This is a genomic window from Vibrio ostreae (assembly GCF_019226825.1).
Taxonomy (GTDB): domain Bacteria; phylum Pseudomonadota; class Gammaproteobacteria; order Enterobacterales; family Vibrionaceae; genus Vibrio; species Vibrio ostreae.
In genome coordinates, this window is the sequence record NZ_CP076643.1 from 2,363,093 (window position 1) to 2,420,763 (window position 57,671).

Sequence of the window (57,671 nt, forward strand, 5' to 3'; positions counted from 1 at the left end):
GGTCAGGGTCTGGCTTGCCGTCGCGGCTAAATCAAACCATAGCTCGCCATTGCTGTTAGGGGTATACAGCCCGTTGCTGCCGCTGCCTTTTCCTTCCACCAGCGTCAAATCACTGCTGGCTGGTGAAATACGGATCTGACCGCTGTAAGAACTGCTGGGCAGACTGTTAAGATCCACCACCTGAAACTCCAGGCGTTGGGTCTCACAGATGAGTGCATAGTCCGCTGCAGGCTGTAACGTGAGTGCATACTGACTGGTGATCGAGCTGCCGTCCCAGCACTCCGGTTTATTGGCGGGTGCACGTAAAGCCAGACCACTGCTGACAGTAAGCAGATTGGTGGTGATCGAGCCCTGCATATTCATATAGTTGGGAATGGTGACACTTTTCGCCAGCACCGATGCACGCAGCTCATTATTACTGCGCAGCAGCATATCCGCGCGTGGGCCGTAGAATACCGGCGCGATATAACCCGTCATACCATCGCGATAATGGGTATCCAGAGCATTGGTCGGAGCCAGACTATCGGCAATATTAACCTGCACGTTACTCTCAAAATACCAGTTACCGCTACCACTGCCGGATACTGTTCTGAAATTGACCCGCGCCGAGTTGTAAAAATAGAGCGCGACATTACCGCGATAACTCAGTTCTTCAATTTTTCGACCATCATCAAGCATCAGATACAGTCGTTTCGCATTACTGCTGCTCGATGTCCCTTCTAGTGACAGCCGAGAAACATTTCTCTTAAGAGTGATATAAATATTGCCATCACTCGGCTCAGAATAAGAACAGTCTGACGAATTGACCCCGCATTTATTCTGGTAGCTATTACTTCCTGTACTGGCTTCAGCATTGGTGATGGTGACGTTAGATGTACTATCGAAATTGATATTAAGTAGCTGTGGTGTATCGGCTTTCCGCAGGTCGACCAGGCCATCATCATTACCGGGGTAACAGCCCATGCTACCGTTACATATCTGTGTTCCTTGATTTTTAAAAGCAATGTCCTGATTGCCGACTTCATCAAAACCAATGCGCAACGTATCCCATGAAGTCCCGTTTTGCCATGGCTGGGAGTAATGATAAATATTTTGCTGATCTGCCAGATAAGCCGGTGACCAGCCACGGATATCGGTGGCCGCGTTCTGCACATTGAACTTGCTGGGCGGGAAAGCGGCGTAGGCACTGCTACCCGCAGTTTTCCAGCTCTGCACCGGCTGCGGAAATACATCACAGGTTTCAAGCGGAATAAGAATCGGTTCTTCCGTCAGGCTGGCATCGCAGTTGAGGTTATAAATCGACTCATCACCGGTCACCTCTCCTACCAATGTAAAATCTAGCCGCCACTCTCTATACTCCCATTCACCTCCATTGGTCAGATTGCGGATTGAATAAATGTTCACAAAAGGAAAATATTCAATTCGCACCCGATAGCGAATACCTTTATCTAAAAACGGTTCATTAAAAATATATCTAAAATCCAGAAAACTTCGCTCTCGACCTGTGTACCAAAGCCTCTGACCATTACTTAACATCAATGTTTGCTGGATACTTCCCTGACCAATGACATCAAACTGGATGACCTTAGCGGTCAGCCCTGGAACTAAAATATTACAGCTTTGAGTTAGAGCAAATGCTGGTTTAGCCGCGCAGAGTAACAGCAGCAATGTCAGTTGAATGATTCGTTTCACAATGCCTCCTTCACCAGCACATCCTGAACTCGTTCCACCTGATAACGACCACTGCCGCAGGTGACACGACTTTCCAGCTTAAACACTTGGTCCTCCTGCAGCTCTCCCAGCGAGATGCACTGCGCTTGCGCTGAACAGCCCGGATATTGCGCCATAAGGTTGTCGACCTGGGTTGCAACTTCAGCCCACTGCTCGTTACATACCGTGCGCACAGCGGCCGACTGACCGAGCGGATAGAATTGGGTCAGCGCCATCTCATTGACGGAATGGGCAGCAAACCAGGCCTGAGTACCGAGGAGTTCGCGCGCCAGGCCGTCCTGATTGGACCATTCCATCCGGCTTAATGCCGAAGCGAGAAAGCCCATCACCACGATAACAAACAGGGCGACCATATATAAATTGCCGCCCTGTTTACGCCGCCCGGCCAATGGCTGACGGGCAGCTGGGCATGATTGCACTTTATCAGGGAACATTGAGTACCTGCACATCCTGTTCAAAATCACTCGACTCACCATTCTGACTGAAACGCAGCGACAAATGCACCACGCCACTGCGTTGCAAACTGGCCGACTCATAATCAAAACTGCCGCTGCTGATGCTGTCACCGACGATAACACTATTACGGCTGATGGTATTGGCCGCAAAATTAAGGCAATACTCCACCGCCGAGCGATACATATAAAATCGTTGTGCCACCGACTGGCTGCTGAGCGGCTGCGCTAAAGTCAGCGTGGTATCACTGCCGCTCATCGCAATGCCGCTGCCGGAGTTAAACTCTTCCTGATGACTCGGATTGATCATCATGGTCAAACCATCAAAGTTGAGCGAACTGCTCGCCTGCGACACGTTACCGACCAGAAAACTGAGCTGTGTGTTGTCTTCGCCGCCCAGGGCATAAAAACCGGAATAGACAATCGGATAAAACGACAAGCACTGCTGTGTACTGTCAGATGAGATCGCCAGACTGTTCGGAATCGCGTGGCGAATCTCACGCATCATTTTTTCCAGCACAAACTGGGCCTGGGTCTGGATACGCTGCCGGGCCACGCTATCAGCGTAGCCGCGACTGCCGAGTTCGACAAATCCGGCGATCCCGAGTACCAGAATCGAACCGACAATCAGGGTCAGGATCATTTCGACCAGAGTAAATCCGCGCTCGCGCATCAGTAATTCCCCCGATAGGCGACAAACTGGTACTGGCCATAACCGCCGGTATCCACTGTGAGGCGGATTTGCTTGAGTGCAGTCACTGCCGCCAGCGGCTGATAATTACTGCCGGCATAACTAACGGCCACGGTGACGGTAAAATGGCGGTAGTTGGCACTGACATCCTGGCCCAGCACATTGGCCAGCGGATAAACATCGGGATTCGAACCGCAATCGCTCGCCCTGTCGCTGTACCAGCAGCCAATATAGTCATCGACATCGTTAAACTGATCCGGTGAGGATTCTCCGGGCGTTGAATTCCCGTCCCGGCCCAGTGATTCAGGAGGCGTACACGCCTCGGCACCCGCTTCACCGCAGCGCAAAAAGCCGCCGTCAAAATCACTATTTTCGTCAAAACCGAGCGCCAGGATCTGGCTCATCATACTCTGGCCAAGATTGGCAGCCCGGGTCTGGTAATGCGGCGTAGCGGAGCGCTCGACCTGCGGATAGAGAAAACTGACCAGAGTCACCATCGCCAGGCCAATGATCACCATCACTACAATGCTTTCAATCAGGGTGAAACCACGCTGGCGCATCATACGCAGCCTCCGCGTGACACATAGCCCTGCGAGTTAATGCAAATCTGGGTTGAGCTGTCCGGCGCGCTGATCAGTATCGTCAGGCCGGGCTGGTTAATCCCGACCGGATTACCGAGCAGATCAAACGACAGGCTCTGGTTATTGAGCGATACAGAAGAGGCGAACGAGAGTTGGTCACCACGCAGCACATCACTGCGCGAGTCATCATTTCCGGCCTGACAGGCCGCGACCGAGCCTAAACAGTCTGGCGTCACGGCCAGGGTATAATAGCCGTTACTTTGCAGCTGTTCGGCACTGAGGTTGGACTGCATGCGGCTGAGCTGGATCTGGCGGATAATCGAGATCGCCTGCTCCTGGGCGGTAAAGGCAGAAAAGCTCGCCACACCGACAAAGCGGCTGGCGGCATACACCGACACAATGCCGATTAAGATGATCACCACGATCAGTTCCACCAGGGTAAACCCGGCGTTAGTACGAGCAGATGAGTGCATCGATTCTCTGGTTAAGGAAAGATAAAGGGTAAGTGTAACAAGCCGGTCAAAGCTCAGGCTCTAATTTCAGACCGGCTAAAGCAATAAAGGCCAGCGAGGCTGGCCTTTATTAAGAGTTAATCAGCACAGTTCTGTAACTGAATCGTTGGCTCTGCAGTTGAAGTGGCAACTTGATATGACACATAACACTCAGTATTAACATTAGAAAAGCCGTAACCAATACCTGCCGAGACACCGTTGACCTGAGTCCAATCATCTTCAAGCCCAGAGACAACAGCAGTCAAGGCTGCCGATGTCGCAGCGGGATAACCGTAAACGAGCGCTACATCCGTACCATCCAGATTCAAAGTTGTGGATGGTGCTCCTTCTACGCCAGCAATTGCAGCTTTACCATACGTTACGCCAGCCGCACCAGCGATAGCGCCTTTTAAGCCCTGCGCAGCGGCTGTTCTTGCATCATCTTGCAAATTCAGGAAACGGGGCGCGGCTGTGACCGCCAAAATGCCGAGGATTACGATCACTACCACCAGTTCGATAAGGGTAAAACCGCCTTGTCTTTTCATTGTAACTCTCTCTTATATAGAAAAATAAATCGTTTATTGTAAGGTGACCGTTACCCGGCCGGTTCGGATCTCGTACACAAACTGATGTGCGCTGTTGCCTTCCTGCTGCACGTAAGTGCAGGTCCAGTTACTGCCGTCAGCCTGTGCGCTGTATCGGATATCATCATTACTGCTGGCATTGGCCACCGTATCGACTTGCGGCGGGTTCTGCAGCAGGTTGTCCATCAAGTCGACACAATTCTGGTCATTCAGACTGCCCGGCGCGCTGCCACCGTTATCATTGAGCGCAAACGGATAACCGTCGCGAAAATCGGTGCTGGTGCCGCTGCTGTCCTGGGCGCGGGTCAGCCAGAAGTCCATGCCATCATAGTTAACCGTATTGTAGCGCTCGTTACCAACCGTCACCGAGGGACGCGAGCGCGCTTCCCACTGCGCACGGGCAGAGAGCACGCCAGTGGCATAACCACCGGCCACACCTTCAATACTGGCCTTTTTGGCCTCATCGGTAACGTCGAGAAAACGGGGTAAGGCGGCCACCGCCAGTAAGCCCACCACCACAATCACGATCACCAATTCGACCAGGGAGAAACCCGACTGCTTACTCATATCTCTAATCCTAACACACTCATCAATGTTGCATATACAGGCAACCGGTTTTCGCTCAACTTCGTGACACGGTAAATAGAATCTGCGGCCCGATTAAGGCTGCGGGCGTATTTTCGCTGAAAACCTGTTGTTTTGTAACCGTATTTCTATCGTATTGTCGTTGTGGTATTCAAACACACATTCATAGCCGTTACTCAGCGTTGTGCCAGTCACCCGCGGCGGCTGATTCAAAATTGTGACCTGCGGGTAAAGCTGGGCTAACAGAGTGTTGCAATCTACCGCGCCCTCGCCGTCCAGGCGCGGATAGAGCCAGCCATGCGGTGAGAATGTCATCCATTCGCCATCAATCTCACTGCGCTGCGGCTGGCCGCGCAGCAGCCACTCCTGCTTGTAAAAGTTGGCCCGCTCAATCATACGGCCGCTGGCCACCTCAAACGCGGTACGCTGTAATTCTCTGTTTATCGGCTGCCAGGCAGAAAACATGACCGCAATCAGACTCAATACCACCAAGGCCCACAAAATCAGGCCGGAACGCTGTGTGAGCACCGTTAACGCCCTTTGATGGCATCCATCATGCCCCACATCGGCAGGAAGATACCCAGCGCCAGTACCAATACCATCGCGGCGACAATCACCAGCAGAATAGGTTCGATCCTGGCGGTCAGCGTTTTGAGATCATAATCCACTTCACGATCATAGAAATCCGACACTTCGAGCAGCAGCTCATCAATCCGGCCGGTCTCTTCCCCGACCGCGATCATCTGGATCACCAGCGGGGTAAACACGCCACTGTTGATCGCTGTGGCCGACACACTGCTGCCAGCCTCAATCGCCGCCTTCATCTCCAGCAGGCGCGCCTCGAGAAACTTATTGTCGAGCGCTTCGGCAGCCAGAGCCAACGACTGATTAAGTGGCACCCCAGCACGTAACATTAAGGAAAACGTGCGGGAAAAACGCGACAACTGTGCCCGATTGACTATGGTACCGACAATCGGCATGCGCAGGCGGAATTTATCCCACTTTTCGCGTCCGGCTGCGGTGTTGAGCCAGGCGCGAAACGCAAACAGCAAGGCCACCATCACCGCGACCATACCCAGCCAGTAGTGAACGAAAAAGTCCGACATACCAATCAGAATCCGGGTCGGCAACGGCAGATCAACACCGAAGCGCTTAAACATGCTGGCAAACTGCGGAATCACTTTGATATTGAGAATAAACAGCGCCAGTAAGATAAAACTGATCACAAAGGTCGGATAACGCAACGCGGTTTTGATCCGTTTGCGGGTTTCAACCTCCTGCTCATAGTAGTTGGCCAGCTGTAATAATGCCTGATCAAGACGACCGGTATTTTCACCAACATTGATCATCGATACAAATAGCGGGCTGAACACACCGGCATGCATCTGCATCGCCGATGACAGACCACGTCCGTTGGTCAGTTCGTTGGTCACTTCTTCCAGCGCATGCTGCAACTGCTTGTTGGAGCAGTTTTGAGTCAGACCTTTGATCGAACGCAGCAGTGGCACACCGGCCTTGGTCAGGCTGTACATCTGGCGGCAGAAGATCACCATGACTTCGATCGGTACCGCAGGTACCAGCAGCGTGCGCCAGTCAAAACCGCTACCAGCGCTGGTTTTGCCTTTACCACGCGCGATCGACGTCGGGATCACCCCTTTGTTGATCAGCGTTTCAGCCGCCAGCTCTTCGTTCGGCGCTTCAACCGAACCTGAGGTCTTGCTGCCGTCCAGATTGCGGCCTGAGTAACGATAGGTTGGCATACGTTATCCTACAACTCGAACGCCTGGGCCATACCGGACGAGTCACCCTCCCCCAGGGCCATCACTTCATCCAGACTGACCACGCCCTGCAGCGCCAGCTCCATCGCCGACACCAACAGAGGTTTGTAGTCTTTATCGGCGCGCGCAGCGCGGGCAAAACCGACCGCATCATTGGCACGCAGTGCGTCCATCATATGGTGTTCCAGCTCCAGCATTTCAAATACCCCGATCCGACCGCGATAGCCGGTCAGGTTACAGCTCTGGCAGCCGCGGCCACGCATAAACGGCGCCGCGACCTGATTGGGAAAACGCTGTGCCAGCCACTGCTGGCGCGCATCATCCACCACATCCTCGCTTTTACAATCCGGGCAGACTTTACGGATCAGGCGTTGTGCAATAACGGCCCGCACCGCACTGGCCACCAGGTAGCCAGGTGCGCCCATATCAATCAGACGCAGCGCACTGTCGACTGCGTCGTTAGTATGCAGGGTCGACAGCACCAGGTGACCGGTCAGTGCCGCACGCAGGCCAATTTCCACCGTCTCCCGGTCACGCATCTCGCCGACCAGAATGATATCCGGGTCCTGACGCAGAAAGGTGCGCAGCAGGGTTGAGAAATCGAGATTAATTTTCGGATTGACCTGCACCTGGTTGACCCGCTCGATGCGGTATTCAACCGGGTCTTCCGCGGTAATGATTTTCTTACCGGCGACATTAAGCTCGGACAGCGCGCCATACAAAGTAGTGGTTTTACCGGAACCGGTCGGCCCGGTAACCAAGATCATACCATGCGGGCGTTTAAGCTGACGCCGTAGACGCAGCAACAGATCTTCCGGAATACCGGACTGTTCCAGCTTGCGCACCCCGGAGGTCTGGTTGAGCAGACGCATCACCACCGACTCACCATGCTGCACCGGCATGGTCGACATCCGGATATCCACTGACTGACCTTTACTGCGGATATTAAACCGGCCGTCCTGCGGCAAGCGTTTCTCGGAAATATCCAGGTTGGCCATCAGTTTGAGGCGCAGTACCAGCGCCGGTGCGATGTTAACTTCATTAAGCAGGGTTTCATGCAATACCCCGTCGATGCGCTGGCGTAGACGCAGCATGTTCGCTTCCGGCTCGATATGGATATCCGACGCACCGACCTGAATCGCATCTTCAAACAAGGAGTTGATCAACTTCACCACGGTGACATCTTCGCTGTCTTCACCGCCTATGGTGTAGTCAAAAGCATCGTTGCCCTGGTGTTCAGCGTGCAGCTGCTCCGCAAACGAGGCGATTTCTTTAGTGCGACGGTAATATCGGTCAAACCCTTCCACCAGCTGCTTTTCCGAGGCAATCACGAACTCAAAGCCGTACATCGGCAGCTGGTTCAGCAGCGACTCCTGGGCAAACAGATCCGCCGGATCACTCATGGCGACGCGCAGAATATCGCCTTCACGGCCAATCACCAGCGCCCGTAAGCGGCGCGCATGCACTTCCGGCAGCAGTTGCACCGCATCAATGTCGATGTGGGCGCGATTGAGATCAATCAGTGGCAGAGAAAGCTGCTGGGACAGAAAGGTCAGCATCTGCTGCTCGGTGAGAAAACCAAGCTCAATCAGAGTGCTGCCCAGTTTACGCCCGCTTTCACGCTGGGCTACCAGCGCCTGTTCAAGCTGCGTTTCACTGACAATGCCCTCTTCAACCAGCAGGTCGCCGAGACGTTTCCGAAGTTTAATTTGCACGTTTGTCTTCCTCCACAGCAGCAATCACGGCCAGACGATCGCGGATAAAGGTTTGTGATTGCGAAGAGAGTCCCACTTTGCTCAGCGCCTGCTGATATGACGCTCTCGCCTCAGGCAGGGTGAACGCCCGCTCCTGCTGAATGGCCAGACCCAGCCACCAGCGGCCATTGCCGGGCTCTTTTTGTGTCAGCGCCTGATAGCTCTCCAGCGCCAGTTCGTTATGTTTACTCTTTTGCGCCAGAGCGGCACGAAGCGATAAATACTCCAGCGATGGCGCGGCAGGCAGAAAAGCCAATGGCGACAGCGCCGCTTCCGGCTGCTGTTCTTTAATCAGTAATTTCGCCAGAGCGATACGCAGCCGCTCGCCCTGGCGATTAAGTTCAATGCCGTTTTGCAACAGGTCAAACGCACGCCGTACATCCCCTTTACCGTAGTAAAGCGCCGCCAGTTTCTGGCGCACGGTTTCATCCTCCGGGGTATAACGCAGTGCTTCACTGTAGGCATCGACCGCATCCTGAAAATCATTGCTGTCGAGCGCTTTATCGGCGCGGCTGAGCGCTTTTTGCGCCAGTTGCTGCGGGGTCAGTTCCACCTGCTCAACCATCATGTGCGCGTCACGGTTATCGCTTTCCACGCTCTGTGCCGATGTATCGGTAGCCGATTGACGATCTGACTCCTGCGCAGCAGGTTGCTGCGGCGGCGCCGATCGCGGTGCCGTGACGGATAGAGACTGTGGCTGAGATCGGGCCGCGGCTTGAGCGACATTTTTTCGCGCGGCGCATCACTAACGGTACGTGACGGCCGGTAGACTTCAATCGCCGTCGGGCTGGTATTGCGGGTCGGCGAAGCCGTCGGAGCTAACTCAGTTTGCTGCGCTGCGAGCAAGACAGGTTCGCCTTGCCCTTCGTCCGCTGGCAGACTGTGCGGCGCCTGCCAGGACACCGCCCAGCCGCCTAAAGCCAGGCTGAGCGCGCAACCGCCCAGCGCCCAGACCCAGCCGGGACGGGTTTTCACCGGCGCCACACGGGCCGCTTCAATCTGCTCCAGTGAGGCTCCGCGCTTGGCCGCCAACTGGGACAGCGCTTTGTTGATCTCACTCATTACTGACTCCATCCCCACAGCAGCGGGGTTTTGAATTTAGGTTTACAGGTATCAAAGGTGTCATGAATTGCCGCATAAACATGCTGGTTGCTCACTTCAGGTACCGCATCATAAAACGCCAGTAACAGCGCTTTATGGCACACCTGATTGATAAGACGCGGGATACCATGACACGCGCGCCACAAGGCTTTCTTTTGCCCGAGGCTGAACAGCTCCTGAGCCGCACCGGACTTTTGTAAACGGTTATCGATATAAGCCACGCTCTCTGCCAGATTGAGCGGACGCAGGGTGGCACTGAAAGTGATGCGCTGACGAAACTGGCGCAGATGATGTTCGCTCAGGCGCACATCCAGTTCCGGCTGGCCTATCAATACCATCTGCAGTAATTTGGTCTGCTCGGTTTCCAGGTTGCCGAACAAACGCAGCACCTCCAGCGCTTCATCGGATAACGCCTGCGCTTCATCCACCATAGCGACTACCCGCTTGCCCTCATCGTGCAGCGTCATCAAACGGGCCTGAATGCTTTCCACCAGCGTGCTGTCACTGAGTTCACCGAGCTGCAGTTCGTGGGCCACCGCGCGGCGCAACTCCATCGCACTCAGCGCCGGATTGGGTAAATAGAGCAGCTCGACATCAGAGGACAAATGGGCCAGCAACATCCGGCACACCATGGTTTTACCGGTGCCGACTTCACCGGTGATTTTGATTACCCCTTCGCCCATTTCCAGTGCGGCGCCGACACTTTGAATCGCCTCATAATGCGGCGCTAAGCCCAGAAATAACCGCGTGTCCGGGGTGAGGTGAAACGGCAACTGCTCCAATCCGAAGTGGGCCAGATACATAATAATTACTCAGCGTCCGGGAACCATTCCTGCAGCAGATCGCGCGAACGTTCCAGCTCTTTATGCCAGGTGTTCACCCCGACCACGGTCGGCTTCAGCAAGATGACCAGCTCGGTTTTCTCTTTGGTCTGGGTGGTGCTGCGGAACAGGTGGCCGAGGGCAGGAATATCGCCCAAAAACGGCACTTTCGACACGCTGTTACTGGTATCGGTTTTCATCAGACCGCCAATCACCACCACATCGCCATCCTGAGCACGAATCACCGAATCCGATTCACGAATCGAACTGCGCGCCAGTGGCAGCGTAAAAGTGCTGTCGTTATAGGTAATTTCTTTGTCCTGCTGCTCGACTTCGATTACAGACGGGTGCACATGCAGCAGCACATTGCCTTTATCATCGATCTGCGGCGTGACATCGAGCGAGATGCCGGAGAAGAACGGCGTCAGTTCAACGTTGGGGGCAGCCTGGGTATTGTCGCCCGAGCCGACCACACTGGTCAGATCGGTCACATAGTACTCATCACTGCCGACCTTGATCACCGCTTTCTGGTTGTTGGCAGCCGTCACGCGCGGGCTGGACAGCACATTCAGATCGCCCTGGGTGGCCATAAAATTAAGCACCGAGGTAAAACTGCCGTCGGAAATGGTGATATTGGTCTGGCCGCCGAGCAAGGTACCGATGGCATCCAGTCCCGGCAGGGTCGAGCTACCGCTGCCAACCCGGTTGATCACCACATCGCCGTTGCCGAGCGACATGTTTGACCAGTTAATCCCTTGCTGATAGCTGTCAGTCAGAGTCACTTCGAGAATTTTCGCTTCCAGCACTACCTGGCGCTGCATACGCTGCTGCGACACATCGAGAAAACGGCGCACTTCGCGGATTTCATCCGGATAGGCACGCAGAGTGATCACCCCCGCTTGCGGGGTCACCACCACATTCTGCCCGCGCCCGCTGCCAATCAGGCGGCCGACCGCGGTTTCCAATTGCGGCCAGAAGTCACTCTCACTGGTGGTTTCGATTTCTGTCCCGCCACGTGCTGTTTCTGCCGAAACCGAGCTTTCCCGATTAGACCCGCTTGAATCAGAAGATGAAGAACTATTGCTGTTGACTGAACGTCTTCCGTTACTTGAATTATTACTGGAGTCCGTATTGGTAATCGTACCGGTGGTGATCGACGTCAAGGAGCGGCCACTGCGCTTAAACTGCAGATAATCGACCGGAATGGTCACGGTACGCAGGCCCGCCGGATACACCTGCACCACTTTTCCCTGGGTTTCGATGTCATAACCGTAAAGGTTGCGTACCACATCCAGTGCTTCATCCAGAGTAACATCGCTCAGATTGACCGTGATGTTGCCTTCAACGGCAGGGTGAATGGCTACGCTGTAGCCGGTATTTTGTACCAGGCTGGCAAAAAAAGCCTTGGCATCCACCTCTTTGGCCTGAATGCGAAAGCGCTTGAGATTACGCACCGCACCGGATTCCGTCTCATGCAAATCGGGCATCAGATCGGCTTCGACCGAAGCGGGCAACTGCTCCAGATTACGGCTGTTTGAGTCCTGAATCGACTGGTCAAGTGACTTCTTTACCTCAACCGGATCCCGATGCCCCATCGAACACCCCATTAAGGCGGCGATCATGACACCGATAACCACTTTACGCATAAGTAATCTTCTACCTTATTGTTTGATATCAAGGGAAAACAGCGTGAGTTCCCAATGCTGTCCACCACGCGTGAGCCTGACCATGGATTCAGTCACAGCCGCGACCAGATAACCATCCACTTTATCGCCGCTCTGCACGACCTGGTCGTTGACGATGGCATTGCAGGTCTGGCTGCACAAAATGCTGTGCAGCTCAGGTAACGCCGTTTTCGCCGGTGCACTGGCTTTAGCAGCCGGAGTAAACCCCAGCGGCGCGGTCGGATCTGTGCTGGCGAATGCCAAAGTGCTGCCGAGGAGCGCGCCGCCCAGCAGCATATAACTTTGCCTGACTCGTGTTGTCAGCCTGCGAATTACCATATTAGCCACCAATAAACTCCTGGCGTGAGCCCAGGGTATACACCTGCACAATCAAGCGTGCCTGCGGGTATTCTTCCACCGCGTAGTGGAAACTGCGCCAGTAGTATTTGACCGGCAGACTCTCCAGCGCCAGCAGATAATCACGGATGGCAAAATAGCTCCCCGTCAGCTCAAGGCGCACCGGATGGACATAATACGTGCTGCTTTCCTGCTCCTGCTGCGGTTGACCGGTTTTCATCGGCTCAGCCGGCAGTGACGTCAGACTGATCAATTTGAGCTTGCTGCTGCGCTCTAAAACGCTTTGCAGCAATTGTGCCATTTGAGTCGGCGAAACCAGAGTCGACGTCAGTTCAGCCAAGGTCATCGACAGCTCCTGACTCTGCGCTTGCAGGCTGGCGAGCTGCTTATCGACATCCGCATCGGGATTTTTGCTCAGTGCGACTTCAAACTGCTGAATCGTCATCACTTTGCTGCCATTCGCTGCATTCAGACTGGCCAGTTGGCTGCGTTGCTGCTGGTAGCGTGCCAGGACAGGATCCAGCAGCCAGGTCTGCAGCAGCAAGGCAACCGCGACTAAACCACACACGGCAATCAGCCATTTCTCGCGCGCCGAGCGCACAGCAAAAGCCTCGTTCCAGGCAATCCAGCGTTGCTTCATCACTTAGCTCCTTGCTGAGTCTTCAGTTCAAAAGTAATCACATCATCGTCATTGCGGCCAATCACCAAGCGGTCAAAACTGCGTCCGGTCAGGTGCAATTCACTCTGAAACTCGGCAATCCAGCTCGGCACCACTTCCGCATCACGGGCCAGCCCTTCAATGTCGAAGCGCTGCGGCGTCATATCAATCTGACGCAATGAAATATCTCTGCGGGCCAGTTTGGCCAGGGCATTCATCACCCCGGAATAACCCACCTGCTGGGAGTGATCAAACTGATTGATCGCAGCCAGTGACTCCTGTTTAGCGTCAATCTCTTTTTTGAGCCGGGCGACAGCAGCCAGTTTCTCTGCCGAGGGCTGATGCTGGGCGACCTGCTGTTTCAAGGTGCTAATCTGTTTGTCCCGCTGCGCTGCGAGCGCTTTAGCCTCCGCAACCTGCTGATCCAGAGCAGACAAACGAAAGTGATAAACGACGGCCACAGCCAGCATGATCAACGCCACTCCGCCCCAGGCGAGGCAAACATTAGCCAGGGTGAAATGATCTTTTTGCGGCTTGAGCTGCTGCTGATAGAAATTCACCGCTGAGTCAGGCAGATGGCGGCAATGGCGCGCCAGCAACTGGCCGGATAACTCCTGCGGCACCTCATCGGAGAGAGTGAACACCTTTACGTTCAAACGCTCATTCAAGCCGCTAATCAACTCCGCATGATCCTCGCCATCACAGCAGATATGCAGCTGATGCAGGGGAATGCCTTTTAGCTGGGAGGAGAGGTAATCAATCGAACGTTGCAGCTCCAGAGCCAGTCCGTCCAGTTGCAACATCGAGCTGGCCATACCGGTTAGCGGCGCGACGATGCCGCGCAAAGTGCGCTGGAAATTACACTGCTTATCGACAAACGCATCCAGTTTAAAATGGCCGCCCTGACTGCGTTGCAACAACAAAAAGTGCGCCTGTTCGGGCAGGCAATGAGCCCAGACTTCCTGCTCGGGAACCATGCGCCCCAGATGGCAGCCGAGCTTTTCCAGACTGTCCGCCAACTCGAGGATCGGCGCTTTGGTCATGACATACGTCTGGACCTTGTTGCTGCCGGTCAACGGGTGAGCATCAGCGACCACCTCGGTCACTTTCTCGCTGATTAGATCTTTAAGTAGAAAAGGCAGGGCGGCCGTCCACTCTTCACGCGGTACGGCCGGCTGATCAATCTGGTAGCTCTGATAAAGCTGGGAGTGTAACACCACATCCAGGGTGACCCCTTTCAGGCCGGCTTTGCGCACCGCTGCACACAAAGCTTGTTGCCAGCTATGACCGTCAAGCGTGCTGCGTTCCGGCAAGGCAGGCACAGCCGCAGAGGCAAAATAAATTGCATCTGGCTGCACCACAGCGCTGATGGTGTGCTTCTGGCTGCTCTTGCGGGTCAGTTTCTTGATTACATCATCCAATGTCATAGATTATTTCACTTTGTTCGCCAGCGGTTACGACGTCCGGGTTTGACCAGACTTTTCAGTGCGTTGACAGGCGGTGGCGGCGCAGGAATCAAATCCTGCTCTTCGGCAAACAGACGCCCCTGGCCACCATCAACACCGAGCGACAACAACATCTGCCATTCGGATTCACTCTCCACCCCGACCGCAATCACTTTGGTTTCCGTGCCGCTGCACACCCCGATCATACTGCGTACAAACAGCTGATTTTCATGGCGCTGATCGATGTTCTTAATGAGGCTACGATGTAGTTTCAAATACTTAATTTTTAAATCTTTAATGTAATGAGTGGCGACAATAGTCCGCCCGGCCTGGCCAACCACCAGCTCACAGCCCATTCCGGCCATCATCCGCATCACCGGACGCATGTAATCGAGATGCTGCACCAGATGTCCTTCAGCAAATTCGAACGACAAACGCGAGCGCAGGCTATGCGGCAACTGCATCAGCTCATTGCGGAACCAGCGCAGATAGCGCTTATCGGCAAACGGCACCACATGCATATTGAGCGAGAAGGTTTCAGCCTCCCACTCGGCTTGTTTGAGCAGTTGCAGCACCCGGCTGAATACGGCGCGATCCAGTACCATTTCATAGCCAACCGTTTCTAGTGCAGCGCTGAAGCGGGAGGCTTTCAGCAGACCCTGCTCAGGATCATCAATCCGTACAAATAACTCATTATGAACTAATGTTAGTCCATTAACCGCATCAGATAAATAACATGGCTGACGAAAAAGCCTGATTTTTTCGGGAGTTAAGCATTGGTCAAACAGAGTTCTCCAGCGTACGCTACCGCGCTCATCATCTGCTTTGGCCACTTTTTTAAACCGGCTCCAGGCATTACTGCCCTGCAACTGGGCGCTGCGCAGTGCCGTTTCCGCTTCATCAATAATCCGGCCACGTCGCTCACCTTCCTGGTACATACTGACCCCGATATGGAACCAGTTGTCATGATCCATCGGGATTGGCGGTGTGATGCGTTCAATTAATTTGAGACATTGTGTCGCTACATGCGCGACATCCTTCGAGCTCTGATTCGGCATAAAAATAGCAAATACCGCATCGTAATAGCGGGACAGAATCACTTCCGGATAACGGGCAATGACGTTGGAGATGCACTCTCCGACCTCAACCACAAAATCATCAATGGTACGTTTATCCTGCTCTTCCCGCGCGGCATCCAGCTCTTCCATACGAATCATAATCACGCCGCCATGAGCGCCGCTTTCCAGCATGGTTGATTCCAGCTTACTGTCGAACAATATCCGGTTGGCCGCCCCGGTCAGCTGATCCAGAAAGGTCTGGCTGCGGATAAAGGTATCAAAACGGCTGCGTTCCTGGCGCGCATCCTGTAACTCTTCAATCAACACATCCAACGCTTCACTGGCGGTATACGGCCACTCACGCTCATCTCCTTTGGCGTACTGCTCAACCCGGCCGGCCAGAATCATCCGCCCGCGCTCTTCCAGCAGCTCTGAGCCATGCAACTGCTCTTTGAGCCACTTCACTCCGCGCACCAGGCAGAACACGATTAACATCACCGCCAGAGTGATCGAGCCCATGGCACCCATGGAGTAACCATAACCGAGGTATGGCGGGACTATCTTGAAATGAATCGAGTAGCCCTGATTACGCGCTAAAGCGATATCCGTATCGTACAGGCGAGCGGGGTCGGTCTTCGATGAGGTGTCTTTAAAACGGTAGATAGTGCCGGCCGGCGAAGAGAGCTGCATCTCCACGATGTTAGAGGCCTGCAGCATTTTGGGCATCCAGCGCTGCATGGAGTATGCCGCATCCGGATCTTCTAATTCTTTGTCCACCACCTCAACGATCCCGTGCAGGTAGTGATTGAGGTACTCCTGCCCCATACGCTGAAACGACAAAGTGCCACCGATGAACAGAATAAACATCGCACTGATAACAATTAACGTAACGAACGCAACTAAACGCGTACTCAATTTAAGCGTCGGTGTATACCGCATGAAACTGAATTCCCTTCCTATTCATCGGTTGAGGCAACAAACTCAACGGGCATTGAAGCATTCTGTCACTCGGGATCCCGGTGATCTTATTCACTCAAAGCGACCAGCGGAGCTGATCAATACAGCTTTGCGAGCCGAGAAGTCATGCTTATTGTGATGTCCCGTCTGGCGGTGGACTATATCATCCGATGCTCGCCATCAATACGCGGACGGGTTTACTGCCTGATAATCGATGTTCGACCCCGCCTCAATACCGGGTTGCGCGGTATCAGCGGGAGACTCAGTCTGGGCTGGATACGGTTCCTGAAGCCACAATTTGAGTATCGATGAGTTAACTATATAAAAAAGCCGCGAAATTCGCGGCTTTTTTATATCTCGGAGCTCTTAGAATGGGATGTCGTCATCAAAATCCATTGGTGGCTCATTGTACTGCGGCTGCGACTGCTGCGGTGCCTGCTGCTGCTGTGGCTGTTGTGGCTGGCGCTGCTGCATTGCCGGTTGCTGAGGCTGACCCCAACCACCCTGCTGTTGTGATGACTGGTTCATGCCACCACCTTGTTGCGGCATACCGCCTTGCTGACGGCCACCCAGCATCTGCATGATACCGTTATAACCCTGAACAACGATTTCAGTGGTGTAACGATCCTGACCAGATTGATCCTGCCATTTACGAGTCTGCAGTTGGCCTTCAATATAAACCTGTGAACCTTTACGCAGGTATTCACCAGCGACTTCTGCCAGCTTGCCGAACAGAGCAACACGGTGCCATTCGGTTTTCTCGCGCTGTTCACCAGTCGCTTTGTCACGCCATGTTTCTGACGTAGCAACTGTGATGTTTGCTACCGCACCACCACTAGGCATGTAGCGAACTTCAGGATCGCCACCCAGGTTACCAACCAAAATTACTTTATTCACGCCACGGCTTGCCATGTTCTGCTCCGTATTTAAATTCGGTGTATTTCTGAAATAGTCGGCAAGGATAACATGCTTTGCATCGACTACCAATCATCCACCAGATAGTTCTCTCTCCCGGCGCAAAAATCCATCCTTCACGCTCAATTTCTTCGGCGCACTTCGAGCTTTTTACCCCTGATAAGCTGCTCATTTACCTGAACAATTGAATTCTCACGCAAAGCCTGATTTTGCATTCGCCTCTGTCGATTAATTTCGGCATGTTACAGCTTTCAGCCCCACAGATGGAAAGGAGAACTGTCATGTCACGCACCAATTACACCCGCACGATTTACCTGCTGTGTCCGGATCAAAACCAGCCACCCGCCCCCTCGCTGCAAGAGGCATTATCGCGTCTGCCAGTCGACGTACCCAGCATCGAACCCGAACAACTCCTGCACGAATACAAAACCGACAAACATAAAATCCTGTTATTTAATTATGACCAACACCAGGAACTTCGCCAGCGCCTGAGCCCGTTACGGCTGACCAATATCAACCTGGAAACCATACTGTTTAATGTCAACCGCCGGCTGCGCACCGAGGATTTGCTCTCATTCGGTCATCTTAAGGGGCTGTTTTATCGGCAAGACACGCCTGAACTGATTGCCGACAATCTGGCGGAAATCATCAATGGCTATAATCGCCTGCCGCGCCATGTCAGTAGTCAGCTGCTGCATCATTTCCGTCACGTCTGTCAGCATCACAACACCCAGGCCAGCCTCAACCTGACCACGCGCGAGCTGGAAATACTGCGCTGCCTGCAGACCGGCAAGTCCAACCTCAGAATGGCGGAAAGTCTGTTCATCAGTGAATTTACGGTCAAATCGCATCTCTATCAGATCTTTAAAAAGATTGCGGTCAAAAACCGTACTCAGGCGGTCGCCTGGGCTAACCAAAATCTGTTCTCATAACTGAGGTGAGCAGCACATTTTCTGGTCCGGGACAGAGAATGTGCTGAAGTCACGCCCCAGAACATGGTAAAGTCGTAGCCAAATTGGCTTCCAACTATACAGAATCAAAGAAAAATAGGGCTTTAAACTTATGATCAACAAATGCCTTTTCCCGGCAGCTGGCTACGGCACCCGCTTCTTACCGGCAACAAAATCAATGCCAAAAGAGATGATGCCAGTGGTGAACAAACCTCTGATTGAATATGGTGTTGAAGAGGCCATTCAGGCGGGTATGACTGGTATGTGCATTGTGACCGGACGAGGCAAGCACTCGATCATGGACCACTTTGATATGAACTACGAGCTGGAACATCAGATCAGCGGCACCAACAAGGAAAAACTGCTGGTTGATATCCGTTCGATCATCGATACCGCGCAGTTCACTTACATCCGTCAACGCGAGATGAAAGGCCTGGGTCACGCGATTCTGACCGGTCGTGAACTGGTCGGTGATGAACCCTTTGCCGTGGTGCTGGCCGATGACCTGTGTGTGAATGAGCAGCAGGGTGTGCTGGCCCAGATGGTTGCACTGTACAAACAGTTCCGCTGCTCGATTGTCGCCGTACAGGAAGTCCCGCAGGATGAGACCCACAAATACGGTGTGATCTCAGGCGAGATGATCAAAGACGATCTGTTTCGCGTGGATGACATGGTGGAAAAACCAGAACCAGGTACTGCACCGAGCAATCTGGCGATCATCGGCCGCTACATTCTGACTCCGGATATTTTTGAGCTGATCGAAAATACCGAACCAGGCAAAGGCGGTGAAATCCAAATCACCGACGCGCTGCTGAAACAAGCCAAAGCGGGCTGTGTGCTGGCTTACAAATTCAAAGGTAAGCGTTTCGACTGCGGCAGCGTTGAAGGCTACATTGAAGCCACCAACTACTGCTTCGAGAACCTGTACCAGAAAGATCAGCAAAAGGTTGAGCTCGACAAGCACTCAACCCAGAAATCATAATTGCTGTACCTGACCTGATTCTGCAAGCCATCCTCCGGGATGGCTTTTTTTAACTGTTTTTTTATCCAGTAATTATTTGCACACTTGTCACTCTATGTAATACTTGTCCGACTTGGTATGACATAGAGAAAACTGATGGATAAAATCGAAGTTCGTGGTGCCCGTACCCACAATCTGAAGAACATCAACCTGACCATTCCGCGTGACAAACTGATTGTCATCACCGGGCTGTCCGGCTCGGGTAAATCATCGCTGGCTTTTGACACCCTGTACGCTGAAGGACAACGTCGCTACGTTGAATCCCTGTCGGCCTATGCCCGTCAGTTTCTCTCTTTGATGGAAAAACCCGACGTCGACCATATTGAAGGTCTGTCGCCGGCCATTTCTATCGAACAAAAATCGACCTCTCACAACCCACGCTCAACCGTCGGTACCATTACCGAAGTCTATGACTACCTGCGTCTGCTCTATGCCCGGGTCGGTGAGCCACGTTGTCCGGATCACCATGTGCCGCTGGCCGCACAGACCATCAGCCAGATGGTCGATAAAGTGCTGGAAATGCCGGAAGGCGCCAAGATGATGCTGCTGGCACCGATCGTCAAAGAGCGTAAAGGTGAGCACGTTAAAACGCTGGAGAATCTGGCCGCACAGGGCTTTATCCGCGCCCGTATCGACGGTGAAACCTGTGATCTGTCCGATCCGCCGCCGCTGGAACTGCATAAAAAGCACACCATTGAAGTGGTGGTGGATCGTTTCAAAGTACGTAGCGATCTGCAGCAGCGTCTGGCAGAGTCGTTTGAAACCGCGCTCGAACTGTCCGGCGGTATCGTCGTGGTCGCTCCGATGGACGGTGACGGTGAAGAGCATGTCTTCTCCGCCAACTTCGCCTGTCCGCACTGTGGCTACAGCATGCGTGAACTGGAGCCGCGCCTGTTCTCATTCAACAACCCGGCCGGTGCCTGTCCGACCTGTGACGGTCTTGGCGTACAGCAGTATTTCGATCCGCAGCGCGTGATTCAAGATGACAGTCTGAGTCTGGCCCAGGGCGCGATTCGCGGCTGGGATCAGAAAAACTTCTACTACTTCCAGATGCTGACTTCACTGGCCAAACATTACGATTTCGACCTGCAGGCACCATTTAAACAGTTACCGAAAAAGATCCAGGACGTGATCCTGAACGGCTCCGGCCGCACCGAAATCGAATTCAACTACATCAATGACCGTGGTGACATCCGGGTTAAACGTCATCCGTTTGAGGGCATACTCAATACTCTGGAGCGCCGTTACCGCGATACCGAATCCAACTCGGTGCGTGAAGATCTGGTGAAATATATTTCGACCAAATCCTGTGCCAGTTGTGACGGCACCCGGCTGCGGCTGGAAGCACGTAATGTGTTTGTCAACGACACCACCCTGCCGCAGATTGTTGAACTGAGCATTGCTGACGCGCTGCAGTTTTTCCAGTCGCTGCAACTGGAGGGCCAACGCGCCAAGATCGCCGAGAAGGTCATGAAAGAGATCAACGACCGGCTGCATTTTTTGGTCAACGTCGGCCTCAACTACCTCAACTTATCGCGCAGCGCCGAAACCCTGTCCGGCGGTGAAGCACAGCGCATCCGTCTGGCAAGTCAGATTGGTGCTGGCCTGGTTGGCGTAATGTACGTGCTGGATGAGCCGTCTATCGGCCTCCACCAGCGTGATAATGAGCGCCTGCTTAGCACCCTGACTCATCTGCGCGATCTGGGCAATACTGTCCTGGTGGTCGAACACGATGAAGATGCCATCCGCCTTGCCGATCATGTGATTGATATCGGTCCGGGAGCCGGAGTGCATGGCGGCGCTGTGGTTGCCGAAGGCACGGTGCATGAAATCATTGCCAACCCGGACTCGCTGACCGGCCAATACCTCAGCGGCAGCAAAGCGATTCAGATCCCGGCCAAACGCGTGCCTCGTGACCCGAAAAAAACCGTCGAGCTCATCGGCGCCTCCGGTAACAACCTCAAAGACGTTAATCTGTCGCTGCCGGTGGGCCTGTTCAGCTGCATTACCGGCGTATCGGGTTCCGGCAAGTCGACCCTGATCAATGACACCTTCTTTAATATCGCTCACATCGCCCTGAACGGCGCCACCACCTCCAAACCGGCACCGTACAAATCGATTCAGGGTCTGGAGCACTTTGATAAGGTGATCGATATCGATCAGAGTCCGATTGGGCGTACACCACGCTCGAACCCGGCCACTTATACCGGCATTTTCACGCCGATTCGCGAGCTGTTTGCCGGTACTCAGGAGTCGCGCTCCCGCGGCTACAAACCAGGCCGTTTCAGCTTTAACGTCCGTGGCGGACGCTGTGAAGCGTGTCAGGGCGATGGCGTAATTAAGGTTGAAATGCACTTCCTGCCGGACGTGTATGTGCCGTGTGATATCTGTAAAGGTAAGCGCTACAACCGCGAAACCCTGGAAGTGCGCTACAAAGGTAAAACCATTGATGAAGTGCTGGAAATGACGGTGGAAGACGCGCGAGCTTTCTTCGAACCGGTGCCGGTGATTGCGCGTAAACTGCAGACCCTGATCGATGTCGGCTTGTCTTATATTCGTCTGGGCCAGGCAGCAACCACTCTGTCCGGTGGTGAAGCACAACGGGTCAAACTGGCGCGCGAGCTGTCGAAACGCGATACCGGCAAAACCTTATATATTCTTGATGAACCGACCACAGGTCTGCACTTCCACGATATTCAGCAACTGCTCGATGTCCTGCACCGCCTGCGCGATAATGGCAACACCGTGGTGGTGATCGAACACAACCTGGATGTGATTAAAACTGCCGACTGGATCGTCGATCTCGGTCCGGAAGGTGGCCAGGGCGGCGGCGAAATTATTGCCGAAGGAACCCCGGAAGATGTGGCCCAGATCGAAGGTTCACATACCGCGCGCTTCCTTAAACCTATGTTGAAATAGAAAAAAGCGCTAAAAGTGAAGAAACCAGCGGATGACGCTGGTTTCTTTTTTCGTTTACTAGTGAGACGTTATGGCAACCTTGTTACTCAGTGGCACTCAGCTCGAACCGCAGGCCCCTCGAGCTCCGTTGAATAAACCTTTTCTCCTGGTGCTGGGCACTGTTTACCTGCTCGCCATGCATTTTTTCATGCCTAATCCCGGCGGCTCCGGACTGGCGCTGGCTTTTAATCCGGCGACCTGGCTGACCCTGAGCGTGGCACTGGCCATTGGCCTTTATCAGCTGGCCTCCTATCGTAAGCTGCGTTACTCCAAGCTAAGTATTGTCCTGCTGATCTGCAGCGTAATTATGTCGCTGCCGATGCTCTACACCAATGCCTACTGGCCGGGAGCCATCAGCCGCATGACCGGATTATGGGCCGGCCTGCTGCTGTTTATCGTGCTGCAGCAGTTCTACTTCAGTAATAAACACAAACAGCGTCTGTTGTGGTACATCATATTGGGCTGTCTGATTGAAGCTGCCTTTGGCCTGGTGCAGTATTTTGTGCTGCAGCCAGGCAATCCGTTTGGCTACAATGCCGTCGATAATCGTCCGTATGGCATTTTCCAGCAGCCTAACGTCATGGCCAGCTTCCTCGCCACTGGCCTGGTTTTGTCCGGCTACCTACTGGCCCGTCAGCCGAAGAAATACAACAAACACCTCAGTGAAGTGAGCCTGCTTTATCTTACCCCACTGATGACAGTACCGCTGCTGATCGTTCTTGCCTCACGCACCGGCTGGCTGTCGGCCATTCTGGGAGTCGGTCTGATCCTGCCGTATCTGTACCGTTTTTCTCCCCGCCAGCGCTTCGTTAACTGGCTGCTGGCCACACTGGGCGGGATACTAATTGGTATCGGCGCCATGTACTCCCAGGGCGGCGATGGTCTGGTGGCGGACAAAGCTGACTTGGACAGCCCGCGCCGCTACACCTTCCCGCAAACCCTCGACATGCTGATCGAAAAACCGTTTACTGGTTACGGCTACGGCGACTTTGAGTCCAGTTATATTCTCTACACCGCACGCCAGCACCAGCTCAATGATCAATACCCGGCCGGTCTGCCGGCGATGGACCATCCGCACAACGAAATCCTTTACTGGGGGGTCGAAGGCGGCCTGTTGCCGGTTCTGGGGATGGCCATTGCTGCGGCTTTTGTCCTACTGCGCATCCGCTCAGCCAAACGGGGGACCCGGCTGGCGATGTTTGCTCTGGTGCTGCCGATCCTGCTGCACACCCAGCTTGAGTATCCGTTTTATCACTCCGCCATTCACTGGATCACCTTCGTGATCCTGCTGTTCTGGATCGATCTGCGCGTCGCCAGATTCCATGTGGTCCGTTTTAGTAAGATCAGCCGTTCGGTGCTGCGCGTACTGAGCCTGATCCTGCCGCTACTGACCGGGTTTTATATGCTCAGCGCGCTGCACACTAACTACGTTCTGATGCAGTTTGAGCACTCCAAGCCGCGTAATCCGGCCCTGCTGGATAACGTCACTAACCCTGTTGTATGGCGTGACCGCTTCGACTGGGATGTGTACAGCACTTACCTCAATATAGGTCTGGCACAAGACAAACCTGAGTATATCCAGCCGTACATTGACTGGTCGCTGGACATTATCAGACACAAACCGCGCCCGGCGTTTTACAGCAATCTGATCCTGGCCTATCAGGGGCTGGGCGATAACAGCCGGGCCGAACAAATCCGCGCCGAAGCCAGTTTCCTGTTTCCGGGCAAGGATTTCAGTCAGATTCAATACCGGGCCCCGTCTGAAGCGCTATCTCAGACTGCGTCCAGCACCTCATCCGCTGATCTCGGTCACAGCCAGCTACGCAGGGCTTTAGACTCTTTACCTGAGCCTGCTAACCAGTGATCAAAAAAGGTGGCCTTGCGCCACCTTTACTCTATCTGGATCTCATGTCGCGACAATCAACGCTGCAGCGCTTCTTGTAGTGCTTTCAGACACAAGGCAATATTTTCAGAACGGGCGCCATAACCCATCAAGCCGATTCGCCACGCTTTACCCGCCAGCGCGCCCAGGCCAGCACCGATTTCCAGGTTGTACTCTTGCAGCAGATAACGGCGCACCGCTGCATCATCAACGCCTTCAGGAATATAAACCGCATTCAGTTGCGGCAGGCGGCTTGCTTCATCCACCACAAAGCTCAGCCCAAGCGTCTCTAAACCTGCTTTTAATTTCTGGTGCATCTTACTGTGTCGCGCCCAGGCATTCTCCAGCCCTTCATTTTTCAGGACCAGCAGTGCTTCATGCAGTGCATACAGGCTGTTGACCGGAGCCGTATGGTGGTAGCTGCGCTTACCCTGCCCGCTCCAGTAACCCAGCACCAGGCTTTGATCCAAGAACCAGCTCTGAACCGGTGCCGTGCGGGTCTGAATTTTTTCAATCGCCAGCGCAGAAAACGTCAGCGGCGAGAGACCGGGTACGCACGACAGACATTTCTGACTGCCGGAATAGACCGCATCCAGCTGCCATTCATCCACCAGCAGAGGTACACCACCGAGCGAGGTGACGGCATCAACAATCGTCAGCATACTGTGTCGCTTGGCAAGCTGGCCGAGCGCTTTGGCGTCGCTGCAGGCACCGGTCGAGGTTTCAGCATGCACAAAGGCCAAAATTTTCGCATCCGGATTCTGTTCGATAGCGGCGGCCACTTTATCTACCGAGACTGGCGTCCCCCATTCATCATCCACCAGTACCACTTCACCACCGCAGCGCAGCACGTTTTCACGCATGCGCTCACCAAACACGCCGTTACGGCACACAATCACTTTGTCACCCGGCTCGACCAGATTGACGAAACAGGCTTCCATACCGGCACTGCCCGGCGCCGAGACAGCAATGGTAAATTCGTTCTCGGTCTGAAACGCATATTTAAGCAGTTGTTTGAGTTCGTCCATCATGGTGATAAACAGCGGATCAAGGTGACCGACGGTCGGACGACTCAACGCCTGCAGCACCTGAGGTGAAATATCAGAAGGCCCCGGGCCCATCAGAATGCGGTGTGGTGGAATAAAACTGCGAATAGTCATGTTGGCTCCATGCGTTGGGGGGATGAAATATCAAGACTAATGCAAATTATGCCCTATCACAATTGGCCATAAGTCGAGAGGTCGAACCTGTCACATGCGCAGTGAATAATTATTTTGTCCGCAAGCAGAATTTACAATTGACATTAACGGCATAAACCCGTTCAATGTGTGAGCTATTTAGCAGAAGAGGAGCACTGCCCAGGCAGATATTTTGTGGAGCCTCAACTCCAAAACAAAATATTCAGGGGGAGTAGTGCCGAGACAAATCTTAATTGTGGTTTTGATTTGTCGGTTGACTGGGCTGAATCCCTTCAACTGTCATTGGCCCCGAGCTGATGAAGAGCTTCTGAGGTCATCTTTTCATAGTCTCACCTCTTTTTTGCTCTAAAGAACACTCTCTTCAAACATCGGATGTTGGAATACCAACCATTTTTATTTCTGGAATTCTGGGAGAAATGCCGTGAGAGCATTCAATGTCGCCAAGTTTGGCGGAACAAGCGTTGCAAATTTTGAAGCCATGAGCCGTTGCTCTGCCATTATCGAGAACAATCCACAAACCAAACTTGTGGTGAGCAGTGCATGCTCGGGCGTGACAAACCTGCTGGTTGAACTGGCGAACGGTGTCCAGGACGCAGAGCGTCGCTTGGCTGTAGTCAAAGAACTGGCAGACATTCACAACGCCATTATCGACCAACTGGCGGAGCCGGTTAAGGTTGAGAAAGAAGTACACGCTATTCTCGACAGCGTCGCGAGCGCAGCAGAAGCGGCATCGTTCCAGTCGAGTAAAAAGCTGACCGACCATCTGGTCGCATGCGGTGAACTGATGTCGACTCATATCCTGGCTCAACTGATGCGTGAACGCGGGGTTGACGCGGTGCGTTTTGACATCCGTGAAGTGCTGCGTACCGATGACAACTATGGTAAAGCTGAAGCACAAGTCGAAGAAGTGAAACGTCTGGCGCAAGAGAAACTGATTCCTCTGTGTGAGAATCAGGTTGTCGTCACACAAGGTTTTATCGGTTCCGATGAGCAAGGCAATACCACCACTCTCGGCCGTGGCGGCAGTGACTACTCAGCGGCGCTGATCGCCGAAGCGGTTCAGGCTTCAGGCCTTGAGATCTGGACCGACGTACCGGGCATTTACACCACTGACCCGCGTATCGCACCAAAAGCATCACCGATTCCGGAAATCACTTTCAGCGAAGCGTCAGAAATGGCCAACTTCGGTGCCAAAATTCTTCATCCTTCAACGCTGGTACCGGCGATTCGTCACGGTATTCCTGTGTTCGTCGGTTCATCGAAAGAACCGGAAAAAGGCGGGACCTGGATTCGTCAGCAAGTGGAAGAATCACCACAATTCCGTGCTCTGGCACTGCGTTGCAACCAAACCATGGTGACCCTGCGCAGCGACAAGATGTTCCATGCCTACGGTTTCCTGGCCAAAGTGTTTGAAGTGCTGGCGAAATATAAGATCTCGGTTGATTTGATCACGACTTCAGAAATCAGTGTTTCCCTGACTCTGGATAAAACCGATACGTCAGGCGGCGCACCGGAACTGCATCAGGCCGCACGTGAAGAGCTAGAACAACTTTGTACGGTAGAAGTCGAACACAACCTGTGTCTGGTTGCTCTGATCGGTAACCAGATGGAAACCAAAGGTTACGCTAAGCAAGTGTTCAGCACCCTGGGTGACTTCAACCTGCGCATGATCTGTTACGGCGCGAGCGATCACAACCTGTGCTTCCTGGTTGACGCACCGGTCGCGAAGAACGTCATCCAGACTCTGCACCAGGAGCTGTTTGAAGGTTAATGCTCTGCCAGTGCCAAGTAGTGAGTTTCAGGCATTAAAAAGGTCACCCTCGGGTGACCTTTTTGTTGGCTGGCGTTTATCAGCCGTTAATATTCGGACCGAGCCATTTTTCCGCTTCCAGGTTGTCCCAGCCCTTACGCTCGGCGTAACTCTGGACCTGATCATCCTGAATCTGTGCAATAGCAAAGTAACGCGAGTCCGGATGCGAGAAGTACCAGCCCGACACTGAAGCGCCCGGCCACATCGCATAACTGGTAGTCAGCGACATACCAATGGTCTGCTCGACGTTGAGCATTTCCCATAGCGTGCCTTTCTCGGTGTGCTCCGGACAGGCCGGATAACCCGGTGCCGGACGAATACCCTGGTATTTCTCACGAATCAGCTCGTCGTTAGACAGGTTTTCATCGGCTGCATAACCCCAGATTTCCTTACGCACTTTTTCATGCAGGCATTCAGCAAATGCTTCCGCCAGACGATCCGCCACCGCCTGAATCATGATCGCGTTGTAATCGTCGCCCTGCGCCTTGTACAGATCCGCCAGCTCACGCTCACCGATACCACCGGTCACCGCAAACGCACCAATCCAGTCCTGCTTACCACTCTCTTTCGGCGCAATGTAATCAGCCAGACAGTAGTTAGCGCCTTTCGGCTTCAGGGTTTGCTGACGCAGGTTATACAGCACATGCGCCACCTCGCTGCGCGACTCATCGGTGTAGACTTCAATATCATCACCAATACTGGCGGCCGGGAACAAGGCACACATGCCGCTCGCTTTAAGCAGGTCTTCGCGTTCAACCCGATCGAGCAGATCGTTGGCATCTTTAAACAGACGCTGCGCTTCTTCCCCCACCTCTTCATGCTCGAGAATCGCCGGGTATTTGCCCATCAGAGACCAGGTCATAAAGAACGGAGTCCAGTCGATGTACTGACGCAGCGTAGCAATATCAAAATCGTCAAATACATGCACACCCGGTTTAGCCGGGACCGGCGGCGTGTAGCTGTCCCAGTCGATCGGCGCTTTATTGGCGCGTGCTTCTTGCAGCGTGACCGGACGGCTTTTCGGCGTCTTACGCGCGTGCTGATCACGAGTACGCTCGTAATCCAGATTCAGCTTTTCGATAAAGGCCGGCTTCTGCGTTTCCGACAGCAGCGCCGAACACACACCTACCGCGCGAGAAGCGTTGTTCACGTACACCACCGGCTGATGATAGTTCTGCTCAATCTTCACCGCAGTGTGTGCTTTCGAGGTGGTCGCACCGCCGATCAGCAACGGCAGATCAAAGCCCTGGCGCTCCATCTCTTTGGCGACGTGCACCATCTCATCCAGTGACGGAGTGATCAGACCGGACAGGCCGATAATATCCACCTGCTCTTCTTTGGCGACTTTGAGAATGGTCTCACACGGTACCATCACGCCCAGGTCGATAATTTCGTAGTTATTACACTGCAGCACCACGCCAACGATATTCTTACCGATGTCATGCACATCGCCTTTCACCGTCGCGAGCAGAATCTTACCGTTGGAAGAACCGGATTGTTTTTCCGCATTGATGAACGGCTCAAGGTGCGCCACCGCCTGTTTCATTACCCGCGCCGATTTCACCACCTGCGGCAGGAACATCTTACCTTCACCAAACAGATCGCCGACCACGTTCATGCCGTCCATCAGCGGACCTTCAATCACTTCCAGTGGTTTGCTGGCATTCACACGGGCTTCTTCAGTATCTTCAACGATAAATTCAGTAATACCTTTCACCAACGCGTGCTCAAGACGCTTGGCGACCGGCCAGGTACGCCACTCTTGTGCAGACGCATCTTCCTGCTTGCCGACCGCATTTTCGCGGTACTGTTCGGCGATTTCCAGCAGACGCTCGGTACCATCATCCCGACGGTTGAGCACCACGTCTTCCACCGCTTCGCGCAGCTTGTCCGGCACGTTATCGTAAATCTCAAGCTGCCCGGCATTGACAATGCCCATGTCCATGCCGTTTTTGAAACAGTGATACAGGAACACAGCGTGGATCGCTTCACGCACATAGTTGTTACCACGGAACGAGAACGACACGTTAGAGACACCACCGGAGATCATCGCGTGCGGCAGATCGCGTTTGATGTCCGCCACGGCATTGATAAAGTCCAGGGCGTAGTTATTGTGTTCATCGATACCGGTCGCGACCGCAAAGATGTTCGGGTCAAAAATGACATCTTCCGGCGGGAAACCGACTTCATCGACCAGGATATGGTAAGCACGGGTACAGATTTCCAGCTTGCGCTCACGGGTGTCCGCCTGACCGACTTCGTCAAAAGCCATAACGATCACTGCCGCGCCATAGCGACGAACCAGCTTAGCCTGCTGAACGAATTTCTCTTTACCCTCTTTAAGGGAAATCGAGTTCACGATGCCTTTGCCCTGGATACATTTCAGGCCGGCTTCAATCACTTCCCATTTGGAGGAGTCGACCATGACCGGAACCTTGGAAATCTCCGGCTCGGAGGCACACAGGTTAAGGAAGCGCACCATACACGCTTCCGCATCCAGCATACCTTCATCCATGTTGATATCGATGATTTGGGCACCGTTTTCCACCTGCTCGCGCGCGACATCCAGCGCCTCATCGTACAGCTCTTCTTTGATCAGACGTTTAAAGCGGGCAGAACCGGTAACGTTGGTCCGCTCACCGACGTTCACAAACAGTGTCTCTTTAGCGATGTTGAGCGGCTCAAGGCCTGACAGGCGACATTCTACATTCAGCTCTGGCAGCGCGCGGGGCGTTACGCCCTCAACAGCTTGCGCCATCGCCGCAATATGTTCTGGTGTGGTACCACAACAGCCGCCGACCAGGTTAAGGAAACCGGTTTGGGCCCATTCAGAAATGTGCTCAGCCATATCTTCCGGTGACAGATCGTATTCACCAAATGCGTTTGGCAGACCAGCGTTCGGGTGAGCAGAGACATAGCACTCAGAAATACGCGACAGCTCTTCGACATACTGACGCAACTCATCCGGACCCAACGCACAGTTAAGACCAAATGAGATAGGACGCACGTGACGCAGCGCATTATAGAACGCTTCTGTTGTCTGGCCAGACAGTGTCCGGCCGGAAGCGTCGGTAATGGTGCCGGAAATCATCACCGGCAGCTCAATCCCCATTTCTTCAAATACCGACTCAACCGCGAAAGCACACGCTTTGGCATTCAGAGTGTCAAATATGGTTTCGATAAGAATCAGGTCACTGCCACCGTTAATCAGCGCACGGGTCGACTCTGAATAAGCCGTCACCAGTTGATCAAACGTAACGTTACGATAGCCGGGATCATTCACATCCGGTGAAATCGAACAGGTCCGGTTGGTTGGACCAAGCACGCCAGCGACAAAACGTGGCTTATCCGGTGTCTTTGCCGTCCATTCATCGGCAGCTGCACGGGCTAACTTTGCCGCCGCGAAGTTAATCTCTGCGCTCAGCGATTGCATGTCGTAATCGGCCATCGCAATTGTAGTGGCGTTAAATGTGTTGGTTTCCAGAATATCCGCGCCGGCTTCCAGATAAGCAGAGTGAATTTCTTTAATCAGTTGAGGCTGACTCAGTACAAGTAAGTCATTGTTACCTTTGAGATCGCAATGCCAGTCAGCAAAGCGCTCACCGCGATAATCTTGCTCTTCCAGTTTATAGCCCTGAATCATCGTACCCATACCACCGTCAATGAGTAAGATACGCCTATTCAGTTGCGTTTCGATTTGGTGTCTCACATTACTTCCCACAGTACAGCCTCATTCCTTATGCCTTTTAACATCCTATCACACATTGATTAGAAATCTAGACGTCTAAAATACCAAATTGACACTTATTATTCCTATTATCAATGAATCATGCAGCACTAAAAAAACGTTTGCTATTTGCTCAACATCCAACGACAATTTCGCTCATATTTTGTTACACAATGAGAAAAAAATGTCGGTCTATTACACTCTGTGCTTTCTATCTGCCGCGGCGATGATGATCGCCTTTTTAAACAGTAAAATAGGGAAGATGCAAACCACCATTGCCATAACAGCGGGTTCTATGCTCCTCTCGTTACTTATCTTAATTGCTGGTCAGAATAATTGGTTCCATCTGACACAAATCGCCACCGAAACCGTCACTAGTATCAACTTCGAAAATTTTCTTCTCAAAGGCATCCTTGGTTTTCTTCTCTTTGCCGGCGGCCTCGGTATCAAACTTCCTAATCTGAAAGACCAAAAATGGGAAATCACCGTCTTAGCGCTCGGAGCGACATTATTCTCCACCTTTTTTATCGGTTTCGTTCTGTACGGCTTCTGCCAACTTATCGGTATCCAGTTTGATTTGGTTTATTGCTTACTGTTTGGCGCTCTCATTTCTCCGACCGACCCTATCGCCGTTCTGGCTATTGTAAAAAAAACTCAACGCGCCCAAGCGTATCTCGACTCAAATCGAAGGTGAATCCCTGTTCAACGATGGTTTCGGCCTGGTTATCTTCGTCACCATCTTTACCATTGCATTCGGCACTGAAGCGCCTACCGTGATGAGCGTAACTGGCCTGTTTATCCAGGAAGCAATTGGCGGTATCGTCTACGGTTTCCTGCTTGGCCTGCTGTTCCATTATCTGATTAGTGCCACTGATGACCACTCCATGGAGCTGCTGCTGACCATTGGTGTTCCAACCGCAGGTTACGCGTTCGCGGATGTGATCCATGTATCCGGCCCGCTGGCGATGGTAGTATCCGGTATCATGATCGGTAACTGGACCCGCTTTATCGGTTTCTCTAAAGAGAGTGAAGAACATCTGGATCACTTCTGGGAACTGGTCGATGAATTTCTTAACGGCGTACTGTTCCTGCTGATCGGTATGTCAATGCTGCTGTTTGAATTCCACCAAGAAGACTGGATTCTGATGGCATTTGCGGTCCCTCTGGTACTGGCTGCCCGCTACCTGAGCGTGTTTACTTCATACATTGGTTTCAAACGCTACCGCAGCTACAACCCGTGGTCGATTAAAATCCTTACCTGGGGCGGTCTGCGTGGAGGCCTGGCGCTGGCAATGGCTCTGTCCATCCCGTCTGGCGTGATGATCATTCCTGATAAACTGATTGATGTAAAAGAGCTGATTCTGGTCATGACCTACGCGGTCGTGGTGTTCTCGATCTTAATTCAGGGCTCAACCATTACCCCTATGATTGAGAAAGCCAAGAAGGAAGAGAAAGCGATGGCGCAGCAAAACGCTGCACAAGAGAACCTGGTCAACGATCAGCAGTCCTGAATCTCCGGCTGATACCCAAGCTTATGCGAACGCCCCGCCATCATTGGCGGGGCTTTTTTGTGTGTGTTCTCAAGCTCTATGGGCCAGGTTCTAGGTTCTAGGTTCTAGGTTCTAGGTTCTAGGTTCTAGGTTCTAGGTTCTAGCATCGTAACGCCGCAGGAAAAAAATAGCGACACGGCTATCTACCCGACATCAACACAAAAGATGCTTCTACCTTCTCTCATACCAAGGGGCCAAGGTGAAGCTCCTAAATGTCAGCGGACACCTAATCTAGGTTGGTGCAGTATCAGCTCTGTGGGCTCTATCCGTCGTTCAATTAGCCTAGGAACCTATGCTCTGAAGTTGTAACGAATCAGATAAAAGATATGCCGTAATCACTTGGAGTGAAAAATCTCTCCTTATAGGCGCTGGAAGTCCGAGTTTGAAATAGCACCCAATAAAAAAGCCCAGGCACAAGTCTGGGCTTCTAAACAACAATGGCAGACGGCCAGCATTGCTGCGGGGACGCCTAGTCTAGGGTTTCGAATAAGTGGCGGATGGCCGGGCTGGCGCACCATCGGAGACGCGTACGTCCGGGACTCGTCATCGCAACGCGATGAATTTGGCTCAGCTTAAAACGACAAAACCCCAGTATTACTGCGGGGACGCCTAGTCTAGGGTTTCGGATAAGTGGCGGACGGCCGGGCTGGCGCACCATCGGAGACGCGTACGTCCGGGACTCGTTCGGCCAAAGGACGAAACACTTCTCTATCACCATAAACAAAAAACCCAGTCATAAGACTGGGTTTCTGTAAATAAGTGGCGGAGCGGACGGGACTCGAACCCGCGACCCCCGGCGTGACAGGCCGGTATTCTAACCAACTGAACTACCGCTCCGCATTGGTCAGACTATAAAAGTCTTTTTCATTTTTTGCTTTGAGCTTTTGCTTAAAAAAACTCAAAACAAGAAGTTAAAGCCTGGCGATGTTCTACTCTCACATGGGGAGGCCCCACACTACCATCGACGCTGTTTCGTTTCACTTCTGAGTTCGGAATGGAGTCAGGTGGGTCCAAAACGCTATGGTCGCCAAGCAAAATTCTGTTTAACTACCGCATTACGCAGTAATTACCTTTTATTTTCACTTTTTTAAAAGTGAAGACAAAAGATTGGAAAGCTGTTTTCGTTCTCATTACACATTCAATGTACTGGTCATTGAGTCCATCAAAACCCCTTGGGTGTTGTATGGTTAAGCCTCACGGGCAATTAGTACAGGTTAGCTCAACGCCTCACAACGCTTACACACCCTGCCTATCAACGTTCTAGTCTCGAACAACCCTTTAGGACACTTAAAGTGTCAGGGAAGACTCATCTCAGGGCTCGCTTCCCGCTTAGATGCTTTCAGCGGTTATCGATTCCGAACTTAGCTACCGGGCAATGCGTCTGGCGACACAACCCGAACACCAGAGGTTCGTCCACTCCGGTCCTCTCGTACTAGGAGCAGCCCCCTTCAATCTTCCAACGCCCACGGCAGATAGGGACCGAACTGTCTCACGACGTTCTAAACCCAGCTCGCGTACCACTTTAAATGGCGAACAGCCATACCCTTGGGACCGACTTCAGCCCCAGGATGTGATGAGCCGACATCGAGGTGCCAAACACCGCCGTCGATATGAACTCTTGGGCGGTATCAGCCTGTTATCCCCGGAGTACCTTTTATCCGTTGAGCGATGGCCCTTCCATTCAGAACCACCGGATCACTATGACCTGCTTTCGCACCTGCTCGAATTGTCATTCTCGCAGTCAAGCGGGCTTATGCCATTGCACTAACCTCACGATGTCCAACCGTGATTAGCCCACCTTCGTGCTCCTCCGTTACTCTTTGGGAGGAGACCGCCCCAGTCAAACTACCCACCAGGCACTGTCCTCGAACCGGATAACGGTCCAGAGTTAGAACATCAAACATACAAGGGTGGTATTTCAAGGACGGCTCCAACGCAACTGGCGTCACGTCTTCAAAGCCTCCCACCTATCCTACACATGTAGGTTCAATGTTCAGTGCCAAGCTGTAGTAAAGGTTCACGGGGTCTTTCCGTCTAGCCGCGGGTACACTGCATCTTCACAGCGATTTCAATTTCACTGAGTCTCGGGTGGAGACAGCGTGGCCATCATTACGCCATTCGTGCAGGTCGGAACTTACCCGACAAGGAATTTCGCTACCTTAGGACCGTTATAGTTACGGCCGCCGTTTACCGGGGCTTCGATCAAGAGCGTCGACCGAAGTCTAACCCCATCAATTAACCTTCCGGCACCGGGCAGGCGTCACACCGTATACGTCATCTTACGATTTTGCACAGTGCTGTGTTTTTAATAAACAGTTGCAGCCACCTGGTATCTGCGACTCTCATCAGCTCCATCCGCGAGGGACTTCACCATCAAGAGCGTACCTTCTCCCGAAGTTACGGTACCATTTTGCCTAGTTCCTTCACCCGAGTTCTCTCAAGCGCCTTGGTATTCTCTACCCGACCACCTGTGTCGGTTTGGGGTACGATTCCTTACAATCTGAAGCTTAGAGGCTTTTCCTGGAAGCATGGCATCAATGACTTCATCACCGTAGTGACTCGACGTCGTGTCTCAGCCTTATAGAGAGCCGGATTTACCTAACTCTCAAGCCTACGCACTTGAACCTGGACAACCGTCGCCAGGCCCACCTAGCCTTCTCCGTCCCCCCATCGCAATTGTAAGAAGTACGGGAATATTAACCCGTTTCCCATCGACTACGCCTTTCGGCCTCGCCTTAGGGGTCGACTTACCCTGCCCCGATTAACGTTGGACAGGAACCCTTGGTCTTCCGGCGAGGAGGTTTTTCACCCCCTTTATCGTTACTCATGTCAGCATTCGCACTTCTGATACCTCCAGCATGCCTTACAGCACACCTTCAACGGCTTACAGAACGCTCCCCTACCCAATGCGATAAATCGCATTGCCGCAGCTTCGGTTTACAGCTTAGCCCCGTTACATCTTCCGCGCAGGCCGACTCGACTAGTGAGCTATTACGCTTTCTTTAAATGATGGCTGCTTCTAAGCCAACATCCTAGCTGTCTGAGCCTTCCCACATCGTTTCCCACTTAGCTGTAATTTGGGACCTTAGCTGGCGGTCTGGGTTGTTTCCCTCTCCACGACGGACGTTAGCACCCGCCGTGTGTCTCCCGGATAGTACTTACTGGTATTCGGAGTTTGCAAAGGGTTGGTAAGTCGGAATGACCCCCTAGCCTTAACAGTGCTCTACCCCCAGTAGTATTCGTCCGAGGCGCTACCTAAATAGCTTTCGGGGAGAACCAGCTATCTCCGAGTTTGATTGGCCTTTCACCCCTAGCCACAAGTCATCCGCTAATTTTTCAACATTAGTCGGTTCGGTCCTCCAATTGATGTTACTCAATCTTCAACCTGCCCATGGCTAGATCACTCGGTTTCGGGTCTATATCCAGAGACTGTGCGCCCAGTTAAGACTCGGTTTCCCTACGGCTCCCCTAAATGGTTAACCTTGCCACTGAATATAAGTCGCTGACCCATTATACAAAAGGTACGCAGTCACACCACGAAGGTGCTCCTACTGCTTGTACGTACACGGTTTCAGGTTCTATTTCACTCCCCTCACAGGGGTTCTTTTCGCCTTTCCCTCACGGTACTGGTTCACTATCGGTCAGTCAGGAGTATTTAGCCTTGGAGGATGGTCCCCCCATGTTCAGACAGGATAACACGTGTCCCGCCCTACTCGATTTCACTGAACATACGCTGTCGGCTACGGGGCTATCACCCTGTTTCGCGGTCCTTTCCAGAACCTTCACCTGACGCATATAAAGCTTAAGGGCTAATCCAATTTCGCTCGCCGCTACTTTCGGAATCTCAATTGATTTCTTTTCCTCGGGGTACTTAGATGTTTCAGTTCCCCCGGTTCGCCTCATTAACCTATGTATTCAGTTAATGATACCTGCTTATGCAGGTGGGTTTCCCCCATTCGGAAATCGTAGACTCAAGTGGCTCTTACTGCCTCATCTACGCTTATCGCAAGTTAGTACGTCCTTCATCGCCTCTGACTGCCAAGGCATCCACCGTGTACGCTTAGTCACTTAACCATACAACCCGAAGGAGTTTCGAGTTGATGAACCAAGTCACCAAGGTTTCGTTGTCTCTCATTATTTGAATGAGCGAGAGACTTTTCGATTTTGCCGGACTCAATTTTGAAACTTGTTAAACAAGTTTCTACCAAGCACACTTGAATGTGTTGTTGGTGCATTCCATTTCGGAATACATTGAGAACTTTACAAATAACATTTCGTTTACGAATAAACAAAAGATTATTTTGTCAGCTTTCCAAATTGTTAAAGAGCAAGATTCGTATCTCTAATGAGATGAACCATGTTTAAGAGCACTGATTTCTTCTTTATGAAGGAATGCGCTTAAAGATGGTGGAGCTAAGCAGGATCGAACTGCTGACCTCCTGCGTGCAAGGCAGGCGCTCTCCCAGCTGAGCTATAGCCCCATCAGGTGTTGATACTGTGTGCCAATCTCCTGGGAGGAAGATTGGTGGGTCTGAGTGGACTCGAACCACCGACCTCTCGCTTATCAGGCGAACGCTCTAACCACCTGAGCTACAGACCCAGTATCGTCTCTTAAATCGTATAAACCATCAATCTGTGTGAACACTCATCGCAATAATCATTCGTATAAGGAGGTGATCCAGCGCCAGGTTCCCCTAGCGCTACCTTGTTACGACTTCACCCCAGTCATGAACCACAAAGTGGCAAGCGTCCTCCCGAAGGTTAAACTACCTGCTTCTTTTGCAGCCCACTCCCATGGTGTGACGGGCGGTGTGTACAAGGCCCGGGAACGTATTCACCGTGGCATTCTGATCCACGATTACTAGCGATTCCGACTTCATGGAGTCGAGTTGCAGACTCCAATCCGGACTACGACGCACTTTTTGGGATTCGCTCACTTTCGCAAGTTGGCCGCCCTCTGTATGCGCCATTGTAGCACGTGTGTAGCCCTACTCGTAAGGGCCATGATGACTTGACGTCGTCCCCACCTTCCTCCGGTTTATCACCGGCAGTCTCCCTGGAGTTCCCGACTTTACTCGCTGGCAAACAAGGATAAGGGTTGCGCTCGTTGCGGGACTTAACCCAACATTTCACAACACGAGCTGACGACAGCCATGCAGCACCTGTCTCTCAGTTCCCGAAGGCACAAGACTGTCTCCAGTCTCTTCTGAGGATGTCAAGAGTAGGTAAGGTTCTTCGCGTTGCATCGAATTAAACCACATGCTCCACCGCTTGTGCGGGCCCCCGTCAATTCATTTGAGTTTTAATCTTGCGACCGTACTCCCCAGGCGGTCTACTTAACGCGTTAGCTCCGAAAGCCACGGCTCAAGGCCACAACCTCCAAGTAGACATCGTTGACGGCGTGGACTACCAGGGTATCTAATCCTGTTTGCTCCCCACGCTTTCGCATCTGAGTGTCAGTATCTGTCCAGGGGGCCGCCTTCGCCACCGGTATTCCTTCAGATCTCTACGCATTTCACCGCTACACCTGAAATTCTACCCCCCTCTACAGTACTCTAGCCTGCCAGTTTCAAATGCAATTCCGAGGTTGAGCCCCGGGCTTTCACATCTGACTTAACAAACCACCTGCATGCGCTTTACGCCCAGTAATTCCGATTAACGCTCGCACCCTCCGTATTACCGCGGCTGCTGGCACGGAGTTAGCCGGTGCTTCTTCTGCAGCTAACGTCAAACGAATGCGCTATTAACGCACCCGCCTTCCTCACTGCTGAAAGTACTTTACAACCCGAAGGCCTTCTTCATACACGCGGCATGGCTGCATCAGGCTTGCGCCCATTGTGCAATATTCCCCACTGCTGCCTCCCGTAGGAGTCTGGACCGTGTCTCAGTTCCAGTGTGGCTGATCATCCTCTCAGACCAGCTAGGGATCGTTGCCTTGGTGAGCCCTTACCTCACCAACTAGCTAATCCCACCTGGGCATATCCTGACGCGAGAGGCCCGAAGGTCCCCCTCTTTGGCCCGAAGGCATCATGCGGTATTAGCCATCGTTTCCAATGGTTATCCCCCACATCAGGGCAATTTCCCAGGCATTACTCACCCGTCCGCCGCTCGCCGCCCTTAACGTTCCCCGAAGGTTCAGTTAAGTCGCTGCCGCTCGACTTGCATGTGTTAGGCCTGCCGCCAGCGTTCAATCTGAGCCATGATCAAACTCTTCAATTTAAGATTTGATTCCCTAAATAATTAGGGGAGGCTCAATGAATACTGACTTCAAATTACCTTAGTAATTCAAAGCTATTACCATTCCAACAGAATGGTAATGAATTGACTGTGCTCGAATGATTGCTCATTCAAATTGGTCACTCAGTTCATTGATACCTAAGTTGATTCTTTAGAATCATCTTCGATTATCATCAACGAGTGCCCACACAGATTGATAGGTTTATATTGTTAAAGAGCATTTCTCTAAAAAGAGAAGGCTTTCAGTGCCTTAGCACCTGGGCAGGACGCGTATATTACGCTGTGCACCATGAAAGTCAACATAAAACTTTAAGTTTTTTAAAAGCTTTATGGTGACTTGTCTAATTACTAGACAAGTACAAATAAGAGCCTGGCGATGTTCTACTCTCACATGGGGAGGCCCCACACTACCATCGACGCTGTTTCGTTTCACTTCTGAGTTCGGAATGGAGTCAGGTGGGTCCAAAACGCTATGGTCGCCAAGCAAAATTCTGTTTAACTACCGCTGTAAGCGATAATTACCTTTTATTTTCACTTTTTTAAAAGTGAAGACAAAAGATTGGAAAGCTGTTTTCATTCTCATTACACATTCAATGTACTGGTCATTGAGTCCATCAAAACCCCTTGGGTGTTGTATGGTTAAGCCTCACGGGCAATTAGTACAGGTTAGCTCAACGCCTCACAACGCTTACACACCCTGCCTATCAACGTTCTAGTCTCGAACAACCCTTTAGGACACTTAAAGTGTCAGGGAAGACTCATCTCAGGGCTCGCTTCCCGCTTAGATGCTTTCAGCGGTTATCGATTCCGAACTTAGCTACCGGGCAATGCGTCTGGCGACACAACCCGAACACCAGAGGTTCGTCCACTCCGGTCCTCTCGTACTAGGAGCAGCCCCCTTCAATCTTCCAACGCCCACGGCAGATAGGGACCGAACTGTCTCACGACGTTCTAAACCCAGCTCGCGTACCACTTTAAATGGCGAACAGCCATACCCTTGGGACCGACTTCAGCCCCAGGATGTGATGAGCCGACATCGAGGTGCCAAACACCGCCGTCGATATGAACTCTTGGGCGGTATCAGCCTGTTATCCCCGGAGTACCTTTTATCCGTTGAGCGATGGCCCTTCCATTCAGAACCACCGGATCACTATGACCTGCTTTCGCACCTGCTCGAATTGTCATTCTCGCAGTCAAGCGGGCTTATGCCATTGCACTAACCTCACGATGTCCAACCGTGATTAGCCCACCTTCGTGCTCCTCCGTTACTCTTTGGGAGGAGACCGCCCCAGTCAAACTACCCACCAGGCACTGTCCTCGAACCGGATAACGGTCCAGAGTTAGAACATCAAACATACAAGGGTGGTATTTCAAGGACGGCTCCAACGCAACTGGCGTCACGTCTTCAAAGCCTCCCACCTATCCTACACATGTAGGTTCAATGTTCAGTGCCAAGCTGTAGTAAAGGTTCACGGGGTCTTTCCGTCTAGCCGCGGGTACACTGCATCTTCACAGCGATTTCAATTTCACTGAGTCTCGGGTGGAGACAGCGTGGCCATCATTACGCCATTCGTGCAGGTCGGAACTTACCCGACAAGGAATTTCGCTACCTTAGGACCGTTATAGTTACGGCCGCCGTTTACCGGGGCTTCGATCAAGAGCGTCGACCGAAGTCTAACCCCATCAATTAACCTTCCGGCACCGGGCAGGCGTCACACCGTATACGTCATCTTACGATTTTGCACAGTGCTGTGTTTTTAATAAACAGTTGCAGCCACCTGGTATCTGCGACTCTCATCAGCTCCATCCGCGAGGGACTTCACCATCAAGAGCGTACCTTCTCCCGAAGTTACGGTACCATTTTGCCTAGTTCCTTCACCCGAGTTCTCTCAAGCGCCTTGGTATTCTCTACCCGACCACCTGTGTCGGTTTGGGGTACGATTCCTTACAATCTGAAGCTTAGAGGCTTTTCCTGGAAGCATGGCATCAATGACTTCATCACCGTAGTGACTCGACGTCGTGTCTCAGCCTTATAGAGAGCCGGATTTACCTAACTCTCAAGCCTACGCACTTGAACCTGGACAACCGTCGCCAGGCCCACCTAGCCTTCTCCGTCCCCCCCATCGCAATTGTAAGAAGTACGGGAATATTAACCCGTTTCCCATCGACTACGCCTTTCGGCCTCGCCTTAGGGGTCGACTTACCCTGCCCCGATTAACGTTGGACAGGAACCCTTGGTCTTCCGGCGAGGAGGTTTTTCACCCCCTTTATCGTTACTCATGTCAGCATTCGCACTTCTGATACCTCCAGCATGCCTTACAGCACACCTTCAACGGCTTACAGAACGCTCCCCTACCCAATGCGATAAATCGCATTGCCGCAGCTTCGGTTTACAGCTTAGCCCCGTTACATCTTCCGCGCAGGCCGACTCGACTAGTGAGCTATTACGCTTTCTTTAAATGATGGCTGCTTCTAAGCCAACATCCTAGCTGTCTGAGCCTTCCCACATCGTTTCCCACTTAGCTGTAATTTGGGACCTTAGCTGGCGGTCTGGGTTGTTTCCCTCTCCACGACGGACGTTAGCACCCGCCGTGTGTCTCCCGGATAGTACTTACTGGTATTCGGAGTTTGCAAAGGGTTGGTAAGTCGGGATGACCCCCTAGCCTTAACAGTGCTCTACCCCCAGTAGTATTCGTCCGAGGCGCTACCTAAATAGCTTTCGGGGAGAACCAGCTATCTCCGAGTTTGATTGGCCTTTCACCCCTAGCCACAAGTCATCCGCTAATTTTTCAACATTAGTCGGTTCGGTCCTCCAATTGATGTTACTCAATCTTCAACCTGCCCATGGCTAGATCACTCGGTTTCGGGTCTATATCCAGAGACTGTGCGCCCAGTTAAGACTCGGTTTCCCTACGGCTCCCCTAAATGGTTAACCTTGCCACTGAATATAAGTCGCTGACCCATTATACAAAAGGTACGCAGTCACACCACGAAGGTGCTCCTACTGCTTGTACGTACACGGTTTCAGGTTCTATTTCACTCCCCTCACAGGGGTTCTTTTCGCCTTTCCCTCACGGTACTGGTTCACTATCGGTCAGTCAGGAGTATTTAGCCTTGGAGGATGGTCCCCCCATGTTCAGACAGGATAACACGTGTCCCGCCCTACTCGATTTCACTGAACATACGCTGTCGGCTACGGGGCTATCACCCTGTTTCGCGGTCCTTTCCAGAACCTTCACCTGACGCATATAAAGCTTAAGGGCTAATCCAATTTCGCTCGCCGCTACTTTCGGAATCTCAATTGATTTCTTTTCCTCGGGGTACTTAGATGTTTCAGTTCCCCCGGTTCGCTTCATTAACCTATGTATTCAGTTAATGATACCTGCTTATGCAGGTGGGTTTCCCCCATTCGGAAATCGTAGACTCAAGTGGCTCTTACTGCCTCATCTACGCTTATCGCAAGTTAGTACGTCCTTCATCGCCTCTGACTGCCAAGGCATCCACCGTGTACGCTTAGTCACTTAACCATACAACCCGAAGGAGTTTCGAGTTGATGAACCAAGTCACCAAGGTTTCGTTGTCTCTCATTATTTGAATGAGCGAGAGACTTTTCGATTTTGCCGGACTCAATTTTGAAACTTGTTAAACAAGTTTCTACCAAGCACACTTGAATGTGTTGTTGGTGTATTCCATTTCGGAATACATTGAGAACTTTACAAATAATATTTCGTTTACGAATAAACAAAAGATTATTTTGTCAGCTTTCCAAATTGTTAAAGAGCAAGAGTGACTTTCTGTAAAGAAAGAAACCATTTTTAAACACACTCGTAAGAATGCTTAAAAGTGGTATCCCGTAGGGGAGTCGAACCCCTGTTACCGCCGTGAAAGGGCGGTGTCCTAGGCCTCTAGACGAACGGGACACAGCAAAGTGCTCCGCATTCAAAGGCAGAGGCACAAATCTCTTCACTTTAATTAAACCATATCAATCTGTGTGGACACTCATCGTTATAATCATTCGTATAAGGAGGTGATCCAGCGCCAGGTTCCCCTAGCGCTACCTTGTTACGACTTCACCCCAGTCATGAACCACAAAGTGGCAAGCGTCCTCCCGAAGGTTAAACTACCTGCTTCTTTTGCAGCCCACTCCCATGGTGTGACGGGCGGTGTGTACAAGGCCCGGGAACGTATTCACCGTGGCATTCTGATCCACGATTACTAGCGATTCCGACTTCATGGAGTCGAGTTGCAGACTCCAATCCGGACTACGACGCACTTTTTGGGATTCGCTCACTTTCGCAAGTTGGCCGCCCTCTGTATGCGCCATTGTAGCACGTGTGTAGCCCTACTCGTAAGGGCCATGATGACTTGACGTCGTCCCCACCTTCCTCCGGTTTATCACCGGCAGTCTCCCTGGAGTTCCCGACTTTACTCGCTGGCAAACAAGGATAAGGGTTGCGCTCGTTGCGGGACTTAACCCAACATTTCACAACACGAGCTGACGACAGCCATGCAGCACCTGTCTCTCAGTTCCCGAAGGCACAAGACTGTCTCCAGTCTCTTCTGAGGATGTCAAGAGTAGGTAAGGTTCTTCGCGTTGCATCGAATTAAACCACATGCTCCACCGCTTGTGCGGGCCCCCGTCAATTCATTTGAGTTTTAATCTTGCGACCGTACTCCCCAGGCGGTCTACTTAACGCGTTAGCTCCGAAAGCCACGGCTCAAGGCCACAACCTCCAAGTAGACATCGTTGACGGCGTGGACTACCAGGGTATCTAATCCTGTTTGCTCCCCACGCTTTCGCATCTGAGTGTCAGTATCTGTCCAGGGGGCCGCCTTCGCCACCGGTATTCCTTCAGATCTCTACGCATTTCACCGCTACACCTGAAATTCTACCCCCCTCTACAGTACTCTAGCCTGCCAGTTTCAAATGCAATTCCGAGGTTGAGCCCCGGGCTTTCACATCTGACTTAACAAACCACCTGCATGCGCTTTACGCCCAGTAATTCCGATTAACGCTCGCACCCTCCGTATTACCGCGGCTGCTGGCACGGAGTTAGCCGGTGCTTCTTCTGCAGCTAACGTCAAACGAATGCGCTATTAACACACCCGCCTTCCTCACTGCTGAAAGTACTTTACAACCCGAAGGCCTTCTTCATACACGCGGCATGGCTGCATCAGGCTTGCGCCCATTGTGCAATATTCCCCACTGCTGCCTCCCGTAGGAGTCTGGACCGTGTCTCAGTTCCAGTGTGGCTGATCATCCTCTCAGACCAGCTAGGGATCGTTGCCTTGGTGAGCCCTTACCTCACCAACTAGCTAATCCCACCTGGGCATATCCTGACGCGAGAGGCCCGAAGGTCCCCCTCTTTGGCCCGAAGGCATCATGCGGTATTAGCCATCGTTTCCAATGGTTATCCCCCACATCAGGGCAATTTCCCAGGCATTACTCACCCGTCCGCCGCTCGCCGCCCTTAACGTTCCCCGAAGGTTCAGTTAAGTCGCTGCCGCTCGACTTGCATGTGTTAGGCCTGCCGCCAGCGTTCAATCTGAGCCATGATCAAACTCTTCAATTTAAGATTTGATTCCCTAAATAATTAGGGAGGCTCAATGAATACTGACTTTAAATTACCTTAGTAATTCAAAGCTATTATCGTTCCAACAGAACGATAATGAATTGACTGTGCCAAGTCCGAAGACTTGATTGGTCACTCAGTTCATTGATACCTAAGTTGATTCTTTAGAATCATCTTCGATTATCATCAACGAGTGCCCACACAGATTGATAGGTTTATATTGTTAAAGAGCTTTGCTTTCAGTGCCTTAGCACCTGGGCAGGACGCGTATATTACGCTGTGCACCGTGAAAGTCAACATAAAACTTTAAGTTTTTTAAAAGCTTTATGGTGACTTGCTTATTAAATAAGCAAGCGCGAATTAAAGCCTGGCGATGTTCTACTCTCACATGGGGAAACCCCACACTACCATCGACGCTGTTTCGTTTCACTTCTGAGTTCGGAATGGAATCAGGTGGGTCCAAAACGCTATGGTCGCCAAGCAAATTCTGTTTAACTACCGCTGTAAGCGATAATTACCTTTTATTTTCACTTTTTTAAAAGTGAAGACAAAAGATTGGAAAGCTGTTTTCGTTCTCATCACACATTCAATGTACTGGTCATTGAGTCCATCAAAACCCCTTGGGTGTTGTATGGTTAAGCCTCACGGGCAATTAGTACAGGTTAGCTCAACGCCTCACAACGCTTACACACCCTGCCTATCAACGTTCTAGTCTCGAACAACCCTTTAGGACACTTAAAGTATCAGGGAAGACTCATCTCAGGGCTCGCTTCCCGCTTAGATGCTTTCAGCGGTTATCGATTCCGAACTTAGCTACCGGGCAATGCGTCTGGCGACACAACCCGAACACCAGAGGTTCGTCCACTCCGGTCCTCTCGTACTAGGAGCAGCCCCCTTCAATCTTCCAACGCCCACGGCAGATAGGGACCGAACTGTCTCACGACGTTCTAAACCCAGCTCGCGTACCACTTTAAATGGCGAACAGCCATACCCTTGGGACCGACTTCAGCCCCAGGATGTGATGAGCCGACATCGAGGTGCCAAACACCGCCGTCGATATGAACTCTTGGGCGGTATCAGCCTGTTATCCCCGGAGTACCTTTTATCCGTTGAGCGATGGCCCTTCCATTCAGAACCACCGGATCACTATGACCTGCTTTCGCACCTGCTCGAATTGTCATTCTCGCAGTCAAGCGGGCTTATGCCATTGCACTAACCTCACGATGTCCAACCGTGATTAGCCCACCTTCGTGCTCCTCCGTTACTCTTTGGGAGGAGACCGCCCCAGTCAAACTACCCACCAGGCACTGTCCTCGAACCGGATAACGGTCCAGAGTTAGAACATCAAACATACAAGGGTGGTATTTCAAGGACGGCTCCAACGCAACTGGCGTCACGTCTTCAAAGCCTCCCACCTATCCTACACATGTAGGTTCAATGTTCAGTGCCAAGCTGTAGTAAAGGTTCACGGGGTCTTTCCGTCTAGCCGCGGGTACACTGCATCTTCACAGCGATTTCAATTTCACTGAGTCTCGGGTGGAGACAGCGTGGCCATCATTACGCCATTCGTGCAGGTCGGAACTTACCCGACAAGGAATTTCGCTACCTTAGGACCGTTATAGTTACGGCCGCCGTTTACCGGGGCTTCGATCAAGAGCGTCGACCGAAGTCTAACCCCATCAATTAACCTTCCGGCACCGGGCAGGCGTCACACCGTATACGTCATCTTACGATTTTGCACAGTGCTGTGTTTTTAATAAACAGTTGCAGCCACCTGGTATCTGCGACTTCCAATAGCTCCATCCGCAAGGGACTTCACCGTCAGAAGCGTACCTTCTCCCGAAGTTACGGTACCATTTTGCCTAGTTCCTTCACCCGAGTTCTCTCAAGCGCCTTGGTATTCTCTACCCGACCACCTGTGTCGGTTTGGGGGTACGATTCCTTACAATCTGAAGCTTAGAGGCTTTTCCTGGAAGCATGGCATCAATGACTTCATCACCGTAGTGACTCGACGTCGTGTCTCAGCCTTAGAGAGAGCCGGATTTACCTAACCCTCAAGCCTACGCACTTGAACCTGGACAACCGTCGCCAGGCCCACCTAGCCTTCTCCGTCCCCCCATCGCAATTGTAAGAAGTACGGGAATATTAACCCGTTTCCCATCGACTACGCCTTTCGGCCTCGCCTTAGGGGTCGACTTACCCTGCCCCGATTAACGTTGGACAGGAACCCTTGGTCTTCCGGCGAGGAGGTTTTTCACCCCCTTTATCGTTACTCATGTCAGCATTCGCACTTCTGATACCTCCAGCATGCCTTACAGCACACCTTCAACGGCTTACAGAACGCTCCCCTACCCAATACGATAAATCGCATTGCCGCAGCTTCGGTTTACAGCTTAGCCCCGTTACATCTTCCGCGCAGGCCGACTCGACTAGTGAGCTATTACGCTTTCTTTAAATGATGGCTGCTTCTAAGCCAACATCCTAGCTGTCTGAGCCTTCCCACATCGTTTCCCACTTAGCTGTAATTTGGGACCTTAGCTGGCGGTCTGGGTTGTTTCCCTCTCCACGACGGACGTTAGCACCCGCCGTGTGTCTCCCGGATAGTACTTACTGGTATTCGGAGTTTGCAAAGGGTTGGTAAGTCGGGATGACCCCCTAGCCTTAACAGTGCTCTACCCCCAGTAGTATTCGTCCGAGGCGCTACCTAAATAGCTTTCGGGGAGAACCAGCTATCTCCGAGTTTGATTGGCCTTTCACCCCTAGCCACAAGTCATCCGCTAATTTTTCAACATTAGTCGGTTCGGTCCTCCAATTGATGTTACTCAATCTTCAACCTGCCCATGGCTAGATCACTCGGTTTCGGGTCTATATCCAGAGACTGAACGCCCAGTTAAGACTCGGTTTCCCTACGGCTCCCCTAAATGGTTAACCTTGCCACTGAATATAAGTCGCTGACCCATTATACAAAAGGTACGCAGTCACACCACGAAGGTGCTCCTACTGCTTGTACGTACACGGTTTCAGGTTCTATTTCACTCCCCTCACAGGGGTTCTTTTCGCCTTTCCCTCACGGTACTGGTTCACTATCGGTCAGTCAGGAGTATTTAGCCTTGGAGGATGGTCCCCCCATGTTCAGACAGGATAACACGTGTCCCGCCCTACTCGATTTCACTGAACATACGCTGTCGGCTACGGGGCTATCACCCTGTTTCGCGGTCCTTTCCAGAACCTTCACCTGACGCATATAAAGCTTAAGGGCTAATCCAATTTCGCTCGCCGCTACTTTCGGAATCTCAATTGATTTCTTTTCCTCGGGGTACTTAGATGTTTCAGTTCCCCCGGTTCGCCTCATTAACCTATGTATTCAGTTAATGATACCTGCTTATGCAGGTGGGTTTCCCCCATTCGGAAATCGTAGACTCAAGTGGCTCTTACTGCCTCATCTACGCTTATCGCAAGTTAGTACGTCCTTCATCGCCTCTGACTGCCAAGGCATCCACCGTGTACGCTTAGTCACTTAACCATACAACCCGAAGGAGTTTCGAGTTGATGAACCAAGTCACCAAGGTTTCGTTGTCTCTCATTATTTGAATGAGCGAGAGACATGTCGATTTTGCCGGACTCAATTTTGAAACTTGTTAAACAAGTTTCTACCAAGCACACTTGAATGTGTTGTTGGTGTATTCCATTAAGGAATACATTGAGAACTTTACAAATAATATTTCGTTTACGAATAAACAAAAGATTATTTTGTCAGCTTTCCAAATTGTTAAAGAGCAATAACAGCCCGAAGCATTACGCTTCAAAACCATCAATCTGTGTGAACACTCATCGCAATAATCATTCGTATAAGGAGGTGATCCAGCGCCAGGTTCCCCTAGCGCTACCTTGTTACGACTTCACCCCAGTCATGAACCACAAAGTGGCAAGCGTCCTCCCGAAGGTTAAACTACCTGCTTCTTTTGCAGCCCACTCCCATGGTGTGACGGGCGGTGTGTACAAGGCCCGGGAACGTATTCACCGTGGCATTCTGATCCACGATTACTAGCGATTCCGACTTCATGGAGTCGAGTTGCAGACTCCAATCCGGACTACGACGCACTTTTTGGGATTCGCTCACTCTCGCGAGTTGGCCGCCCTCTGTATGCGCCATTGTAGCACGTGTGTAGCCCTACTCGTAAGGGCCATGATGACTTGACGTCGTCCCCACCTTCCTCCGGTTTATCACCGGCAGTCTCCCTGGAGTTCCCGACATGACTCGCTGGCAAACAAGGATAAGGGTTGCGCTCGTTGCGGGACTTAACCCAACATTTCACAACACGAGCTGACGACAGCCATGCAGCACCTGTCTCTCAGTTCCCGAAGGCACAAGACTGTCTCCAGTCTCTTCTGAGGATGTCAAGAGTAGGTAAGGTTCTTCGCGTTGCATCGAATTAAACCACATGCTCCACCGCTTGTGCGGGCCCCCGTCAATTCATTTGAGTTTTAATCTTGCGACCGTACTCCCCAGGCGGTCTACTTAACGCGTTAGCTCCGAAAGCCACGGCTCAAGGCCACAACCTCCAAGTAGACATCGTTGACGGCGTGGACTACCAGGGTATCTAATCCTGTTTGCTCCCCACGCTTTCGCATCTGAGTGTCAGTATCTGTCCAGGGGGCCGCCTTCGCCACCGGTATTCCTTCAGATCTCTACGCATTTCACCGCTACACCTGAAATTCTACCCCCCTCTACAGTACTCTAGCCTGCCAGTTTCAAATGCAATTCCGAGGTTGAGCCCCGGGCTTTCACATCTGACTTAACAAACCACCTGCATGCGCTTTACGCCCAGTAATTCCGATTAACGCTCGCACCCTCCGTATTACCGCGGCTGCTGGCACGGAGTTAGCCGGTGCTTCTTCTGCAGCTAACGTCAAACGAATGCGCTATTAACACATCCGCCTTCCTCACTGCTGAAAGTACTTTACAACCCGAAGGCCTTCTTCATACACGCGGCATGGCTGCATCAGGCTTGCGCCCATTGTGCAATATTCCCCACTGCTGCCTCCCGTAGGAGTCTGGACCGTGTCTCAGTTCCAGTGTGGCTGATCATCCTCTCAGACCAGCTAGGGATCGTCGCCTTGGTGAGCCCTTACCTCACCAACTAGCTAATCCCACCTGGGCATATCCTGACGCGAGAGGCCCGAAGGTCCCCCTCTTTGGCCCGAAGGCATCATGCGGTATTAGCCATCGTTTCCAATGGTTATCCCCCACATCAGGGCAATTTCCCAGGCATTACTCACCCGTCCGCCGCTCGCCGCCCTTAACGTTCCCCGAAGGTTCAGTTAAGTCGCTGCCGCTCGACTTGCATGTGTTAGGCCTGCCGCCAGCGTTCAATCTGAGCCATGATCAAACTCTTCAATTTAAGATTTTGTTCGGCTCAATGAATACTGACTTCAAATTACCTTAGTAATTCAAAGCTATTACCATTCCAACAGAATGGTAATGAATTGACTGTGCTCGAATGATTGCTCATTCAAATTGGTCACTCAGTTCATTGATACCTAAGTTGATTCTTTAGAATCATCTTCGATTATCATCAACGAGTGCCCACACAGATTGATAGGTTTATATTGTTAAAGAGCGTTGCCTTTCGAAACTTTCTTCTCAAAGCGGAGGTGCATTCTAGCGAGTTAATTTGAAGAGTCAAACACTTTTTCAAATTTATTTCTCAGAAGCTTTTCACCTCACTGACCAGCGCTGAAGCCTTGCGGCGTCTGCCGTGTCAGTGAGGCGGCATTATAGAGAGTTGCTTCCCGTTGGCAAGCGATATTTCAAAAAAATGCAAAAATAACGCTTAAGTGGCGATTTAACACTCAAAGCCTTATTTATCCATTTTTACCCCAAACTTGGCAACAACTTATCCACAGAGTTATACCTTTATGGGAGGTAAACCAGGCAGAAAAGACAAAACAACTAAGATAAAAAAAGCCGCTGACGCGGCTTTTTTTATCTGTTTCGGATTAAATACCCGAACCATCCTGTTCAGGTGGTGTATCTTCGTGAAGACCACACTCTCGTTTCAAACCAAAGAAACGGGTTTCTTCTTCACTCATACCCGGTTCCCACTTACGTGTGGTATGGGTATCACCCACTGAAAGGTACCCCTGCTCCCATAACGGATGGTATGGCAGGTTGTGTTCCTCTAAATAGTAGTGCACGTCTTTATTAGTCCAGTCGATGACCGGTAAGAACTTAAACACACCATTTTGGATGGCAAGAATAGGCAAGGTTGCACGTGACTTAGATTGTTCACGACGCAGACCAGAGAACCAGGTCCCCACTTCCAACTCGTTCAGAGCTCGGCGCATTGGCTCGACTTTGTTCAGTTTGTTGTACTGTTCAATGCCGGTCACGCCTTGTTCCCATAATTTACCAAAGCGCGCTTCCTGCCATGCAGGCGATAATTCGGCCGAGTAAATTTTCAGGTTCAGGCCCAGGCGCTCAGTCAACTGGTCAATAAACTGATACGTCTCAGGAAACAGATAGCCGGTATCGGTCAAAACAACCGGGACATCTTTCTTCACCGAAGTTACCAGGTGCAGCATCACAGCAGCCTGGATACCAAAACTGGAAGAAACCGCATGGGTTCCCTGCAGGTTATCCAGTGCCCACGCAACGCGGTCCTGAGCAGTTAATGTTTCCAGATAAGCGTTAATCTCTGCCAGGTGCAGCGTTTGCTGCACCTTAGTCAGGGTTAACAACTCCGTCAGATTCGGAGTAGTTACGGTCTCAGGCATAAAAATCCCTCTTGGAGACCACCACTTCCTGGATAATACCGGTACGAATAGTGAAGTCACCAAAGGCTTCGCCATCCTGACGCTCAGTTGCCCAGCGTCCTACCAGTTGATCGATCTCTTCCAGGATTTGTTTATCAGTGATGTTCTCTTTATACATTTTAGGAACACGGGTACCCGCGCGGTTACCGCCAAGGTGCAGGTTGTAACGACCTGGTGCTTTACCTACCAGACCGATTTCAGCCAGCATGGCTCGGCCACAACCATTCGGACAACCCGTAACTCGCAGAATAATGTTGTCTTCTTTTGGCAGTTGGTGTTTTTCCAGAATGCCTTCCACATCCGTCACGAAGCCAGGCAGGAAACGTTCTGCTTCTGCCATCGCCAGCGGACACGTCGGGAATGCCACACACGCCATTGAGTTCTTACGCTGCTCGCTGACAGTGCTGTCCATCAGGCCATGCGCTACCGCAATGGCTTCGATTTCCGCTTTCTGCTCTGCCGGAACACCCGCAATAATCAGGTTCTGGTTTGCGGTCATACGGAAATCGCCCTGGTGAATCTTCGCGATTTCAGCGACACCGGTTTTGAGCGGTTTACCCGGATAATCGAGCAGACGGCCGTTTTCGATAAACAGCGCCAGGTGATGTTTCCCATCAATACCTTCAACCCAACCAATACGGTCACCACGGTCGGTGAACTCATATGGACGGCTGTCAGCGAATGTTACCCCAGCACGTTTTTCCACTTCGGCTTTAAATACATCCACACCAACGCGGTCCAGAGTGTATTTGGTTTTCGCGTTCTTACGGTTAGAACGGTTACCCCAGTCACGCTGAGTGGTAACAACGGCTGCTGCGACATCCAGAGTTTTATCCAGCGGGATAAAGCCAAAGTCATCAGCACGACGCGGGTAAGTCGATGTATCACCATGCGTCATTGCCAGGCCACCACCCACCAGCACGTTAAAACCAACCAGTTTGCCGTTATCGGCAATCGCAACGAAGTTCAGATCGTTGGCATGCACGTCGATGTCGTTGTGCGGCGGGATAACCACTGTGGTTTTGAATTTACGTGGTAAGTAGTTGCTACCCAGGATTGGTTCTTCATCTGTGGTTTCAACTTTCTCGCCATCCAGCCAGATTTCTGCGTAAGCGCGGGTTTTCGGCAGCAGATGCTCACTGATTTTCTTCGCCCACTCGTACGCTTCCTGATGCAGTTCAGACTCTACCGGGTTTGAAGTACATAGTACGTTACGGTTTACGTCACCCGCGGTTGCGATTGAATCGATACCAATGCTGTTCAGCGTCTGGTGCATCAGCTTAATGTTTGGCTTTAGTACACCGTGGAACTGGAAGGTCTGACGGGTGGTCAGACGGATGCTGCCGTACATAGTGTGCTCAGTGGCAAACTTGTCGATCGCCAGCCATTGCTTCGGCTGGATGATGCCGCCCGGCATACGGGCACGCAGCATCACGTTATGCAGTGGTTCCAGTTTCTGTTTGGCACGTTCGTTACGAATATCACGGTCATCCTGCTGGTACATACCGTGGAAACGGATCAGCTGGAAGTTATCTGCAGTGAAACCACCGGTGATGCGATCCTGCAGGTCCGCTTCAATGGTGCCACGCAGGAAATTACTCTCGCGTTTCAGACGCTCGTTGTCAGAAAGTTGGCCCAGTACTTCGCCCAGTACTTCCTGAGTGTTGTTTTCAATTTTGTAGCTCATTAGTACACATCTCTCTGGTAACGTTTGGCTTTGCGTAGGTCGTTGAAATACTCTTCTGCTTTCTCACGTGACAGACCGCCTTGTTGCTCAGCGACTGTGACTAAAGCTTCGTGTACATCTTTTGCCATACGGGTTGCATCACCACAGATGTAGACATAAGCGCCATCTTGCAGCCATTGCCATACTTGCTTGGCCTGTTCCAGAACACGATGCTGTACATACACTTTTTCATTCTGATCACGGCTGAATGCCACATCCAGACGGTGCAGAGCGCCAGACTTGAGATATTTCTGCCATTCCACCTGATACAGGAAGTCCTGAGTAAAGGTGCGATCACCAAAGAACAGCCAGTTTTTACCTGATGCGCCACGGTTATCACGTTCCTGGACGAAACTGCGGAACGGCGCGATACCGGTCCCCGGACCAATCATGATCACCGGGGTTGCGTCATCCTGAGGCAGTTTGAAGTTATTGTTGTGTTCAATGAACACTTTCACTTCTTCGCCTTCTTCCAGACGCTGACCAAGGAAGCCTGACGCGCCACCCTGACGAGGCTGGCCATCTACATCGTACTCAACGATACCGACGGTCAGGTGGACTTCTTCATCCACTTCAGTCTGGCTGGAGGCGATTGAGTACAGACGCGGAGTCAGACGACGCAGCAGAGAGATCAGCTGCTCAGCCGACAGTTTGGTTTTCTTCTCCAGCAGCACATCCAGGATCTGGGTGTTGGCTGAGTACTCACGTAACTTGTCTTTGTCTTCCACCAGCTGCTGCAGTTTTTCACTGCCGGACAGTTCAGCAAATTTAGTGACAAACTGTGGGTTAGAAGTGGTGATTTCAAATTTGCTGACCAGAGCACTGTGCACCGACAAGCTTTCGCCATCGATTTCAACACTTTCGACCCCAGACAGACCAGCCGCTGCCAGTACAGCATTGGCCAGTTCAGGACAGTTTTCATACCACACGCCCAGTGCGTCACCCGGCTGATATGACATGCCAGATTCCGCCAGATCAATTTCAATGTGACGGACATCTTTGCCTGAATCACGACCAGTAATTTTCTGGCTGGTGAGCAGCGTCGCTGTGTATGGATTTTGTTTGTTGTACTGAGAATGGTGACCAGCAGCCTGACCAACCGGAAGCTGAACCACTTCCGCCTGGCTGTTTGCCAGCGCTTCTTTGACCACTTCCAGTGCTTTAGCACGCCATTCCGCTGCCGGTGCATCGTAATCCACGTCGCAGTCAACACGGTCGATGAAACGTTGTGCACCCAGTTTTTCCAGGAAGGCATCAAAGTCTTTACCGGTTTGGCAGAAGAATTCATAGCTGGAGTCACCCAGACCAATCACACCGTACTGCAGATTTGGCAGTTTTGGCGCTTTCTTCGATTGCAGGAACTCATGCAGCTCCAGAGCGTTGTCTGGTGCTTCGCCTTCGCCGTTGGTCGAGGCAACAAAGATCACGTGCGTTTCTTTCGCCAGATCTTTGCCTTTGTAGTCGCTGGCATCAAACAGCTGTACCGCAACACCGGCTGCCTGCGCTTCCTGTTCTAACAGTTCCGCGACGCCTTTGGCGTTACCGGTCTGCGAAGCATAGATGATGCTCAGCTTACCAGCTGGTTTTGCTGCCGTCAGTGCGGCGGCCTGAGTCAGAGGAGCTACAGCACCCTGAGTCTGGCTTAATCCCCAAAAATAACCGCTCACCCAAGCCATCTGCTGAGGTGAGAGTTGTGAAATCGTTTGTTGCAGCTGGTTGAGCTGCGAGTCGTTTAGTGGGCTTGCCAACCCAGCTAGTTCTTTTGGTATGGTGTTTCCTGAAGACATTGTCACGACTTCCTTATTCATTGCGTGACGATAGATTAACCACTCCTCTTAATAACAAGAAAGAATAGATGAGCATGTTTTATAACTTTTTGGAAGTAAGGAGGATAAAATTTCACCCTTAGCACTTAAGTGCCCTTATCTGGCTTCCACCCTTACCTGTTTAAAGCCGACCGCCATGGCGGATTTGGAGGCTTGATCCAGGTCGCCGTAGTGGCACTCCTCACCATTAGGGCCGGTCAGTAATAAGAAACCGCCTTCCTGATGGCGGAACTCCACTATCCATTCTCCTTCATCTGAATAAGGCTCGATGATCGCTTCTACCAGCATCTTTGCGCGGTATAGGTTTCTCAGTTCCGTGATAGTCATCGCCATTCTCACTATATTGCCGATCCTTCGTTATTAAGCATGGACGATTTCCATCAGAATGCGAATCGGCCGATACAGAAGGTTGATGACGACCACGCTCTGCTCAGCGGCGCCAGTTCCTGTATTGCGCATTACGGCCAGTGTCCCGGCAGTAATAACGGTAGGCCAGTACCGCCAGACCAATCACAATGATCCAAGGCAATAACTTAAGCGCGATGCCGAGCACACTAAGCAACAGCATAGTCACTGCCGCCGCACCAGCGGCCACCAGCACGCCCATCATGGTCAGCCCGCTGACCAGTAAGCCGACCACAAATACGGTCAGTACAATCAATTCCATCATAATGCTTCTCTGCGCCTCTTGCGTTACCCATCATGTGCTGTACTGACAATGTACAACTCTCATGCTGAAAGTGTTGCAGATTACAGGCCAGAAAATCAAACAGGCTAACCCACTGATAACTAACCGTGAGGCAATAAAAAAGCCACATGAGTTAACTCACATGGCTTGGTCATTTGGTCAAAAATACCAGTTAGCGGTGAATTTTACACACCGAGATCCTGGTATGGGATTTTGGCCAGCGCCTGCTCGACCACTTCAATGCCCGCGCCCGGTTTGTGCGCATTTTCACTGATGTGACGACGCCACTGGCGGGCACCCGGCATACTCTGGAACAGGCCCAACATGTGGCGGGTGATGTGGCCCAGATACGCGCCCTGCGACAACTGCCGCTCAATGTACGGATACATCTCGTGCACAATCTCAGAGCGCTTCTTGACTGGCTGTTCGAGGCCAAAGAGCTGCTGGTCAACTTCCGCCAGAATATAAGGACTCTGATACGCTTCGCGGCCAATCATCACCCCGTCCAGATGCTCGAGGTGCAGTTGCGCCTCCTGCAGTGACTTAACGCCACCATTGATAGCGATAGTCAGATGCGGAAAATCCTGCTTAAGCTGGTAAGCACGCGGGTAATCAAGCGGCGGGATCTCTCGGTTCTCTTTCGGACTCAGGCCACTCAGCCACGCCTTACGGGCGTGAATAGTAAACTGCTCACAACCGCCCTGCTCAGAAACCAGAGTCACAAAGCGGGTCAGGAATTCATAAGAGTCGAGATCGTCGATACCGATGCGGGTTTTCACCGTCACCGGAATATTGACCTCAGCTTTCATGGCTGCAACACATTCGGCAACCAGCTCAGGTTCAGCCATCAGGCAGGCACCAAAGCGGCCGTTCTGCACCCGGTCAGACGGACAACCGACATTGAGGTTAACCTCATCGTAGCCGCGCTCTTCGGCCAGTTTGGCACAGCGCGCCAGATCCGCCGGGTTAGAGCCGCCCAACTGCAGGGCAAGCGGATGCTCTTCCTGGTTGTAGGCCAAAAAGTCACCCTTTCCATGGATGATCGCACCTGTGGTTACCATTTCGGTATAAAGTAAGGTTTGCGATGAGAGCAAACGATGGAAATAACGGCAGTGGCGATCGGTCCAATCTAACATTGGCGCCACAGACAGCCGGCATGAGTGAGTCATTGGTCTAACATCCCCGTTTTCGGTCTAAAGCATTCGGTCACCGGGTGACCAAAACAAAGCTTGGCATTGTAATCGCTTCTGTTTATCTCGCCAACCGTTGTTCGAGGTATCGTTTTGTGAACAAATAAGGTAAGTTAGCGCTTATCTGACGAGATATCCTTGTTAGTGGTTGAAAAAGCCGGTTTTATTGATGAGGAAACGATCTTCATTCGGAAATAGTATATGATTACTACAGTCCGGCAATTATGGTGATAAATTTGGATACTAAGCTTACCCAACAGATTGAAGAAATATGTGCCGCACGAGGTGTCAGGCTCACAACGCAGCGCAAACGGGTCTTTGAACTGATTTGTGCCAGCAAAAAGGCATCCAGTGCCTATGAGTTACTGGAAGACCTCAAACAGAGTGAACCACAAGCCAAACCACCAACCGTTTATCGGGCACTGGACTTTCTGATGGAGCAAGGTTTCATTCATCGGGTGGAATCCACTAACAGTTTTATTTCCTGCTGTTCCTGCAATGCCCACAAGCATTTCTCGCAACTGTTGATTTGTGACCAGTGTGGCAACGTCATTGAACTGCAAGATGATAGTCTGATAGCCTTACTGGCAGACAACGCGGAGAAACACGGCTTTAAGATTGATAATCATGTGATTGAATCACATGGCGTGTGTCAATCGTGTTCCTCAAAATAAGAATGAAACAATAGAAGAAGGTTATGCGCGCTGAATTTGTAAACCCGTTTTTAGCGTCTTTGTTGAACGTTTTAAAAACGATGGCTTCACTAGAGCTGAAGCCCCAGAAACCTCGTCTGAAAAAAGATGAGATCGCCCGCGGTGATGTGTCCGGTTTGATTGGCATGATCGGGCAGCAGACTCGTGGCTCAATGTCGATCACCTTCGATGAGAGTCTGGCA

The 57,671-nt window shown here is 51.9% G+C and carries 32 protein-coding genes, 4 tRNA genes, 9 rRNA genes, 2 pseudogenes and 1 riboswitch (2 of these 48 running past the window's edge); of the genes and pseudogenes, 8 read left to right on the top strand and 39 right to left on the bottom strand.

All coding sequences use genetic code 11. The features are described 5' to 3' along the window. The 18 genes and pseudogenes from KNV97_RS16945 to KNV97_RS17035 all read right to left on the bottom strand — a co-directional run. Positions 1–1,329: the 5' end (the start) of a DUF6701 domain-containing protein gene (locus KNV97_RS16945; protein ID WP_218562409.1), read on the bottom strand. The gene continues 1,872 nt to the left of window position 1, outside the view; the window shows 1,329 of its 3,201 coding nt (coding positions 1–1,329); the start codon lies at positions 1,327–1,329; its stop codon lies beyond the left edge, outside the window. A 359-nt stretch (positions 1,330–1,688) separates the two neighbouring features. Continuing rightward, on the bottom strand, positions 1,689–2,165 hold the full coding sequence (locus tag KNV97_RS16950) for an MSHA biogenesis protein MshP (RefSeq protein WP_256612206.1): 477 nt from the start codon (positions 2,163–2,165) through the stop codon (positions 1,689–1,691). Continuing rightward, a complete protein-coding gene (locus KNV97_RS16955) occupies positions 2,155–2,856 on the bottom strand; it encodes a PilW family protein (RefSeq protein WP_218562410.1) in 702 nt (233 codons plus the stop codon). The genes KNV97_RS16950 and KNV97_RS16955 overlap by 11 nt, the downstream gene beginning before the upstream one ends. Beyond that, the gene (locus KNV97_RS16960; RefSeq protein ID WP_218562411.1) at positions 2,856–3,437 is read right to left on the bottom strand and encodes a prepilin-type N-terminal cleavage/methylation domain-containing protein; all 582 of its coding nucleotides are present in this window, start codon (positions 3,435–3,437) and stop codon (positions 2,856–2,858) included. The genes KNV97_RS16955 and KNV97_RS16960 overlap by 1 nt, the downstream gene beginning before the upstream one ends. Then, on the bottom strand, positions 3,434–3,928 hold the full coding sequence (locus KNV97_RS16965; RefSeq protein ID WP_218562412.1) for a prepilin-type N-terminal cleavage/methylation domain-containing protein: 495 nt from the start codon (positions 3,926–3,928) through the stop codon (positions 3,434–3,436). The genes KNV97_RS16960 and KNV97_RS16965 overlap by 4 nt, the downstream gene beginning before the upstream one ends. 116 nt (positions 3,929–4,044) lie before the next feature. After that, entirely contained in the window at positions 4,045–4,491 is a 447-nt protein-coding gene (locus KNV97_RS22165; protein ID WP_218562413.1) for a type II secretion system protein, read from the bottom strand. A 33-nt stretch (positions 4,492–4,524) separates the two neighbouring features. Beyond that, positions 4,525–5,097, bottom strand: a complete 573-nt coding sequence (locus KNV97_RS16975) for a prepilin-type N-terminal cleavage/methylation domain-containing protein (protein WP_218562414.1) — start codon at positions 5,095–5,097, stop codon at positions 4,525–4,527. Positions 5,098–5,190: 93 nt separating this feature from the next. Beyond that, entirely contained in the window at positions 5,191–5,643 is a 453-nt protein-coding gene (locus KNV97_RS16980; RefSeq protein ID WP_218562415.1) for an MSHA biogenesis protein MshF, read from the bottom strand. A 2-nt stretch (positions 5,644–5,645) separates the two neighbouring features. Then, positions 5,646–6,875 carry a type II secretion system F family protein gene (locus tag KNV97_RS16985; RefSeq protein ID WP_218562416.1) on the bottom strand — a complete coding sequence of 410 codons (1,230 nt, stop codon included), beginning with the start codon at positions 6,873–6,875 and terminating at the stop codon, positions 5,646–5,648. Positions 6,876–6,883: 8 nt separating this feature from the next. Next, positions 6,884–8,608 carry a GspE/PulE family protein gene (locus KNV97_RS16990; RefSeq protein ID WP_218562417.1) on the bottom strand — a complete coding sequence of 575 codons (1,725 nt, stop codon included), beginning with the start codon at positions 8,606–8,608 and terminating at the stop codon, positions 6,884–6,886. After that, positions 8,598–9,709: pseudogene (locus KNV97_RS22275) on the bottom strand (tetratricopeptide repeat protein). The gene KNV97_RS16990 and the pseudogene KNV97_RS22275 overlap by 11 nt, the downstream one beginning before the upstream one ends. Further along, complete coding sequence (locus KNV97_RS17005; protein WP_218562419.1) at positions 9,709–10,551, bottom strand: ExeA family protein; 843 nt, start codon at positions 10,549–10,551, stop codon at positions 9,709–9,711. The pseudogene KNV97_RS22275 and the gene KNV97_RS17005 overlap by 1 nt, the downstream one beginning before the upstream one ends. A gap of 5 nt (positions 10,552–10,556) precedes the next feature. Beyond that, a complete protein-coding gene (mshL, locus tag KNV97_RS17010; protein WP_218562420.1) occupies positions 10,557–12,215 on the bottom strand; it encodes a pilus (MSHA type) biogenesis protein MshL in 1,659 nt (552 codons plus the stop codon). Between the two features lie 15 nt (positions 12,216–12,230). Then, entirely contained in the window at positions 12,231–12,581 is a 351-nt protein-coding gene (locus tag KNV97_RS17015) for an MSHA biogenesis protein MshK (protein ID WP_407701891.1), read from the bottom strand. Continuing rightward, positions 12,574–13,230, bottom strand: coding sequence for a type 4a pilus biogenesis protein PilO (gene pilO / locus KNV97_RS17020; RefSeq protein ID WP_136487618.1), 657 nt, complete (start codon positions 13,228–13,230; stop codon positions 12,574–12,576). Before pilO ends, KNV97_RS17015 begins: the two co-directional genes overlap by 8 nt. Beyond that, entirely contained in the window at positions 13,230–14,675 is a 1,446-nt protein-coding gene (locus tag KNV97_RS17025; RefSeq protein WP_168797062.1) for a PilN domain-containing protein, read from the bottom strand. The genes pilO and KNV97_RS17025 overlap by 1 nt, the downstream gene beginning before the upstream one ends. A gap of 8 nt (positions 14,676–14,683) precedes the next feature. Continuing rightward, positions 14,684–16,690: an RNase E specificity factor CsrD gene (gene csrD / locus KNV97_RS17030; RefSeq protein ID WP_218562421.1), complete on the bottom strand. Its 2,007-nt coding sequence runs from the start codon at positions 16,688–16,690 to the stop codon at positions 14,684–14,686. 384 nt (positions 16,691–17,074) lie between these two features. Further along, the gene (locus KNV97_RS17035; RefSeq protein WP_136487620.1) at positions 17,075–17,620 is read right to left on the bottom strand and encodes a single-stranded DNA-binding protein; all 546 of its coding nucleotides are present in this window, start codon (positions 17,618–17,620) and stop codon (positions 17,075–17,077) included. Between the two features lie 284 nt (positions 17,621–17,904). On the opposite strand from KNV97_RS17035, the gene KNV97_RS17040 reads away from it, so the two are divergent. The 4 genes from KNV97_RS17040 to KNV97_RS17055 all read left to right on the top strand — a co-directional run bounded on the left by KNV97_RS17040 (position 17,905) and on the right by KNV97_RS17055 (position 24,416). After that, positions 17,905–18,555, top strand: coding sequence for a LuxR C-terminal-related transcriptional regulator (locus KNV97_RS17040; protein ID WP_136487621.1), 651 nt, complete (start codon positions 17,905–17,907; stop codon positions 18,553–18,555). Positions 18,556–18,685: 130 nt separating this feature from the next. Beyond that, positions 18,686–19,555 (top strand): UTP--glucose-1-phosphate uridylyltransferase GalU, encoded by an 870-nt coding sequence (gene galU, locus KNV97_RS17045; protein ID WP_136487622.1) that lies wholly within the window; start codon positions 18,686–18,688, stop codon positions 19,553–19,555. 135 nt (positions 19,556–19,690) lie between these two features. Continuing rightward, entirely contained in the window at positions 19,691–22,513 is a 2,823-nt protein-coding gene (gene uvrA, locus KNV97_RS17050; protein WP_218562422.1) for an excinuclease ABC subunit UvrA, read from the top strand. A 70-nt stretch (positions 22,514–22,583) separates the two neighbouring features. Continuing rightward, positions 22,584–24,416 (top strand): PglL family O-oligosaccharyltransferase, encoded by a 1,833-nt coding sequence (locus KNV97_RS17055; protein WP_218562423.1) that lies wholly within the window; start codon positions 22,584–22,586, stop codon positions 24,414–24,416. Positions 24,417–24,472: 56 nt separating this feature from the next. Here KNV97_RS17055 and KNV97_RS17060 read toward each other — a convergent pair whose 3' ends face one another. Beyond that, a complete protein-coding gene (locus KNV97_RS17060) occupies positions 24,473–25,594 on the bottom strand; it encodes a pyridoxal-phosphate-dependent aminotransferase family protein (protein WP_136487625.1) in 1,122 nt (373 codons plus the stop codon). 176 nt (positions 25,595–25,770) lie between these two features. Further along, positions 25,771–25,948: riboswitch (Lysine riboswitch) on the top strand. A 106-nt stretch (positions 25,949–26,054) separates the two neighbouring features. Here KNV97_RS17060 and lysC point away from each other — a divergent pair. Beyond that, on the top strand, positions 26,055–27,404 hold the full coding sequence (lysC, locus tag KNV97_RS17065) for a lysine-sensitive aspartokinase 3 (RefSeq protein WP_136487626.1): 1,350 nt from the start codon (positions 26,055–26,057) through the stop codon (positions 27,402–27,404). A 79-nt stretch (positions 27,405–27,483) separates the two neighbouring features. Here lysC and metH read toward each other — a convergent pair whose 3' ends face one another. Beyond that, the gene (gene metH, locus KNV97_RS17070) at positions 27,484–31,164 is read right to left on the bottom strand and encodes a methionine synthase (protein WP_218562424.1); all 3,681 of its coding nucleotides are present in this window, start codon (positions 31,162–31,164) and stop codon (positions 27,484–27,486) included. 190 nt (positions 31,165–31,354) lie between these two features. Here metH and KNV97_RS17075 point away from each other — a divergent pair. After that, positions 31,355–32,681, top strand: a pseudogene (locus KNV97_RS17075) (cation:proton antiporter). Between the two features lie 799 nt (positions 32,682–33,480). Here the strand turns inward: KNV97_RS17075 and KNV97_RS17080 are convergent. The 19 genes from KNV97_RS17080 to dusA form a co-directional block, all read right to left on the bottom strand. Next, positions 33,481–33,557, bottom strand: a tRNA-Asp gene (locus KNV97_RS17080). A 79-nt stretch (positions 33,558–33,636) separates the two neighbouring features. Beyond that, positions 33,637–33,752: ribosomal RNA gene (gene rrf / locus KNV97_RS17085) — 5S ribosomal RNA — on the bottom strand. 151 nt (positions 33,753–33,903) lie between these two features. Beyond that, positions 33,904–36,794, bottom strand: a 23S ribosomal RNA gene (locus KNV97_RS17090). Positions 36,795–37,125: 331 nt separating this feature from the next. After that, positions 37,126–37,201, bottom strand: a tRNA-Ala gene (locus KNV97_RS17095). Positions 37,202–37,243: 42 nt separating this feature from the next. Further along, positions 37,244–37,320: transfer RNA gene (locus KNV97_RS17100), tRNA-Ile, on the bottom strand. A gap of 66 nt (positions 37,321–37,386) precedes the next feature. After that, positions 37,387–38,939 (bottom strand): 16S ribosomal RNA (locus tag KNV97_RS17105). A gap of 386 nt (positions 38,940–39,325) precedes the next feature. Continuing rightward, positions 39,326–39,441 (bottom strand): 5S ribosomal RNA (gene rrf / locus KNV97_RS17110). Between the two features lie 151 nt (positions 39,442–39,592). Continuing rightward, positions 39,593–42,484, bottom strand: a 23S ribosomal RNA gene (locus KNV97_RS17115). A 317-nt stretch (positions 42,485–42,801) separates the two neighbouring features. Beyond that, positions 42,802–42,877, bottom strand: a tRNA-Glu gene (locus KNV97_RS17120). A gap of 100 nt (positions 42,878–42,977) precedes the next feature. Then, positions 42,978–44,530, bottom strand: a 16S ribosomal RNA gene (locus KNV97_RS17125). Positions 44,531–44,895: 365 nt separating this feature from the next. After that, a 5S ribosomal RNA gene (rrf, locus tag KNV97_RS17130) occupies positions 44,896–45,011 on the bottom strand. Between the two features lie 150 nt (positions 45,012–45,161). After that, positions 45,162–48,053: ribosomal RNA gene (locus KNV97_RS17135) — 23S ribosomal RNA — on the bottom strand. A 326-nt stretch (positions 48,054–48,379) separates the two neighbouring features. After that, positions 48,380–49,932: ribosomal RNA gene (locus KNV97_RS17140) — 16S ribosomal RNA — on the bottom strand. Together the 16S, 23S and 5S rRNA genes with 4 tRNA genes alongside form the textbook arrangement of a ribosomal RNA operon. Positions 49,933–50,530: 598 nt before the next feature. Beyond that, on the bottom strand, positions 50,531–51,307 hold the full coding sequence (locus KNV97_RS17145; RefSeq protein ID WP_136487937.1) for a phosphoadenylyl-sulfate reductase: 777 nt from the start codon (positions 51,305–51,307) through the stop codon (positions 50,531–50,533). Beyond that, positions 51,300–53,033: an assimilatory sulfite reductase (NADPH) hemoprotein subunit gene (cysI, locus tag KNV97_RS17150; protein ID WP_218562425.1), complete on the bottom strand. Its 1,734-nt coding sequence runs from the start codon at positions 53,031–53,033 to the stop codon at positions 51,300–51,302. The genes KNV97_RS17145 and cysI overlap by 8 nt, the downstream gene beginning before the upstream one ends. Next, a complete protein-coding gene (locus KNV97_RS17155; RefSeq protein ID WP_218562426.1) occupies positions 53,033–54,880 on the bottom strand; it encodes an assimilatory sulfite reductase (NADPH) flavoprotein subunit in 1,848 nt (615 codons plus the stop codon). The genes cysI and KNV97_RS17155 overlap by 1 nt, the downstream gene beginning before the upstream one ends. Before the next feature lie 114 nt (positions 54,881–54,994). Beyond that, positions 54,995–55,225, bottom strand: a complete 231-nt coding sequence (locus KNV97_RS17160; RefSeq protein ID WP_136487934.1) for a hypothetical protein — start codon at positions 55,223–55,225, stop codon at positions 54,995–54,997. Between the two features lie 103 nt (positions 55,226–55,328). Beyond that, positions 55,329–55,568, bottom strand: a complete 240-nt coding sequence (locus KNV97_RS17165; protein WP_136487933.1) for an envelope stress response protein PspG — start codon at positions 55,566–55,568, stop codon at positions 55,329–55,331. Positions 55,569–55,771: 203 nt separating this feature from the next. Next, positions 55,772–56,755, bottom strand: coding sequence for a tRNA dihydrouridine(20/20a) synthase DusA (gene dusA / locus KNV97_RS17170; RefSeq protein WP_136487932.1), 984 nt, complete (start codon positions 56,753–56,755; stop codon positions 55,772–55,774). A 245-nt stretch (positions 56,756–57,000) separates the two neighbouring features. On the opposite strand from dusA, the gene zur reads away from it, so the two are divergent. Next, on the top strand, positions 57,001–57,450 hold the full coding sequence (gene zur / locus KNV97_RS17175) for a zinc uptake transcriptional repressor Zur (RefSeq protein ID WP_168797075.1): 450 nt from the start codon (positions 57,001–57,003) through the stop codon (positions 57,448–57,450). Between the two features lie 23 nt (positions 57,451–57,473). After that, positions 57,474–57,671, top strand: partial view of a chemotaxis protein CheX gene (locus KNV97_RS17180; RefSeq protein WP_136487930.1) — the start only. 264 nt of this gene lie beyond the right edge of the window; 198 of the gene's 462 nt are visible here — the first part of the coding sequence; it begins with the start codon at positions 57,474–57,476; the stop codon falls past the right edge of the window.

What these genes read in the sequence shown, in the direction of transcription:
- KNV97_RS17055 (WP_218562423.1), top strand. Translation starts at nt 22,584, where the DNA reads ATGGCAACCTTGTTACTCAGTGGCACTCAGCTCGAACCGCAGGCCCCT.
- cysI (WP_218562425.1), bottom strand. Translation starts at nt 53,033, where the DNA reads ATGAGCTACAAAATTGAAAACAACACTCAGGAAGTACTGGGCGAAGTA.
- KNV97_RS17040 (WP_136487621.1), top strand. Translation starts at nt 17,905, where the DNA reads ATGTCACGCACCAATTACACCCGCACGATTTACCTGCTGTGTCCGGAT.
- KNV97_RS16975 (WP_218562414.1), bottom strand. Translation starts at nt 5,097, where the DNA reads ATGAGTAAGCAGTCGGGTTTCTCCCTGGTCGAATTGGTGATCGTGATT.
- KNV97_RS17060 (WP_136487625.1), bottom strand. Translation starts at nt 25,594, where the DNA reads ATGACTATTCGCAGTTTTATTCCACCACACCGCATTCTGATGGGCCCG.
- zur (WP_168797075.1), top strand. Translation starts at nt 57,001, where the DNA reads ATGGTGATAAATTTGGATACTAAGCTTACCCAACAGATTGAAGAAATA.
- KNV97_RS16965 (WP_218562412.1), bottom strand. Translation starts at nt 3,928, where the DNA reads ATGCACTCATCTGCTCGTACTAACGCCGGGTTTACCCTGGTGGAACTG.
- uvrA (WP_218562422.1), top strand. Translation starts at nt 19,691, where the DNA reads ATGGATAAAATCGAAGTTCGTGGTGCCCGTACCCACAATCTGAAGAAC.
- KNV97_RS17005 (WP_218562419.1), bottom strand. Translation starts at nt 10,551, where the DNA reads ATGTATCTGGCCCACTTCGGATTGGAGCAGTTGCCGTTTCACCTCACC.
- csrD (WP_218562421.1), bottom strand. Translation starts at nt 16,690, where the DNA reads ATGCGGTATACACCGACGCTTAAATTGAGTACGCGTTTAGTTGCGTTC.
- KNV97_RS17025 (WP_168797062.1), bottom strand. Translation starts at nt 14,675, where the DNA reads ATGACATTGGATGATGTAATCAAGAAACTGACCCGCAAGAGCAGCCAG.
- KNV97_RS16950 (WP_256612206.1), bottom strand. Translation starts at nt 2,165, where the DNA reads ATGTTCCCTGATAAAGTGCAATCATGCCCAGCTGCCCGTCAGCCATTG.
- KNV97_RS16960 (WP_218562411.1), bottom strand. Translation starts at nt 3,437, where the DNA reads ATGATGCGCCAGCGTGGTTTCACCCTGATTGAAAGCATTGTAGTGATG.
- KNV97_RS17035 (WP_136487620.1), bottom strand. Translation starts at nt 17,620, where the DNA reads ATGGCAAGCCGTGGCGTGAATAAAGTAATTTTGGTTGGTAACCTGGGT.
- KNV97_RS17155 (WP_218562426.1), bottom strand. Translation starts at nt 54,880, where the DNA reads ATGAATAAGGAAGTCGTGACAATGTCTTCAGGAAACACCATACCAAAA.
- KNV97_RS22165 (WP_218562413.1), bottom strand. Translation starts at nt 4,491, where the DNA reads ATGAAAAGACAAGGCGGTTTTACCCTTATCGAACTGGTGGTAGTGATC.
- KNV97_RS17165 (WP_136487933.1), bottom strand. Translation starts at nt 55,568, where the DNA reads ATGATGGAATTGATTGTACTGACCGTATTTGTGGTCGGCTTACTGGTC.
- KNV97_RS17145 (WP_136487937.1), bottom strand. Translation starts at nt 51,307, where the DNA reads ATGCCTGAGACCGTAACTACTCCGAATCTGACGGAGTTGTTAACCCTG.
- galU (WP_136487622.1), top strand. Translation starts at nt 18,686, where the DNA reads ATGATCAACAAATGCCTTTTCCCGGCAGCTGGCTACGGCACCCGCTTC.
- mshL (WP_218562420.1), bottom strand. Translation starts at nt 12,215, where the DNA reads ATGCGTAAAGTGGTTATCGGTGTCATGATCGCCGCCTTAATGGGGTGT.
- KNV97_RS16955 (WP_218562410.1), bottom strand. Translation starts at nt 2,856, where the DNA reads ATGCGCGAGCGCGGATTTACTCTGGTCGAAATGATCCTGACCCTGATT.
- KNV97_RS16985 (WP_218562416.1), bottom strand. Translation starts at nt 6,875, where the DNA reads ATGCCAACCTATCGTTACTCAGGCCGCAATCTGGACGGCAGCAAGACC.
- pilO (WP_136487618.1), bottom strand. Translation starts at nt 13,230, where the DNA reads ATGAAGCAACGCTGGATTGCCTGGAACGAGGCTTTTGCTGTGCGCTCG.
- KNV97_RS17160 (WP_136487934.1), bottom strand. Translation starts at nt 55,225, where the DNA reads ATGACTATCACGGAACTGAGAAACCTATACCGCGCAAAGATGCTGGTA.
- dusA (WP_136487932.1), bottom strand. Translation starts at nt 56,755, where the DNA reads ATGACTCACTCATGCCGGCTGTCTGTGGCGCCAATGTTAGATTGGACC.